We start from the raw sequence: 57,671 nt of genomic DNA on the forward strand, positions 1-57,671 counted from the left end.
TAGGATATAATCTTTGCAAATCTTCCATATCAATCATATTTTTCACATACTTAAGCATTTATAATCTCCCAGTCCCCAATCGTACACCGTTCGCTATCAAAACTGACAGCCACCTTTACAACAGGCAATCCACATAAAGCAAAGCGTTCCGGATAATTCTTCAAATCAATTTGCTCCATCGCTTCACCCGCACTTTTATCCAGTTTCAGTTCCATCACATACAATGTAGTCTTCGTACGAAGCACTATATCTACCCGTCCACGAGGAGTACGAACTTCCACATCCACATAATACCCTAATAAACTAAATATGATATAAAAGACCTGCTGATAGTGTCCTTCATATTTCGTATTATCGCATTGCGGTATAGTGGACAGGAACGTTTGTAAACGGTGTAACGCAGCATCCATATCCCCATTACGGATATCGCGGGAAAGATAAGCCACCATTGTCGTGGTTTCCGGAGCTTTACTACCGACATAATGTGGAAGAAGACTTTTCATCAGGCCTATTCTCACTTCCTTATTAGGAATATTCAATGTATACAAGTCTAATTCCTCATCATAATTCTTAATAGTGATATAGCCACTTTGATATAGCAGCGGGATAATACTTGTCATCCTTTCTGTTGGTGCATCAAAATCCTCGACCGAAACCCTATTATTTCCAATTTCGGAAGGTTCCACGCCAAACTTCTTCAACATATTTATCAGATACGTAGGCGTACCGCTACCAAACCAATAAGATCCAAATTTTCCATCTGCAAAAGCATTTAGCAAACTGAAAGGATTATATATATCGGGCGAAGGAGAAGTGAAATGATAACCATCATAATTTTCTTTCAATTTCATCAAAGCCTCTTCAGGTGTTATCTCCAATTTCTTTGCCAATCCTCCCAAATCATCCTTCATTTGCAAACGTATCTCATCTTCACTAATTCCACAGATAACAGCGTATGGCTCATCCATACTAATATTCTTTATATTATTCAACTCACTAAAAATACTTAGTTGTGAGAATTTAGTAATACCAGTCAGAAATACATAACGCAAATAAGGATCACAAGCTTTTAACGGACTGTAGAAGTTACGCATGATGTTACGCAATACATCCAGATTTTCCCGTTCATGTACTACATCAAGCAAAGGAGCATCATATTCATCAATAAGCACAACCACCTTCTTACCTGTTTGCTCATAAGCACGCTTAATAAGATTGACTAAGCGTAGATTGGCATCCCCCTCTACTGTGTTAATAGCAAACGTACGTTCATATTCAGCAAGCATAAAATCAAGAAGACGTTCCAATCCTCCTTTATCCACATGTTTCGCCATACTCATATCGAAGTGAAGTACCGGATATTCCGTCCACTCCTTCTCCAGTTTCTCCATAGCCAATCCGTGAAACAGGTCCTTGCGTCCGGAAAAATAGCTATGCAGCGTAGAAGTAAGTAATGATTTCCCAAAACGTCGTGGACGGCTCAAGAACATATAGCTGGAAGCCGAATGAGTCATCCGATAAACATATGCTGTTTTATCAATATAGAGGTAATTCCCCTCCCGTATCTTAGAGAATGTCTGAATCCCGATAGGATATAATCTTTGCAAATCTTCCATATCAATCATATTTTTCACAAAGCTACTAAAAATTATCCATCAGTCATTGCATTACAAAAAAAATATCAACTATCTTCACAGACAGTTGATATTATAGAAATCACATCGGATTTACACCGATATGAGGGCGTTGATCAGGAATACACCGCTGTGTATTTCCTGACCACAAAATGTAGGGATCTTCATGTGTGTAGCATGAAGTTAGGGACCTACACATTCTTCATCTCACTTTTTTTAAAAGTACTTTGAAGCACTTTATTTCTCTTTATTATCGCTAGTTTCTCCATATCCGTAACCATAGCCATATCGTTTACCATAACCATAGTATTTGCCATATTTACCATAACCGTAATAATAGCCGTATTTTCTTTTCTTCAAATCCAAACCATTGATCACAGTACATAGGTTAGGTAATTTATTTCCATCAATAAGTTCATTAATCAAAGTATACTCATTCTTACGAGTATAATCCGCGCGACATACATAAACAGATAAATCAGCCACACGTCCTATCAATAAAGTATCGGTAACCATACCAACAGGAGCTGTATCCAGAATTACATATTCAAAATTCTTCTTAAGAGTCTCAATCGCTTTATCCAATCCATCACGGGCCAACAATTCAGTCGGATTAGGAGGAACTGTTCCACCAGGAAGAATATAGAGATTCTTACTGACATCGGAAAGCTGTACCAAATCCATCAAGTTCTTTTCCGGATTGGCCAAATATTGAGTTATACCTTGTTCTCTTTTTGATATATTGAATACCTTATTCAAACCTGGCTTGCGGATATCAAGACCAACGATTACTACTTTCTTGCCCAATAAAGAAAGACTGATAGCAAGATTACCAGAGATAAAGGATTTACCTTCACCACTGACTGTGGAAGTAACCAAAATCACCTTCTTGTCATTTCCAAGCATAAACTGAAGATTCGTTCGGACATTGCGGAAGGTTTCACTCATCAGGTTGTTTTGATTCTCAAATACAGCAATAGCTCCTTGTTTTTCATCAGTCAATGGGATATCACCGACAATAGGTGCACTGGTAAGTTTCTCTACATCTGCACGACCTTCAATCTTAAATTTAGCTAATTCGAGTAAATAAATAACCCCTACCGGAATTCCAAGACCTAATATCAAAGCGATCAAATAAGTAATCTTACTTCTAGGAGACACAGGAGCATCATCCGCTATAGCGTCATCTATTATCTTTGCATTATTGGCAGTAGCAGCCAAAGTTATAGCATTCTCTTCACGCTTCTGAAGTAACATCAGATAAAGCCCGGCTTTTATCTCCTGTTGACGAGCAATACTCACAAACTCACGTTCCTGTCCAGGCGCCTCACTGATGCGACGGGAATAACGATTCGCTTCACGATCCAGATCCGCTTTTGTGATATACAATCCACGCAACACCCTATCTAAAGAGACTTGTACATTCTCTTTCATTGCACTAATGCTTGTATCCAGATTTATAATAGTAGGATTATTCTCCGTTGATGTACGCAGCAAACGTTTTCTCTCAACAAGCACATCATTATATCGATTGATGGCAGCAGCAAGATTCAAATCCTGCAACCCGATATTACTAGGTAAAACCTCATAACCTTCATTTTGCATATATTTCTGCAAATCCTGCAGCAAATTAATCTGGGTTTGATTCTCCACACGTTTCTTTTCATATTCAGCACTACCCGTCAAAGCTATCTGTGCATCACTGGTTAAATCTGTAATACCCGCTCCACGCTTAAAACTTTCCAGATCCTTTTCCGTACTACCGAGTTCTTTCGAAATAATACTAATACGTTCATTGATAAATTCTGCTGTTTTCTGCGCCACCTCGTTCTTATCATTATTCGTATTGATATTATACATCTCCAACAGCTTATTGATAAAATCCTTGCCGCGCTGTACATTTGAGTTTTTCAATGATATAACAGCTACAGAAGTGGTTTTGGAAGTAGGTTCTATAGTCATATTCTTGCAACACCATTTCGCTACAGTCAAAGGCCTATTAATTGTAGCTGTAATATTACGTGTAGTCTTTTCCAAATCTGTAGCTTCTTCCAATGTTCTTTTAGAAGATAATACCGAGTCCGGTGTCAGGAAAAAAGCCAATGTCCCTTTGTCGGTAGGAAAAACCGCTGGCAATTTTTCAAAATGTTTCTGATATTCATCATCGTCAATCTTCACAGTCACATCCATACTTCCCTGTGGTTGCAATGCCATCTTCACTATCATCGGCTCCTCCAACAAATCAGCCTCCTGCGGAGTCAGACTCACTTGCACAGATGAAGTCTTATACATGTTCCTGGAAGGGAATTCATCCTCATCTGTATAAGAAATATAAAGACCCAAATCTTCAACCACCTCTTTGACAATAGTCTTTGAACGGAGAACTTCAATCTCGTTATCAATATTCTGCGAAGAAGAGACCATACCATCCAATCCCAGACTCTCCAACCCGGAAAGCATTCCGGCACTCCCCCCTTTTTTATCATCCTTTATTAAAACCGTAGCGGAAATATTATATACGGGAGTGGACATATAAAGATAGACCCATGCCGCAATCAAACACGCCACAACCGCCCCCACAAACCAGGGCCAGTGGATCAAATACTTAAACAATAGTTCCTTGACGTCTATATTTTCTTCCTTAGATTCTTTTGCTTCGTTGAAATCTGTTTCTTTCATTACAAATCATTATTTTAAAATATTTACTAATAGACTGACGATGGATACCAGGATAGAGGTTGCAGAGAACCAGAGACTGGTACTGTTACCTACATCTGAATTTCGAGCCTTTGCCTTATTAGGAGTTACGTAGATAATATCATTCTGTTGTAACCAATAGTAAGGCGAAAGAATGGTTTCGGCCTTGTTCAAATCCAAGGTTACAATTTGCTGTTTGCCGTTTGCGTCCTCACGAATCAACTTCACATTATCACGAAGACCGTATACTGTCATATCACCCGCCATGGCTAAAGCTTCTAGTAAATTTACTTTCTCATTAGAGATAGTAAAAGTACCGGGACGGGTAACTTCGCCGATAACCGATATTTTATAATTTACCATACGCACTGTTACAATGGGAATCTCCTTCATGTAAGGTTTTAGTTTATCTATAATCAACTGTTCCGCTTCCCTTTTCGTTAAACCTCCTAACTTCAATTCTCCTAACACCGGAAAATTTATGTTTCCTTCATTATCTACCAAATAAGGTTGTAATACAGGTTGGGTAGTCACATAAGACGAAGTACTCACAGCTATTCCGGCATTGCTGGCAACTGTCAGGTTAAAAGGTATCGCAAGTTCTGGATTAGTACACGATACCACAATAGTCAACAAATCCTTGGGCATGATCTTGGCATCATACAATTTTTCCTGTTGTTCTACCTCGTTCACAACTTCCACATTCTGGAAATAGGGAACCTTTTTATAAGACTGGCAGGCAGCCAATAGGAATGGCAACAATAGTAGCCACGAATTTCTTTTGTTAAGTCTTCTCATCATAATTCTTAAATTCATAATTAAACGCCCTTTAATTCCTAAGTTTTATTTTTTAATATGCTTCTTTTTCTCCATGTATGGCATTATACACCGTCTTATACATAATATATAAGTCCAATAAAAAAGTCCAATGCTCTATATACCAGATATCACGTTGCACACGTCCCTCCATCTGCCAGAGTTCTTTCGTCTCACCGCGAAAGCCCGTCACCTGAGCCCAGCCAGTTATTCCAGGTTTAACGAAGTGACGAACCATAAACTTGTTTATCAGATTAGAATATTCCTCCGTATGCTTTAACATGTGAGGACGGGGACCTACAATAGACATATCCCCTTTCAACACATTAATGAATTGAGGCAATTCGTCCACACTCGTCTTTCTCATTATCTCTCCGATACGTGTTTTACGAGGATCATTTTCCGTAGCCTGAAGAGTATCACATTGCGCATTAACCCTCATTGAACGAAACTTGTAACACCAGAATTCACGACCATCCTCACCACTGCGTTTCTGTTTGAAAAAAACAGGACCGGGAGAACTTAATTTAATTGCAATTCCGAAGAATATATAAACGAACGGAAAAACCGTAATAAGAAATAACCCTGAACAAACGATATCAAAAACACGCTTGATAATACGGTTCTCCAATGACTCTAATGGTTCACAACGAATGGAAAGTACAGGAACATTACCCAATAATTCAAAATGCATTCTACGTTTCAAATAGTTACGGACATTAGGAACGCTAAAAAAACGGACCAAATGATTTTCACAGTAATTAATAATAGGAACAATCTCCGCACTCCGCACAGAAGGAAGACTACAATAAAGCTGATTAATCTCTCCCGCATGTTTTTCTAAAAAAACACTTACTTCATTGGGTTGTCCCAAATATGGAACATCCTGTGGATACCGATCCGAAGGAAAATCCTCGAAATAACCCAGTACACGATAACCGGATGTAGGATCATCCGTCATCGCATGATAAAGCTCCTGCATATTCTCATGACTCCCAACCAATACGACCTTACGAACATTTCCTCCCTTTTTTCGATAAAGCTCCAGAAAGTGACGGGAAATCAAGCGGTAGCTAATAATGACAATTATCAGTGCAACATAAAACAGTCCGAAATAGCGGGAATGAGAAAAATGAAAATGAAAAACAAGCAACGCACAAACCGATAAAAAGACAAAAGGAACCATGTTACGTAAAACACGGACCATGATCTGTTCGGGACGTACCACAGGACGATGAAGAATAACACCCGAATGCATGTTACAAAGTAAATAGCACAGAGTGATAAGAGTCATCCCCTGAAAGATAGAACCGCAATGGATACACCAAAAACGAGTACCCAGAAACAAATTAAATCCCCATAAAAGCAGGTTCAGCAAAATAAGGTCCCCCAAAAGGACCAAAGATTTTAGGACTTTGTTAAAACGTTGGACTTCCTGCATACTCTAATCTATTAAAGAGCCTATATTTTTTTATTTCAGATAAAGATTATCATTATCTTTATACCAGTCAGCAATCGCTTCTTCGAAAGTATAATGAAATTTGTAACCCGATGCAGCGAGTTTCTTTCCACAAATATTTGTGGATATCTGTAACTTCTTTACACGCGCTGGACATACCCCCATAGGACTGCCCACCATCTTTGCACAATAAGCAACAGGCATAATCAGAGAATTTGGTATGTACGGAACCACTTGGTTCAGACCTGTCACCTTCTTAATCGTGTCTACTATTTGCTCTATGGTGTAGGCAGGCTCAAAAGTACAGTTATACAATTCCACACCTTCCTCATGATGCTCCAAACGATATAACATGAAACGTACTAATTCTTTCACATAAATACAAGCCTTGATGGTGTCTTTGCGTCCAGGATAAGCAAAAGTGTGCATTTTGATACCCCAATATAAACGGGTAAAATTTCCATTCTCCCCTTTCCCAAATACAACACCCGGACGTACAATTGTCAATTGACGTTCTGCCTGTTTCTTAGCCTGCCAGGCAATATGAACCTTTTCAGCCACTAATTTAGATATGCCATAAGGAGTGTTTGGAGTAGGTAATGTAGTTTCCTCCTTCAACGCTTCAGCTGCTCCGTAAGGGGCAATTGACGATGTAAATACGATTTTTTTTATATTATATTTCTCGGCAAATGCACAAACATTCTCTGCACCGCGAATATTTGTTTCAAAATACTCACGATCAGAGTGCCCAGGCGTGCGATGTACGGCTGCAAAGTTGAAAATCACATCCTCTGAAGTCACCTCAAATGGCACTTCTATTGGTTTTCGCACATCGCAGTAAATAAATTCAGATTGCAAAAACTGTCCATCACACAATGCAGGTTTATAATCCTTTACTGTAGGCAAGGGAGTACCTGGCTTCACAATATCAAGATTATAGACTTTAGCTTGTGGATGAAGTGTTTTAATTAAATTGGTCAAGTGAGTACCGATGAAACCGGTCCCCCCCGTAATGATGTAATTCATAATTTATATATGGAAAAGTTTATTTCTTATACCCCAACTCCCTCAATAACTGTTTGTTCCAAACACTACGCTCTTTATCATATATCCATCCCCATTTATTAAAGTACTTAATCATATTTGTTATATGTATTTTAAGCATTTTCTTGCTTTTATAGGAAGCTGCCCGATGTGCATGCACAATTGTCTCATGAGGTATAAACATGGTACGATAATATTTATGCATTCTTCGAGTAATATCAATATCCTCCGGATACATAAAAAATCTTTCATCAAACAGCCCCACTTTTTCAAAACATTCCAATCTAAAAAACATAAAACTACCTTGATGATAAGGAATGTTCATTTCTTTCTTATGGTCATTAAACTGAAGCGTATAACGATAATTCATTTTCTCTACCATCTTTTTAGGCAGAAATCTACGAAAAATAAGATTAGCCGGCGTAGGTAATAGCCTACACGTATATTGCATTTCCCCGTTGGGATAAACAACATTCGGTTGAACTTGTGCTACATCTGGATTTGTCTCCATATACCCTACCAAATGATCTAATACTGATGCCTCAAAATATACATCTGAATTGAGAACCAAATGGTATTTCTCTTGAGTTAGAAGAACTTGTCGCAAAGCCTTATTATGCCCTGCTCCATAACCTACATTCTCACTGCCGATATACACAACATTAGAATATTGCATACAGAAATCCGCAATATACTTTTGATTGGAATTATCAACAATGTAAATAGTAGAAACAAGTGGAGAGGTTAATGACTGCAAGCATTTACTCATTTCTTCAATACTTGTTTTATAGGCAACGATAGATACTGTAATCATAATCTTTCAATAATAATATCATAGATTATTTACCAAATCAATATAGGCTTTCTGATAAGATTCCGACATTTTTTGCGCTGTGTAATATTTATCAAAAAGAGATTGAATGTAAATCCTAGTACAATTCTCATCAATTTTCAATATATCATGAATAGCATTTTTTAATCCATTCATATCTTTGTTATTGAACGTATATCCAATTGTTTGTTTTGCCTTACTTAAAACCTCTTTGTGAGATGGGATATCAGAAAGTACACAAGGTAATCCAACTGTCATACTTTCCAATAACGTATTAGCCAACCCTTCTACATCCGAAGCTGATATATAATAGTCTGATGCTTTTAAATAATCATATATATTCGATTTAAATCCAGGCATTTTTAAATTTTCAGTTTCATGCTTTTTCAGTTCATCGTATAGTTCTCCATTACCAAGCAAGAGAAGACCGATTCTATCATCTTTTAGTTCTTCAAAAGTGCGTATTATCATATCTGGATTCTTTTCTTGTGAAAAACGCCCGATAAAAATAAAATACTTCACATCATCTTTTAATCCCAACTCTTTTCTTAGTTTCGCTTTTTGCTCTTTGTCGTATTTCCATAATGATAATGAAGAGCCATTTGGGATAGCTTTCATCTTATAGTGTTGTTCATCCCAATAACTTTGTGCTACACTTTCCGAACAAGCAATAGGCAAATCCATCTTCTTTGTAAAGAAATGACTAAGCGCAATCACAATTTTTCCTTTCCATTTGCCATACAATACTTTCTGTTGTATACCCGGGAAGATATGAACTGTCTCTATTTTTTTATATTTAGATGAGAGAAATGGCACTAAGAACATTGAACGAGGACAATGTGTATGAAGAATATCCGGATTTATCCGTTCCACTGATTTTTTTAATGTAAAGAACATTGCAATAGGATTCTGTATTTTATTCGGAGACATTTGAATAATTTTTATCGGCAATGCCCTAAATTCCTCAATACGTGAAATTTCTTGTTCCGGAACCATCGTAATTATCGAAACTTCAAATATAGAAAAATCCATATACTGTATAATATTATAGAGGACATTCGGAGGACCTTGATTACTCAAAGAGGAAATAACATAGCATATTTTAATTTTTTTCATAACAAATTATTTCTTAACAGAATATCTTTCAGAACAATCAGAATTTTATTAGCAGATTCAGTTTGGATATTATTTACTTCTTTTATTTTCTTCAAATCAAATAAATGAGTTATATTTTCGACAGCAGTACAAATAGGGGTTAAATCTGCACTGCCACATAGATTAAAATGTAGATGTTGATGTCCATAATCTTCTAATATCCTAAATGTTTTTGAATCCCCTTCAGCAGCAAATCTGTTTTTATCCCAGTCAATTGCTACCACGGGCTTACAATTACGTAAACCAAAAACAGAATCATGAAATCTTTCTGTTACTATTATATCCATATATGGGAATACTGCAGCCCATTCAAAAGCATTCACTGTATCAAAACACATATCTGCATAAGGATTATAAGCCGTTGAAATGACTTGATAACCTAAGCTTTTCAAGTTATCAGCCAATTTTTTCCGATATGGGAAGTCCGAATTGAAATTGTATAAAGCATATTTCTTTTTCGAATCAATTTTATTCTTTAATCTTTGAGGCAATATAAATTTTGTAATATCTAAATAATAAGAAGGGTCCGGTTGTTTAACTAAACGCTTTGCTTCTATTCCGAGCTTGTTAATAAAGAACTGTACTGTTAGATTATCTCTAAGTCCTATAAACAAAGCCTTTTCCACCACCTCTTTTAAGTCAATACTAGGATTAAAAGTAGCTGGAGAGGCACTAGCTGCAAAATAAAGTTTTGGGACAAATAAAGGCATCCAATTCAATCCAATTTTTGTTTCATCTAAATTATAGCCTTGCTCTAAGATTGTATCACTTCCAATTACAACTAAATCATACTGTTTAATGAAAGCTATAGACGCCTTGTCGTAATTGAACATATCCACCCTTGGAGAATAATTAAAATACGTCTTTCTAAGTTTATTATATTTGATTAAACGAAATGCAGCAAACGCTTTCTGTAAAAATGTATGCCATAGTGAATCATTTTTCCCCCTAACAGATAATTTACCTCTTTTAAAATCCGGAAAATCCAAGAACTCTATATGAGCATTAGGATACAACTGTTTGAAGGCTGTTTGCACCCCTATTGCTTGCATAATAGTACCAGGATTAACTCCACCTGTAAAAGTTACTATTAATATTTTCATTGATTCATCTTTATATCGTTATTACAAGAAAACTTTTAAATATTATTTTTCTCTTTTCATCATCGAAAGTCAGTAATCCGACTCTCATTATTTATTGATTGAATTTCACATATTCATTATACGAATAGCGATGCGAAACTGCTACTTTATAATTGTCCTTAAACGTTCCTACACCTATCAAAAGAACTGGAACCTCATGACTCGGAAGATGCATCTCCTGTTTTATTTTTTTTGTAATTCTCCATTTATGCCCCATAGTCAATGGTATTGTCGCTAAACCATAATAATGAAGAGCGTAAAGAAGATTCATTGCATAAAGACCTCCATCAACAAAAGGAAGATTTTGTTCATAAAAACCATAATTCCTCAAATCACCACATACAAGAATAGCACATTGCATTTGTTCATTAAACCCCTTGCTTCCTCCCTGTAATTTGAACATTTTTGTAACTAACTTATTTTCCGTATACACATGAACTCTCCAACTTTGCCTATTACAAGCAGATGGAGTATGTTCACAAAGTCTTAATGCGGCACACACATGTTCTAAATCCACAGGTAAGGATCCAAAATCGCGAATAGAAAAACGTAATTGAGAAAATTCATCAAATGGAGATTTCAATTTGCTAGAAATATCTTTCAAACTAAGATTATATATTCCACCTACATCCATAATCTGAATATCGTAACAAGAACACAACTTATGGAGAGAAATCTCCACTTCTGTCATATCAGCACCCATATCCTTATTAAATTCTACATATTTCTGCAATACGGAAACCGATTCTATAACAAATTGTTTTTCCCCTCCTCTTTTTAGCAAATCAGCAAGATCTTTTATGATAGCAAAAGCCTTTTCCTTTCCAAAACCGACTTTGACTTTTCCAATAGACATGCCCTTTTCCAAAGCATGTATTCTGATTTGTAATTCAGCCTGTTTTTTAAAAATATCCTTTGTCTGGTTTGTACTTCCACTATACAAAGTCAATGAAAAGGACTCTCCTATTTTGTCAAATAGAATACGTAGCCATACGATAAAAACATTTCCTTTAATAGCCAACTTTAATTTTTCCTTCATACGATTTTAATCTAAGAAACTATCTACATAATACTTCATCAAACATTTCTATATATTGAGAGGCTATTTTTTCTGCCGAATAACACCGTTCTGTATGCTCTGCTATTGAAGCCTTCAACTTACTATAATCACGTGTATACGTATCTATAGCAGAGGCCATTACACGAACTAAATCGTTTACGTTTCCTGGTTCAAAAAGATATCCATTTACATTTTCAAGAATCTCATCCGAAAAACCTGGCAAATTCGAAGCTATAATCGGAAGATTATAATTAAAAGCAATCTTTGTAGGACCGCTTTGAGACACCACTCTATAAGGTTGAACAAAATAGTCAGCGGAAGCAAATAGATTAGCTATTTCAGAATTATCTATTGACCGAATATCTATATCAAAAAGCTCTGGATATTTTATTTTTGTCTGATAAAAACTCCAATCTTTACACATGCCATTAATCGATACCCTAAAGTTTCGATATCCTTTATCATAAAGTACACATGCAGCATCTATTAACAAATCAATATTTTTAGCATAATTAATTGTACCAAATGAAAGGAATCGAATAATACCATCTTTAGGTTTCACAATGGTAGGAACACCAAAGTCTTTTAAAGCTAAAGGGATCTTAAATATCTTCGAATTAGGAAAATGTTTCTGAAAAAGCTCTGCTTGTGACTTAGAAAACATATTGACATATTTTACTCGAGAATAAACCAATCTGCGCAGTACATTTAATAGTTTCTTATGCCCCATGCCTATATGAACTTCTCCCTGATGTGCTGTTTGAATATAATGTCTCTTGGGTAATAAATAAAACATAGGCAATTCCCATGGTGAATAGATACTATAATTCATATAAATAATATCAGGAGCTTGCCTCTTTATAGCTTTGCCAAGACGTATATTTATTAGAACATTCTTTGGATTACGCATTTTATAATTAAACCTAAAAAATTCAATTGTTAGATTTGTATTTTCTTTCTTTATTTGCTCAAAGTCCGACTCTTTAAACCTATTATTTCTACTAAACAGTACAATCCAATGAATATCATAATGCTTTAAGATTTCATGCATATTAAAATAATTCAAATCGCAATCAATAAAGCAATCTGGAGTAATCCAGCATATTTTTTTCTTATTCATATAAAACAGGGGATAGGTAAGCACTTACTATACAAAAAATTATTTTGCAATATTTATCGGTATAAATTACTCATACTTATTTAAATGCTTCAGAAAGAGCATAAACAAATGCTTTAAAAGAGATATTATATTTACGACGCCTAAACATCCATATAAATACTAATAGTTTAGAATTCTTGAGCGCATTTGACAAGTTATGTCCCATTTTTTTTTGGAAATAGACATCAAGCTTTCTTACTAACTCTCTATGATATAAAATATCTTCTTGATTATTGGGAACTTGACACAAGAATTTCTTATACCATTCATATTCCTTTAGAATTGCTTCTAGTTTCAGCTCTACATTCCCCGTAGAACTGATTGTATACGGATTACGCCTATATTGAAATACAATACTTTGTGTATTGACTACTCCATTCTTTGAAGCACCTATAAAAGCGGAAATATCATCAGATCCCCAAGCTAAAGGTAGAAAATAGAACCCTCCCTGTTTGCGAAGCCATGCTGCTTCAAAGCAGAAATCACCTATAAACTGTTGATTATAAGCATACCATCTATGCCAAATGAGCGAAATGACAGATTCATATTCACATCTATGAACTGTTTTTTGATAGGCTGTAGAATTCTCATCAATGATCTCCGTCCAACCATGAAGCAATCCGATACCCGGATATTTTGCTATTAACCTGACATACTCTTCCAAACAATTAGGAAGGAGTTTATCATCATCTCCCATACATATAGCATAATCCCCAGTGGCATAACTAAGACAAATATTCCAATTATCTACCACATTAGTTGCTCCACAGTTCTTTTCATTCCGATAATACTTGATGCGAGGGTCGGAATATAACGATACGATGGAATATAGATCTTCCGGTGACTCATCATCAACGATGATGAGTTCGAAACATTCATAAGTTTGTTGCAGTATGCTGTCTATGCATTCCTGCAAATATGCTTTCTTATATGCGGGGATTAGAATACTAAACTTCATAAGTCATACTCTTTTCTTTTAAAATTCTTAAGCATCCACCTATTAATAGCAATGTAGGAAATACACTATTTAATTCTCCTGTCATATTTGAGAATGTTAAATACACAATCAACAATGAGAAGTATAAAGAATACGTATATTTATCATATCTTCTCAATTTAAAAGCCCAGAACAACAATGTTCCATAAAAAAAACACCAAAACAATACACCGACTATTCCTCTCTCTAGAAGTAAATTCATCAACACACTTTCCAGCCCGAGTAGATCCTTATCAATCAATGTTTTAATACCCTCTTCTCCAAAACCTAAATCAATAGCAAAAAAATCTTTTCCTCTACCAAATAATAGATGATCTTTTATATGATAAAGAACTGCAGTAAACTGAACGATACGCATTCCAATACTACTACCTCCTACTTCATTACCGTATGCAATAGTAGATGTGTCAAAGGCGTTGGCAAAAAGGCTAGTATATTTATCAATATTAGGAATAAATGGAAGCGAAAGGAATATAACGATTACAACTACCAAAGCTTTCCCTAACCATTTTTTTAAAGAAAAAGCATTATAAACAAATAATAGCAATCCTATGATATAGCATAAAACAACGGTTCTACAACCACATAGTACAATACCAAATAAACAACAAAATTGAGCTATATAGAATTGCCTCTTTAATATGATTTTATTCAAATATCCATATAAAAAGAATAAAGACATTAAGATACATATATACCCATAATTAAATGGATTTTGAAACATTGCCTGTACCCTAAAACGATCAGCTTCTACAAATTTTCTACCTAAATCACCCAAAGTCCCTCCCTCTATACCTTGGTAATTTATATCAATCCATATAGCATATTTTGTAATTAGATTAATAATACCAAAAACAGTAAGAATGAGTAACGCAACATAAGCTGCTCTAAAAGACGGTTTGAATTGCCTTGGACTGGAAATAGCAATAAATGCATAACAGATAACAAAATATTTTGCTAGTAATTCAACGATTATTAATCTCAAAATCTGAACAAAACTTTGATAATGAGCACTATTAAAAGCTAGCACAAATGTAGCCAGTATCATCATCAATACCAATGGGAATACTTTCTTCATCTTTAATAGTTTTATTCGTCTTTTGATACGAGGTAATTCTGAACCAATAAAGCACATTGACAAAAAGAACTTGGCACCACCAAAAGGAATAAATCTAATTATTGCAGCATCTAAACAAATTACAGAGAAGAAGAATATAGCAATCTTATATTCAAGTTTCAACTTGAACATTAATATACCTAAGGACAGGACAAATAATTGAATAAATATCAACATTATGATTTAGTAACCTTCGTAAATAATAATGGCACAACTGTACCTATAATAAGATAGAGAATAAACCATCCCGTCCGCGAGTATTCCTCAATTACAGGGAACTCGGCTAATCGTTTAATGGGGAGATGATAATAAAATATAATGAATAAACTTACGAGCTTAAATGACAGAAAATGCCAAGTTAAAATTGTCAATGTATTATTGCCTATGTAAATCATGCATTGACTGAATATATTTTTTCTTGAGTTTATAGTTCCACTTAAATAAAACACAGCTAATAATCCAACAATAGCCGAAATATAATAAGGTATCACTTGCCAACTATCAAATTTCAGAAGTGTTGCTTGCCAAAAGTTTACTCCCAATGTAACCACAACGATTCCTATTAGAAAAATCCAATAACTCTGATGAATACAAAAAACACCTTTTTGGTAATAATATCCGGAAATAAAAAATAGTGCAGCAAAAAGTTCTCTTCCACCAATGCCTAAATAGGGTATATGAAGATGAAATACTGATGTAAGAATAGTAATACATAGCAACGCTACCCCCCCCCCATTTAATATCTTTAACATTATAAATAATAAAAAAAGCAATCAACGATCCCCAAAACAAGGATTTGAGAAACCAATAGCCACCAAGAAGTTGTTCTGTGTCAGACATCCTTGTAACAATAGACACTGCTTTTTTAAGCATCTCTTGCCAAGTGTAAAGATGTTGTACAATTCCTCGAAATCCAAATTCGTCATTGTAAATGTTGAGATAGAAAAATAAATTATGCAAGACGAGAAATATCAAGCCCCATTTCACAAATGGTTTATATAACCCTTTGAACCTCTTTATGACAAAATCAGAAGGTATTTCAAGATATTTATCTTTAAAACAATATCCGGCAAAGAAAAAGAACAGTGGCATGTGAAACATATTTATCCAATAGTTACCGTATTCCGAAAAACGCGTATGGGCTAAAACCATCAAAATAATGGCTATCCCTTTAGCTATTGAAACAGAATTGTCTTTCATTTTTTTAATTTCAGTATTGAGTATAGCATTTTTTTATCTTCTTTATTTAAAAACCTAAAGCAAACAATACTGTATATGATTGTAAAAAGGATGCCTTTTAGAAAAAAAGAAGAAACAATCTTTCCATCTAAGTTAATGAGGAGATCGTCAATCAGTACAGTCGCACCAACACCTATCATGACAAATGGGAAAAATGAATGCAGAAATACTCTACCTGATTGAATATTCATTTTTTTAGGCCAATAATATAGATAGTAAAATGACAGTTGAACAATTATATAAATAGCAAATGCTATCACAACACCTCCTATCTCAAAATATGGAATCAAGCACCAGGCTACTATCAAACCGATAATGGAAGATATGGATGTATTGTAGGTTATCGCTCTGATATCTGAACCTGATAATATTAAACTTGAAATGGCTTGATTATGTACCCCCAATGTGCAAAGTAGCCAAATATTAAACCATGGAATTAAATATAAGAAGCTTTCTCCGACATACATAGTTATCACTTCACTCCCCACTGTCATCATGCCGAATGTGCAAAAACAAAGCACAATCGAAATATACTTTGTTCCATCATAGGCTACTTTATAGTAGGCTTCAGTATTTCCTTGAGCAACTATTTTTGAAGTAGAAGGCAATAACACTCCCATAAAGATTCCCCCAAACATCGAAACTATTCCTATAATTCCATTTAGTACACGATAGTCTGCCACCGAATCCAAACTTCCTTGCATTCCCAAAAAGACAGGACGTAGATTGTAAAATGAGAATTGAAAAATACTAAATGAGAATATATTTAAGCAATAGGGTAATATTTCTTTGAACGTTTCTTTATCAAATTTAGGTATGAAAGAGATAGTCGGTATTTCTTTTAATATCTTATTGACAGACAAAGGCAATATGGCAAACATCGAAAAGGTGGTAAGTGCGAAATACCAGAAGATATTCAATTTTGCATATATTGTTATAAACAAAACAATCACTTGCAAGATCTTAGGTAGCAAAGTCCTTTTCTGTATCCATGCTACATTCTCTGTTGCCTTTATCAATTGATCAAAACAAGAAGAATACCAACTAATTATCGCACTGATAATCAATACATAAAAGAGAGTCTTTAATATCTCATCCTGATCAGCATTGAGACGAAATATTTCTTTCGAAAATAAAGATATACCCAGTAATATAAGTCCATTAAGAATACCAATAATTCCATAAAAGGCTAAACTCGTTTGAAAAAGTTTACTCGCCTTCTGAAGATTTTTCTTAGCCAACCATACTGAAAAGAATCTAATATTGGTTGAATTAAATCCCATATCCATCAGTTGCATATAAACATTGACAGACATAGCTAACCCAATGATCCCATATTCTGTTTTTCCGAAGTAATGAATCAGTATAGGAACGGATATAAATCCATAAACTGAATTTACCAGATTTACAATCAAGCTCCATAATACCCCACTAGTAATCTTACTCGTGCTACCCATGCTTCCTTAGCTTCCTAAATCTTTTTATGGTTCCAACGAGTTCTCGTACAGCCTTTATTTTATTTGCTTTCATTGCCGCATGCAAATAACCTAATCCGGTATAACTTAACAAGCCTTGTGTCATGAATTGAACAGCCATGATTCTCCAGCCTACCAAATGCCGTCTATCAAACTGATATTTTTGAATATTAGTTACTTTTTGGATATCTAAAGGCTCTATACCAATATAGCCCAATCGTTTTGCCTCCGCAAACAATTGCCGTCCTTTATCTGTGCGTACAAAACAAAAGTTTTTTCCATCTCCTTCTGTAAAATCCGGATAACCATCTTTGGTGTTCCATGAATCTCCCGAAGATATATCGGCTAACATGCCTATGCCATCAGGGCAGATTTTACATCTGAACCCCAATTCTCTTCCCAATATTTTTCCCCAACTGTCGTTATATGTCATTCGGTCAGATTCTCCATTTGTATAAGTAGCTTTGAAATATCCCGGCCAGCCATCTCCGCGATAGCGCAATGATAAAGGCTCTTCATCTCTATGGAACATAGAAAGTGCTTTCTTGGTCGCATGATAACTGGGCATACCGGCACAAAAAATGGCTAAATAGTAAGCTATCTTTTGCTTATATTCAGGATGGATTTTAATAAAATTTTGCATAGCGGCTATATCACAAGGTTTTCCAATAAACGCATAAGTTTTTTCGGATTCCAGCAATTCGATAATATTGTTAAATATTGCTGCTGGAGCATATCTGGATGCGTTTCTAGACAATATATCTTCTTTTGTTGTACTCTCATATAGCCTGTTGTACAAGTAAGTTCCCTCCTCTACGCCGACATGAAGCACTGCGTCCACTTTCTTTGTTTCCAACAAATAAATGGCTAGTGCAGATGTTACACCTCCTGAAGATGATGATTTTCTTATTTCAGAATCTGATGCCCAAGCATTTGCTACGATCTTAACATTTCCCCAGATGGATTGATTAGTAATTTGTGAATGAACAACGATACCTGGACATATTTTCGTAATAACTTTATGATCTATTCGATGCTGATCTCTGAATATAGGTTCGTAAAAGCCTTCTTGATTGATTACCATCTTACAGTTTTCCTTATCTAGTGCTTCACATAAACCACATCCAAGACATAAGCTATTCTTTATAATATCATGTACTGTATTCATTCCTTTTTCCCCCTTTCATTTACGTATCTTAAAAAAATTTGTTAAGTCATTCATTAACATATTCTTTTTTTCAGACACGACATGATTCATTCTATCATCTATAAGTTCTTTCAATTGTAATCTCGAATGAAAAGATTCTCTTATAGCACTTACAATTTCTGCATGGTCTGATTCTTTCATATCACAAATGTATGGATAATCTAAGGTGCCAACAAACAGCCCATTAAACTTTCTGCTGTAAGCCATTGGAATCACTGGAACTCCAGATGAGAAAGCTCCGATTGTGGCGTGCATCCGGGCACCGACAAAGAAATCCATTCCGGCAATATAAGACTTAATTTCTACAGGACCAAGAGCTAAAGGAGCAAGTTTCAGCTTAGAATTATTGTATTGCCTCCATAAGTCGTAGCTGATTCCATAATCATTTTCAATAGTTCTTTCAGCTCCGACAACGTGAGGTATTAAATGTACCTGCACATTCTCAATTCCTAAGAAAAAATCGACAATATCAATAATTAGTCTTTTATAATCACATTTTAACTCGAACTGGTTATTACGAGTATATCCGCCATGCCAAAGTAATGCGGAAATATTGATTCCAACATGTATAAAAGATGAATCTTGTTCTATCTTGTGGTAGGGCAGGAAAAATGCTACATCAATATATTCTTTAACAGACTTCAGAGAAGGTATCTTACTAACCACATAATCATAACTTTGCTTGTCACGCGCCATACAGTATGAAGCATTTGAAATGCTTTTTATAGCACGATGCTCCACCTTATAATTTTTAAATGGTCCTATCGTTTGAGGTAATATACAATAAGGTATATTCAAAAAATTGGCAATTCGATGTATTCGGTCAATGCTGTTGAATCGCCTAAATCCATAAATATCACTAAATGAATCGCCTTGACCAATATCCAAAATATAATCGGCTTTAAAAAAAATATTTAAATCACTACCTTTGACTATATTTTTAATAATTGTTCCTATCGTATTCTTTAAAGATATGCCGATGGGATATCTACAATCTTTAAACTCTATTTTTCGATCATCTATTAATATCTCATGTGTGTTTCGGTCATCATATTGACTATCTGACAAATATAATTCGTAAGACAGTCCGGCTTTCTTCATAATTTCATCAATCATACAGGCTATAGTAATAGTTAATGCCACGCATCCTCTATTCCCATTTTTAATTGGAGCATTTCCTAAGATTATTTTCATAGATATAATATCATTTATTATACATCTCTTCATAATACTTTTCGTATTCTCCAGATGTTATATTATCCATCCATTCCTGATTATCCAAGTACCATCTCACTGTCTCTTCAATTCCTTCTTCGAACTGTAAACTAGGTTCCCAACCCAATTCGCTTTTCAGTTTAGTTGAATCTATGGCATAACGCAAATCATGTCCTTTGCGATCGGTCACATAAGTAATTAAATCTAAAGAATATCCTTCCGGATACCCAAGCAACTTGTCCACCGTTTTGATTATTACCTTAATTATATCAATGTTTTTCCACTCATTGAAACCTCCAATATTGTAAGTGCTCGAAATCTTACCATAATGGAAAATAACATCGATAGCTCGTGCATGATCTACTACATACAACCAGTCACGAACGTTCTCTCCTTTGCCATATACAGGCAACGGTTTACGATGACGAATGTTATTGATAAATAGCGGAATCAATTTCTCGGGAAACTGATAAGGGCCGTAATTATTGGAGCAGTTGGTCACCACAGTGGGCATTCCATAAGTGTCGTGAAATGCACGGACAAAATGATCACTACCGGCCTTCGACGCTGAATAAGGGCTATGTGGATTATACTTAGTGGTTTCCTTAAAGAATTCATCACCGTAGACCTCATGCGCCGAGATGTCTGAATCGATTCCTTCGGGATGAGTTAATTCCAATGCACCATAAACCTCATCTGTAGAAATATGATAAAAACGCTTACCTTCATAACATTCAGGAAGCATCTCCCAAGTCAGTTTTGCAGCTTGGAGCAGAGAGAGAGTCCCCATCACATTCGTTTGAGCAAATGTAAACGGATCTTTTATACTACGGTCTACATGACTTTCAGCAGCCAGGTGAATAACTCCATCAATACGATACTGCTTGAAGAGTTCCAACATTTTATCAAAGTCACAAATATCAGCCTTTACAAAGGTATAATTAGGCTGATTTTCGACATCTTTCAGATTAGCCAGATTACCGGCATAAGTCAGTTTATCCAGATTGATAATATGATATTCAGGATATTTATTGACGAACAAACGTACAACGTGCGATCCGATGAAGCCTGCTCCACCTGTAATCAGTATATTTCGTGCAAAATTCATGTCTATTTTAATAAGCTGATTGTTGTTTTAATTCATTTATACATTTCTGTAGAGAGTCTTTCCAATAAGGAACAGTGATTCCAAAAGTAGATTTCACCTTTGTTTTATCCAGTACAGAAAAATGAGGACGCTTTACCTTACTGGGAAATTCATCGCTGTGACAAGGTTGAATATCGCACACATTGCCACTCAAGTCACAGATTTCCTTCGCAAAGTCATACCATGCACACACACCTTCATTACTAAAATGGTAGATGCCTTCTTTATAGAGTTGATTCTCCTCAATCACTTGATAGATAACAGATGCTAAATCTCCGGCATAAGTGGGAGTACCAACCTGGTCAAAGACTACTTTCAGGGTATCTTTATCAGCTGTGAGTTGTCGCATCGTTTTTACGAAGTTCTTCCCATAAGGGGAATAAAGCCAGGCGGTACGAAAGATAAGATAATGACAGCCGGTCTCTTGTATGCTATGCTCACCGGCCAGCTTCGTTTTACCATACACACCCAAAGGATTAGTTTCCCAATCTTCCCGACAAGGGACATTTCTGTCTCCCTGAAAAACATAATCAGTAGAGACATGTATTAAGATAGCATCAGTTTCTTTTGCTACAACAGCCAGATTCTCCACTGCCTTATTATTCAATAAATCAGCAGTCGCGAAATCGTCTTCCGCCTTGTCTACATTGGTATAGGCAGCACAATTAACGATGACATGAATTTGGTTGTCATTGACCATTTTACGGATAGAATCACGACTGGTTATATCCAACTCTGCCACATCGGTAAAAATATATTGGTTGGAGCTGGTTGACGACACACGGCGCATCTCATTGCCAAGCTGACCGTTAGCTCCTGTCACTAGAATATTCATTGAGCTTAATACAGATTTTCGTTATAATCAAATAGCCAGCCGGCTTCTTCCAGACGTTCGTGATGTTGGTCTTTCCCGGAAAGGATTATTTTATCAGCAGGAACCTTCCAGTCGATTTCCAATGCGGGATCATCCCAAGCCAGGGCACCTTCACATTGAGGAGCATAGAAGTTGTCACATTTATACTGAAAGATAACCTCTTCCGTCAGGACAACAAAGCCATGGGCGAATCCACGCGGAATAAAGAACTGACGGTGGTTTTCTTCAGTCAATTCCACTGATACATGCTCTCCAAATGTTGGTGAGCCTTTACGGATATCGACAGCTACATCAAGGACAGAGCCTTTAATGACACGTACCAGTTTACTCTGGGCATAAGGTGGTTTCTGAAAATGAAGACCACGTAAAACACCATAGCTGGATTTGCTTTCATTATCCTGGACAAAATCTACCTTACGAACCTTTTCTGTAAATTCACGTTGAGAGAAGGATTCGAAAAAGTAACCACGGTCATCTTTAAAAAGCCGGGGTTCAATGATGACAACGCCCTCAATAGCAGTTTTGATTATTTCCACTGTGATTAGTGTTTATTAGTTATTTAGATTACCGGAAAGGAAGATGGCATTATTCCAGTCCCAGTTCATTTATTACTTTTAAAAGGTACTGGCCATATTGGTTCTTTAGCATGGGCTTGGCCAGTTCACGCATTTTATCCGCTGTTATCCAGCCATGACGCAGGGCAATACCTTCAAGACACGCGACTTTCAATCCCTGACGTTTTTCAATCACTTCAATAAAAGTGCTGGCTTCGGAAAGAGAATCGTGCGTGCCGGTATCAAGCCAGGCAAAACCACGGCCTAATAGTTGGACCTTTAATTGGTGGTCATTGAGAAATTCCTGATTAACGGTAGTGATTTCTAACTCTCCACGGGGAGAAGGTTGTATATGTTTGGCTACATCCACCACTTTATTGGGGTAGAAATAGAGTCCCACTACAGCGTAGTTAGATTTTGGGTTTTCTGGTTTTTCTTCGATACTCAAAACATTTCCATCCTTGTCAAAGTCAGCAACTCCATAACGTTCGGGATCGGCAACCCAATAACCGAATACGGTTGCTTTCTGCTCCTCCTCGACTGTACGGACAGCCTCCTGCAACATGCGGGTAAAGCTTTGGCCATAGAAGATATTATCACCTAATACCAAGCAGACGGAATTATTGCCGATGAAGTCTTCACCGATAATAAAGGCTTGTGCCAGACCGTCCGGAGAGGGTTGTTCGGCATACTCAAACCGTACTCCATAGTCGGATCCATCACCTAAAAGACGCTTGAATCCCGGAAGATCATAAGGAGTGGAAATAATCAGGATCTCACGGATTCCAGCCAACATAAGGACTGAAATCGGATAATAAATCATGGGTTTGTCAAAGACAGGAAGCAACTGCTTACTCACTCCTTTGGTGATAGGATACAGACGAGTGCCTGAACCACCAGCTAAAACTATTCCTTTCATAAAAGCTTATTTCAATTTTAGAAAATAAGTAAGCTGTTTTGAGATGGACACAAAGTAGCTTTTATTCTGTGTTTATTTAAACAGTTCCACATACCCAACCGGCATATCCGCACAAGCACACCCCAGCATATTTAACCGGACAGCAATCTTGCTTCTGCCATCTACTGTAACAAGTTCTCCTACAAGTCCAGTCAAAGGACCTTTAACAACACGTACCTTTTCACCACGTGCCAAAGGAGCACTATTCATACAGATTGTCTCTTCAGAATAGTCAAGCATAAAACGGAAACGGGCCATTTGTTCATCAGGAATGATAGTCGGACTGCTCTCACCACGCATTACCATATACCGACTAACGGTAGAAAAGGAAAGAACCTCTTTACGTTCTTTAGGATCAGCATGTACAAAAACCATCATGGGAAGCAACACGGACTCAACCACTTTACGGCGGTCGCTCCATTGATGTACTTCTTGCTGGACCGGTACAAAATTTTCAATCCCCATTTTGTCTAAACGTTCGGCTACCTTCTTCTCATGATGCATACGGACCAGAGCAACATACCAGCGTTTAGAGTGTGCTACGCCTTCCCCTGTCCCAATTTTAGGCCCAGCACTTAAAGTTTCTTTCGTTAGAATCATACTTTTTTACCCCTTAAGTTTCCGTTACTTCTTAGGTAACGGATAAGGTACTCATTCACAGAAAAACAGATGAAAGCAGAAAAACATGGACAGGAACTGCCTACAAGGATGTTTTTCTAACCTATGCGAAGGGAAAAGCATCTTTGGAAACAGAGTACAGGAATTTCAGGCATGATCAAACAGAATCATCATGTCCTGATATATTTTTGTTGCATATTTCAACAAATCAGAAAAAAAAAGAAGATTTTACTTGTTTACTATTTGTATTTTTGCATATCTTTGCACCGAATAATTATCCGTTACCTAAGAAGTAACAGAAACATTTCGCCCTTGATTTCTAATACTTTATCGTTAACCATCAACCTAAACGATAGTTTCTAATGTAAGATAAATTCCCTTTATTTACCTCTGTACGTTCTTTGAGTTCAAAACCTTTTAAATAGATTTGTGTCGTTTTTATAGATTTATGCCCCAATGATTCACTGATCATTTCAATTGGCACTCCACGATACTTCGCTGTCGTTGCCCAAGAATGGCGCAGTGTATAAGAAGAAACCGGAGATTTCAACCGTAAAACTCTCGCCAAATCTTTCAAACGATTATTAAAATTCCGAAGAGCAGACTGATATTCACGATATGCTCTTTCATCTTTGCGTTTCTTGTTATTACAAAGTATATCAAATAGATAGTCCGGACAATCGGAAATGGGCTCCAAATTACTCCGGAGTTGATTTATCATTCCCCTAGCGGTATCCAATACTTCTACGCTCATAGGAGTTTTCGTCTTGATTCGATTATAGCGCAACACACTCTGATCTAAAGCTGATTTTTCCAAATGTGCTAAATCAGCAAATGACATTCCACAAAACTGGAACATCAGGGCGGCAATAGTTTGTGTGCGACGTAAACGCTCCGATTTGGGATCCTCATACAGAAGTTTGTGCAATTCACCGGCAGGCAAAGCTTTCTTTTGCCGGACATCCACGCCTGTATAGACATCATGAAATAATCGGGGAACACAAGGAGCACTACCCGCTTCCACTCCCCGATTGTAAATGCTACGAAGCATACGCATATACGTAGAAATCGTATTGGGCTTCAAACCACACTCATAAAGATACTGACCATAGCGTCGTAAACGTTCTTTGGTGACCTGTCTGAACGACATGTTCAACGTACCGCAAAACTTACTGAAAGAATAAAGGGCATTCTTATAGACATGCGCTGTAGAATAGCGCCCCTCCTTTCGTAAACGATTGATGTAGTTCTCACCACATCGACTAAATCCATTTTTATTCATCATTTGCATCACTAGTTATTTTATATATATACTATTTGGCAAGCGACAAAAGAACAAATCTTTTTGCACGTTTAATTCTGCTTTCCAGATATTATTTTCTAATTAACATTCATTAATATTGCAAAAATTAATTAATTATGAGCAGTAAAAAAACTAAAAAAGGTAGTAAAAGCGACAAAGCAAAAAGAAATGTTCAAACAGTGGGAAAAGCCCCCGGAAGACATTCAAAGGAAGAAATCATCAGTGAAGAAGAGCTGGATAACAGAATAGCAATCGATGGAGATATCCGCCTTTATCTCACCATGTATTTAAAAATCTTTATCGATGGACATTTCCGCCATCCCAAGAAAAAAAAGTTGATAAATATGGCCCAATATATCTATGACCAAAAAGTATTATACATTCACAAACACGATGGCTATAAGTTGATGGAATTTAGCAGTATACATGCTGAATTGGCGGCATTGAAAAAACCTGTCGAAAAAGAATACATGAAAGAAAAAGAGGAAAAAAGGAAACAGGCTGAAAAGGTCAAAAGCAAGTACTAAGAAAAAATAATGGGACAGTTGAAATATAAGGCTTACCTTCGCCGCCGTTTTCAACCGGTCGAAAAACAAAAAGTATTTCTCTTGAAAAAATAGTGACGGTATACTATTGTTATAGTGTCACTATAATGAGAGGATAGTAACGCTATGACAATAGCATAGCGTCACTATCTGAAAGGGGAGATTTACGCTCAAACAGAAATTTATTTTTCAAAACTAAAAACAGAAGAAAATGAGACAAAGAATCAGGAAGAGCAAGTTAGAAATTTGCAAATTAGTATGGAAAAAACGTATTACTGCTGAAAAGGGGATTTCGGATAAATGTGCGGAGAGAATTGTACAAGAGTGCATTAAACTAATAGATCGCATGTTGTATGGAAATGTAGTGATAGCTTTTTACAAGCAGGATGGCACGTTTTGTCTGGAAAGAGGAACACTGGTAGGATATGAAAAATTCTTCCATAGAGAATTCAATATCACAGCAAAACAAGAGTCTATTCTCTATTGGAGTGAAGAACAAAAAGGATGGAGAAGATTTATGATCGGGAACCTGATGGAGTGGAGAGCTATTGTATAAGTTAGATTAAAATATATTGAACAATGAATATGATTAATAAAGGGATACCTTATTTTCCGACACCGGCAAACTTCTTTGACGAAGAAGTGATGGAACTATTAGAAGCTAAGTTTGGAGTATTAGCTTCTTACATTGTCATGCGATTGCTTTGTAAAATATATAAAGAGGGATATTATATCTCTTGGGGAAAGGAACAAAACCTGATTTTCGTCCGTAAAGTGGGCGGCGGGATCAAAGAGGACATGATGGAAAAGATTGTCGACCTGTTATTGGAGAAAGGATTTTTCCATAAAGAAACCTACGAAAAATACGGCATACTCACTTCGGAACAGATTCAAAGGGTGTGGTTCGAAGCCACTACACGGAGGAAAATAGATTTCTCCCAACTACCTTATCTATTAGAGACCAAGAAGAAAAAAGGGATGCAAAAAGAAGAGTTGAACGCGGAAAATGCAGACATTTTTGAAACTCAAGAGGAGGTGAGTCAAGAAAATGCAGACATTTTCCGACAAACTAAACTAAAGGAAACTAAACTAAATCATGAAGAAGAAGAAACCAACGTTGTTTCGATTGAGATTCCGGGGTATGCCTACAATCTGGCTACACACAACATCGCAGGATTGATGGAGAGTCTGGACAACCATAAAGTGACTGACCAGAAAGAGAAACAGACGATTCTGCGGTTATCGGACTATGGCAGGAAAGGCACCCAGGTGTGGAAACTGCTCTCCAATACGACCTGGAGCAAAATCGGAGCACCGGGGAAATATATCATTGCAGCGTTAGCCGGCGGACGGAAATAAACCGACTGATTAAAAGCTGATAAAAAAGGTACGAAAAATCTGTGCTTTTCACAAATTCTTCGTACCTTTACGCTCCGGTAAAACAAGTTCTATCCACATAAAAGATAACAAAATGGAAAACAGAAGTTTAGTAACCATTGCCGAACATTCTAAAGAAAAAATCCTCTACATGCTCGAAATGGCGAAGCAGTTTGAAATGAACCCCAATCGCCGGTTATTACAAGGAAAGGTTGTAGCAACCCTGTTCTTTGAACCTTCCACCCGTACCCGCTTGAGTTTTGAAACAGCTGCCAACCGTCTCGGTGCACGAGTAATCGGATTCTCTGACCCCAAAGCTACCAGCTCTGCCAAAGGGGAAACACTTAAAGACACGATCATGATGGTGAGCAACTATGCAGATATTATCGTCATGCGACATCATCTCGAAGGAGCTGCACGGTATGCCAGCGAAGTAGCCCCGGTGCCTATTGTCAACGCAGGTGACGGAGCCAACCAGCACCCGTCGCAAACGATGCTCGACCTCTACTCTATCTACAAGACACAAGGTACGCTGGAAAATCTGAACATTTTCCTGGTGGGTGACTTGAAATACGGTCGCACCGTACATTCATTGCTGATGGCGATGCGACACTTTAATCCGACTTTCCATTTCATCGCTCCCGAAGAGCTGAAAATGCCGGAGGAATACAAACTTTACTGTAAAACTCACCAAATAAAATACGTTGAACATACGGAATTTAACGAAGAGATTATCGCTGATGCTGATATTCTGTATATGACCCGTGTGCAACGCGAACGTTTCACCGATTTGATGGAATATGAACGGGTGAAGAATGTATATATTCTCCGTAACAAAATGCTGGAGAACACACGTCCGAACCTGCGTATCCTGCACCCGCTTCCCCGCGTCAACGAAATTGCTTACGATGTGGATGACAACCCGAAAGCATATTATTTCCAACAGGCACAAAACGGTCTGTATGCCCGCGAAGCAATCCTTTGCGATGTATTAGGTATCACATTAGATGACGTTAAAAACGATATTTTATTATGAGCGAAAATAAACAAGAATTGCAAGTAGCTGCCCTGAAAAACGGGACAGTGATTGACCATATCCCATCCGAAAAGCTCTTTACCGTAGTGCAACTGCTCGGTGTGGAACAGATGACCAGCAATATCACTATCGGATTCAACCTCGACAGCAAGAAGCTGAGTAAAAAGGGGATCATCAAAATTGCAGATAAATTCTTCTGCGACGAAGAGATCAACCGTATTTCAGTAGTTGCCCCACACGTCAAGCTGAATATCATCCGCGATTACGAAGTAGTGGAAAAGAAAGAGGTGAAAATGCCGGATGAACTTCGTGGCATCGTGAAATGTGCCAATCCGAAATGTATCACCAACAACGAACCGATGGCCACTATCTTTCATGTGATAGATAAGGATAATTGCATCGTTAAATGTCATTATTGCGAGAAAGAGCAGAAACGTGAAGAGATTACAATCCTCTAACTCCTATTCACCACAGAGGACACAGAGGACACAGAGTATATTGAGGTACAGAGAGTAAAAAAACTTTTTTTTCAAAGAAATAAAACTCTGTGTCCTCTGTGTCCTCTGTGGTGAAAAAAGATATAAGTAGTATGAAACAGGACTGGAAACCAGGAACGATGATTTATCCGCTGCCGGCTGTACTGGTGAGCTGCGGAAAAGATGAAAGCGAATATAATATTATCACAGTAGCATGGACGGGTACGATTTGTACAAACCCGCCCATGTGTTATATATCCGTACGTCCGGAACGCCATTCTTATGACATTATCAAAAGAAACATGGAGTTTGTCATCAACCTGACAACGAAAGATATGGCTTTTGCCACCGACTGGTGCGGAGTTCGTTCGGGACGTGATTATCATAAATTTGATGAGATGAAGCTGACACCCGGACAGTGTACGGTGGTCAGTGCTCCGTTGATTGAAGAATCTCCTCTTTGCATTGAATGCCGTGTGAAAGAAATCATCTCTCTCGGCTCACACGATATGTTTATCGCTGACGTGGTAAATGTCCGTGCGGACGACCGGAACCTGAATCCGGAAACCGGAAAGCTGGAACTGGCAGAAGCCAATCCGCTGGTATATGTGCACGGAGGATATTATAATCTGGGAGAGAAAATCGGTAAGTTCGGTTGGAGTGTAGAAAAGAAGAAATCATAAAAAGTGCGATATTGCCATGAATATGCTGCGTAAATTCATTCTTCCCGGTTTGTTAGCCATAGCCTGCACGGCTGTCGGTCAGAATTATAATGCAGATAGAGTGGACCGCCCCAATACAAGAAAAATAAATATCGGTATCAAGGCGGGATTCAACTCTTCCATGTTCATGGTGTCTGAACTGAAAATTAAGGATGTGACTATCGATGAGGTGCAGAACAACTATAAGATAGGTTATTTCGGCGCCCTCTTTATGCGCATCAATATGAAGAAGCATTTCATTCAGCCGGAAGTGTCCTATAATGTAAGCAAATGTGAAATCACTTTCGATAAGCTCGGTTCGCAGCATCCTGCCATCGAACCTGATTATGCTTCGGTGCAATCTGTGCTGCACAGTATCGATTTTCCCATATTATATGGTTATAATGTGGTGAAAAAAGGACCTTATGGAATGTCTATCTTCGTAGGTCCCAAACTTCGCTATTTATGGGGAAAGCACAATGAAATCACTTTTAAGAATTTCGACCAGAAGGGGATTCATGAAAGGCTGTATCCGTTCAATGTCAGTGCAGTGATCGGCGTAGGCGTCAACATCTCCCGTATCTTCTTCGATTTCCGCTACGAGCAAGGCCTCGGAAACATCTCCAAGTCCATCATTTACGACAACATCAATTCTGACGGAAGTACGGGGGTGAGCAATATTATTTTCCGTCGCCGCGACAGCGCATTAAGTTTTTCGCTGGGATTCATTCTTTAAGAAATTGAGAGTTGAAAATTGAGAATTGAAAAATAAAGAGTGGCGGTTCAAAGGGTTGAATGTTTAAAGATTGTCAATTGTCAGGAGGCAATTGTCAATTATCCTTTGATTTCATTAACTTTGTGCGCTTAAAATAGGTATCTCGAATTAGAAATTTAATCTTACTTATAAAAGAATGAAAAGAGACGACATCATTTTCGACATTATCGAAAAAGAGCATCAACGTCAGTTGAAAGGAATCGAACTTATTGCATCAGAAAATTTTGTGAGTGACCAGGTTATGCAGGCAATGGGTTCTTGTCTGACTAACAAGTACGCAGAAGGTTATCCCGGCAAACGTTACTACGGAGGTTGCGAAGTAGTAGACCAAAGCGAACAAATCGCTATCGACCGCCTGAAAGAAATTTTTGGCGCTGAATGGGCAAACGTACAGCCACACTCGGGAGCACAAGCTAATGCCGCTGTCTTCCTCGCAGTTCTGAATCCGGGCGACAAATTCATGGGATTAAATCTTGCACACGGCGGACACCTTTCTCATGGTTCACTGGTAAACACCTCCGGTATCATCTATACTCCTTGCGAATATAACCTGAATCAGGAAACCGGACGCGTTGACTACGACCAGATGGAAGAAGTCGCTCTGCGTGAGAAACCGAAAATGATTATCGGTGGTGGTTCTGCATACTCCCGTGAATGGGATTACAAACGTATGCGTGAAATCGCTGACAAAGTAGGCGCTATCCTGATGATCGACATGGCTCACCCTGCCGGTCTGATCGCTGCCGGAGTGCTCGAAAATCCGGTTAAATATGCACATATCGTCACTTCTACTACACATAAAACACTTCGCGGACCTCGTGGTGGTGTCATCATGATGGGTAAGGATTTCCCCAATCCGTGGGGTAAGACCACTCCGAAAGGTGAGATCAAGATGATGTCTCAATTACTGGATTCTGCCGTATTCCCAGGGGTTCAAGGTGGACCGTTGGAACATGTAATTGCTGCTAAAGCAGTTGCTTTCGGTGAAATCCTGCAACCTGAATTTAAGGAATATGCTAAACAAGTACAAAAGAACGCTGCTGTACTTGCACAGGCTTTGATCGACCGTGGCTTTACTATCGTTTCCGGTGGTACAGACAACCACTCTATGTTGGTCGACCTGCGTAGCAAATATCCTGAACTGACAGGTAAAGTGGCAGAAAAAGCATTGGTTTCTGCTGATATTACCGTTAACAAAAACATGGTTCCGTTCGACAGCCGTTCGGCTTTCCAGACTTCCGGTATCCGTTTGGGTACTCCTGCTATCACTACCCGTGGTGCAAAAGAAGACTTGATGCTCGAAATTGCCGAAATGATCGAGACTGTATTGTCTAACGTAGAAAATGAAGAAGTTATTGCAAAAGTACGTGCACGTGTCAATGAGACAATGAAGAAATATCCTCTTTTTGCTTATTAAAAAACAATTTCAAAGCTAATAGCTACAAACTGGCAGCTTTATTTCCCATTTAAGGTCTGCTCCTCGTAAAAGGAGCAGACTTTTTTATTTATTAACAATCCTATCCGAACCATCTGTCCGGAATTTCGTTTTTCTTACTATAAAAGAAATATATGATGTTATATATCACTTACAACAAGGACGAATTCAACCGTACAGTGTGCAAGAAGAGAAAATAGAAGCGCACTGGACTCTATATACAGCCATCCCCGTCTTTCCACATTTTATTTTATAGGGAAAGACGGGGATTTATTTTACCGACACATCATACCGGAATATTTTTTTCTTGAGGATATATTAACTCAATCCTTCTATTTCTCCATCCACAATATCGATGTATAATGCTTGCGGTTCCTTGGGTAATCCCGGCATACGAAGAATTTCTCCGGCAATGGCTACAATCATTTCAGCTCCGTTATTGATAACAATATCTTTAATATGGAACTCGAAGTTGTTTACCGCACCATAAATCTTCGGATCGGCAGAGAATGAATATTGTGTTTTAGCAATACAAACCGGATAATGAGTGATTCCCATTTTCTCAATCAGTTTGATACGACTGCGGGCGATACTGCTATAGGTAATAACGCTGGCTCCGTAAATATTAGTAGCTACCTTTTCGATCTTCTGCTGTATGCTATCTTCTTCTTTATAAGTGTAGCGTAAGGATTCCGACGGATTGTTCTCTATGGTATCTACCACCAGGCGAGCCATATCTACTGCTCCCTCTCCTCCTTCACTGAACGCATTGTTGATGGCAAAGCCCACTCCCAACTGTTCGCAATGTTCGCGCAACAATTCCATTTCTTCGTCCGTATCGGATGCAAACTTATTGAAAGCTACAATGATTGTCTGACCGAATGAGCGAAGGTTACGAACGTGTTTGTCGAGATTACGCAATCCCTCTTTCAGTCCTTCCATATTCGGCTCTTTGATACGGTCGAGACTGACGCCTCCATGCATCTTCAATCCTTGTGCCGTAGCGACAATCACCGTGAGACGAGGTTGAAGCCCGCTCTTACGACATTTGATATTGTAGAACTTCTCCGCACCGAGATCAGCACCGAACCCGGCTTCCGTGATTACATAATCACCGAAAGACATGGCCAATTTGGTGGCAAGGATAGAGTTACAGCCATGGGCAATATTGGCAAACGGACCACCATGTACAAAAGCAGCGGTTCCTTCGGTAGTCTGCACTAAATTAGGATGAATCGCATCTTTCAATAACACGGTAATGGCTCCTGCCACTCCCAAATCTTTCACTGTGAAAGGTTGGTCGTCATACGTGAAGCCCAACAGGATATTTTCAATACGGCGACGCAGATCACTCACATCTTTAGAAAGGCAAAGAATTGCCATGATTTCCGAAGCAGGAGTGATATCGAAACCGGACTCCTGGGTAATCCCGTTGGATTTAGGTCCGAGGCCGACAACGATGCTACGCAATGAACGGTCGTTCACATCGAGCACTCTCCGCCAAAGGATTTCTTTCAGTCCGAAACCTTTTGACTGATTCTGGTAGAGATAATTGTCGAGCAAGGCGGCAATCATGTTATGAGCAGAGGTGATGGCATGAAAGTCACCAGTGAAATGGAGGTTAATCTTGTCCATCGGAAGCACTTGTGCATATCCTCCACCGGCTGCTCCCCCCTTCATCCCGAAACACGGACCGAGAGACGGCTCGCGAAGAGCGACAATCGCATTTTTTCCAATTTTATTCAGTCCCAAAGCGAGACCGATAGATACTGTAGTTTTGCCGATGCCCGCTTTGGTTGCTGTGATAGCAGTTACCAGAATAAGATTGCTTTTCTTCACTTTCTCTTCATCAATCAGTTGTTCGGGGATCTTTGCAATGTAGCGGCCATAATTCTCCACTTCCTCGCGAGGGATTCCGATACCTTCGGCAACTTGCTTAATCTTCTTCAGCTCAATGCTGCGAGCAATTTCTATGTCTGATTTCATACAGAATATGATTAGTTTTATTTTTGAATGAACAAAAGTATAACAAAAAAGCGAAATAGAGAAATTTAAAGTCTATCGGATATTTATATCTCTATTTATCATAAACACTATAAACTCTTTCCACACAACAACTGTTGTAGATAGCATAACCTAAACAACAACTTAATTATGGAATGGATTATTAATCAACTAAGGGTACATCCTGAACTTGCTATTTTCCTTACGCTTTTTGCCGGATTCTGGCTCGGCAGACTCAAAATAGGAAAATTTTCCTTGGGGACAGTCACCAGCGTTCTTCTGGTAGGAGTATTGGTCGGACAACTGAATATCACTGTAGATGGTCCGATGAAAGCCGTGTTCTTTCTGCTTTTCTTATTTGCCGTTGGCTATAAGGTGGGTCCGCAGTTTTTCCGCGGATTGAAGAAAGACGGTCTGCCACAAGTAGGATTTGCCGTATTGATGTGTATTGTCAGTCTGGTAGCCCCGTGGATATTGGCCAAAATCATGGGATATCATGTAGGAGAAGCTGCCGGACTGTTGGCAGGCTCACAAACAATATCCGCCGTTATCGGCGTGGCAAGCGATACGATCAACCAGCTGGGAATCAGCGATGCACAGAAAGCCACGTTCATCAATGCAATTCCGGTAGCTTATGCCGTAACTTATATTTTCGGAACGGCCGGTTCGGCATGGATTCTGGCTTCTCTCGGCCCTAAGATGCTGGGGGGACTGGATAAGGTGAAAGCCGACTGCAAGGAACTGGAGGCTCAAATGGGAACATCGGAAGCTGATGAACCCGGATTTTCCCCAGCTCTTCGTCCGGTCGTATTCCGTGCTTATAAAATCACCAACGAATGGTTTGGCAAAGGAAAGAAAGTCAGTGAACTCGAAGCTTATTTATGCAAGAATGACAAACGTCTGTTTGTAGAACGGATTCGTCAAAAAAGAATGGTGAAGGAAGTAGATCCGAACCTGATTCTTCACAAGAACGACGAAGTGGTACTTAGCGGACGCCGTGAATTTGTGATTGGAGAAGAAGACTGGATAGGTCCGGAAGTGATCGATGCACAATTACTTGACTTCCCGGCAGAAACTCTTCCTGTAATGGTGACCCACCGGACTTTTGCCGGAGAAACAGTTTCCAAAATCAGATCGCAGAAGTTTATGCACGGGGTCAGCATCCGGAATATAAAGCGTGCCGGAATCAACGTTCCGGTATTACCTAAGACAATCGTAGATTCGGGAGACATTCTCGAACTTACCGGTCTTAAACATGAAGTGGAAAGTGCTGCCAAACAAATGGGCTATATTGACTGGCCTACCAATCAGACAGATATGATTTTCGTTGGATTGGGTATTTTGCTCGGTGGTCTTTTCGGTGCACTGGCTATTCATCTGGGAGGTGTTCCTATCAGTCTTTCTACCAGTGGAGGCGCATTGATAGCCGGACTTCTGTTCGGTTGGCTACGCAGCAAGCATCCTACTTTCGGAGGTATTCCCGAACCTTCTTTATGGGTATTGAATAATGTAGGGCTGAATATGTTTATCGCAGTGGTCGGTATCGCTGCAGGTCCCAGTTTCATTGCCGGATTCAAGGAAGTAGGCGTCAGCCTGTTTATCGTCGGTGCATTGGCTACGGCTATCCCTCTCCTCGCTGGATTGCTGATGGCGAGATACCTGTTCAAATTCCACCCTGCCCTGTCATTGGGATGTACGGCAGGAGCACGTACTACAACAGCTGCGTTGGGAGCTATTCAGGATGCAGTGGAAAGCGACACACCGGCATTGGGATATACGGTGACGTATGCAGTCGGCAATACACTCCTGATTATCTGGGGAGTTGTCATCGTACTACTTATGTAAAACTAACTAAATAAATATCATTATGGAAAAGAAAACAAATAACCCTGCCATTACCAAAAGTTATGCCAAGAAAATGGAAACGATCAGCCCGTTCGAGCTGAAAAACAAACTGATCGATATGGCAGATGAAAGTATCAAGAAGATAGCACATACCATGTTGAATGCCGGAAGAGGTAACCCGAACTGGATTGCTACCGAGCCACGTGAAGCCTTTTTTCTGCTGGGGCAATTCGGCCTTTGCGAATGTCGCCATGCGTTTTCACTGGAAGAAGGAATAGCAGGCATTCCGCAAAAGGCGGGAATTGCCGCCCGTTTCGAGGCTTTCCTGAAAGAAAACGAGAAAGCTCCCGGTGCTAACCTGTTGAAAGAGGGCTACAATTATATGCTGATGGAACATGCCGCCGATCCGGATACGCTTATTCATGAATGGGCGGAATCGGTGATTGGCGACCAGTATCCTGTGCCCGACCGTATTTTACATTTTACGGAGTTAATCGTACAGGATTACCTGGCACAAGAGATGTGTGACCGCCGTCCGCCAAAAGGAACTTTTGACCTTTTTGCAACCGAAGGAGGTACGGCAGCCATGTGTTATCTGTTCGATTCATTGCAGGAGAATTTCCTGTTGAACCAGGGGGATGCCATTGCTTTAATGATTCCAGTGTTCACTCCTTATATAGAAATCCCGGAACTGCGACGCTATCAGTTCGACGTGACCGAAATTTCTGCTGACCAGATGACTCCTGACGGTTTACATACCTGGCAGTATAAGGATGAAGATATAGACAAGCTGAAAGATCCGCGGATCAAAGCATTATTTATCACCAATCCGAGTAATCCGCCCAGTTATGCGCTTAGCAAAGAGACTACCGAACGTATCATCAACATTGTGAAGAATGATAATCCGAACCTGATGATTATCACGGATGATGTGTACGGGACATTTATTCCTCATTTCCGTTCATTAATGGCAGAATTGCCGCATAATACGCTTTGCGTTTATTCGTTCTCCAAATATTTTGGAGCTACGGGATGGAGAACCGCAGTGATCGCTCTACACGAGGACAACATCTACGACAAAATGATTGCCCGCCTGTCGGAGGAGCAGAAATCAATATTGAACAAACGTTATTCCAGTCTTAGCCTACAACCGGAAAAGATGAAGTTTATCGACCGTATGGTGGCTGACAGCCGGCAGATTGCATTGAATCATACTGCAGGACTTTCTCTACCTCAACAAATGCAGATGAGTTTGTTTGCCATTTTCTCGCTTCTGGATAAAGAAGACAGTTATAAGAAAAAGATGCAGGAAATTATTCATCGTCGTCTGCATGCGTTGTGGGATAACACAGGTTTCACACTGGTGGAAGATCCGTTACGTGCCGGATATTATTCGGAGATCGATATGCTGGTATGGGCGAAGAAATTCTATGGGGATGACTTCGTTGCTTATCTGCAAAAGACCTACAATCCATTGGACGTGGTTTTCCGCCTGGCAAACGAAACTTCACTCGTTCTGTTGAATGGTGGTGGATTTGCCGGACCGAAATGGAGTGTGCGTGTGTCACTAGCTAACTTGAATGAAGCCGATTATGTGAAAATCGGACAAAGTATCAAGTGCGTCTTGGAAGAATATGCCAAAGCATGGAAGGCATAAAATCACCACTTATTTAAAGCGGGAAGTATCGACCTCTTCCCGCTTCTTCTCTTTGTACCCTCCGAATTTATAGTTAAACGAAATGCCGAATGTACGGGTGGTCCGCATATAGTGGTTTTTCACATTCTGCAATCCGTAACGGACTTGTGTCGAAATGGTGGAGGTATTGAACAGGTCGTCACACTTCAACGTCAATTGTGCTTTTCCTTTTGCAAAGGTGTAACGAAGCGCTGCATCCAGATTTCCCGAACGGGGAAGATCGAAAATTCCCTGTATGGCTTTATTTTGATAAAATCCGGTCAAGGTAAACTTTAAGTCGGGTTTGGTGGAAAGGGTGAATGTGTTGTTCATCGTCAAGACGAATGTATATAGTTTGCGGTCAAACGGGATATCCCAGAAATCACTGTCTTTCTGGCGATAACGAAAACCGATAGCGGTGAAACGGGAGTCCAGCCATTTTTTCACCTTAAAGGGAACTGTCATTACCAATCCGGCCTGTGATGAAAAATCAAAATTGAAGAATTTGTAAATCTCTACCAAGCGTTCCGGTGATTGGTAGAGGGTTTGCATTTGATTGTCTTTTGTATAGCTATAAAAGGCGGTAAAAACATACTTGCCTTTTAATATATAATTAAGGCTGGTTTCATAATTCGTGGCAGGTTTGAGATAAGGATTTCCTTGAATTTCAGAATATGCTCCCATGTAAGAGATTGCATTCTGTACGCTCCAGTATTCGGGATATTCCTTGTCACTACTCAATGAGAGCTGGAGGACATGTCCGGCAGCGGGTATATAAGTTAGATTAGCTACCGGGTACAGGCTCCATTCATTCCAGATATTTGTATGATATTGCTCCGCTGCCAGAGAAACATCGGCCGAGAGTTTTTCACCGAAGCTTTTACTTAGTCCGGCATACACATTCAGGGTTTGCTCGCGACGGCGGGAGGTCATGTTATTATCCGGTAACAGGTTGTCTGTTTCCGGGTCATAATACCTTTGATAACTATGGTCTAAAGCGGTCGTATAGGTTATGCCATAATTCAATCCCCAGCCTTTGCCCAAAGTATGTTCTTGTCCGGCATAGAAACGCCATTGATTGATTTGCTGCTTATCCCGGCTTAGGAAGTTCATCGTCTCTGCTCCCATCGTGCTATGTAATAGTTCGCTACCGGGAGAATGATAGGATGTAAATGCTACGCCTGCTTTCAGTCCGAAAGGGGTTTGATAATCTAATTTTGCATTATGGAGCTGGCTGTCTCCCTGTGAATCGGTAACGGAATTCTGTGCACCGGTAGCTATGGAATAATGCTTGGAATCGGTAAAGGCTGTTGTATAGACCAAGCTTAACAGATGATTTTCAGCGAAAGAGTAGTCCATTCCGAGGCGCATCTGATGAGTGTTGGTACGGGAAGTCATGATTTCATCCATATCCATCTGATGCACCGAACCATCGGCCAACGTGTGAAGTGCTTCTTTCTCCGTAATCCTTCGGTCGCGATCATAAGAGTAAGAGTAAAGAAGATCTACAGAGAATTTACGTCCGGAGTACAGAAGACTTCCACGTTCTGCCAAAGATTCGTAGTGATGTTGATTCAAAGCTGTATAAAGTTCTCCTTGAAGGGAAGATGCCTGTCCTGTGCCGGGTGCTAATATCAGGTTAATCATCGGTCCGCGTACCTGATAGCGTGCCGGAGCGGAATACATCACCTCCGCCTTCTCGATCCGGCTGACAGGGATTGATTTTAATAAAGCGTCTAATTGCTCGGCGGACAGTGTGGTAACTTTTCCGTTGATGACAACGGTAACTTCCTGTCCTCCCAACATCAGACTATTATTCATATTTACTATACCCGGAAGATTTTTCACAACATCATAGGCATTATCCACAGGCAGGTTACCTACCAGCCTCGGTACGTCATACACAAGTTTGCCTTGTTCGGCTTTCACTATCGGGCGTTCACCCGTAATCATTACTTCGGGCAATTCCTGAAACAAGCTATCCATATAACCTATATTCTTGATACTGTCGACAGGTTCCTGTGACTGTTGCCCGATTTGTGCTGTAGCAGATATCCACACGCAAAAAAGAGACATAAATAGTAAATTAATCCGTTTCATTTCGTCTTTATTTTTAGAATACGACAAAATACGGTAGAAAAAATGGATATTTGCGTTATCACTGGCTTATCTAGTGTTATTTAGTCTTATCAAAGAGAAGAATAAGAATAGTTTCCTATTATCTTTGTCAGTATGAAATTACCGCTAAAACATATCGTCATACTGGTTATCTGCTCGCTAATCGGAATTTTTGTTTATCAAGCTTATTGGTTGACAGGGCTTTACCGGTCGATGAAATTGGAAATGGAGAGCAATATCAGAGATGCAATGCGGACGAGTGACTTCAACGAGGTCGTGCTCCGGGTTAATGATTTGCAAAAAGATAATGTGGAACACGGTTCGCTAACGGTATCGGCCGGATATGATGCGGACGGCAATTCATTAGTGACCCAACAAACGATTTCTTATACGGATAGTAGCCGTCAGGATACGATACATTCCCGGACAGAAACTACCACAGACACGGTAAAAACCGTTGGCAATGCTTCTGAAGATTCCAAAGCTGTTGCAAGTAGCGAAAGCGGACTGGATGTATTATTGAAAAAGCAAGATTCGCTAAAGGAGTTGTTAATGAGTATTCAGCAGGGCATTCATTCAGGTGTGGACACTTATATAGATGTCAACCTGCAGCGATATGACAGTTTGCTCACCCATGTGATGAAAGAGCATAATCTTTCTATTCCTCATCACACTCTTTTGATTTATACAGGAACCAGTGCCGATTCTTCCATTGTATATACAGATACATTAGGTATTGCGGGAGATAGCAGTTATATTCCCAGTCCCAAGGCAATTCGCTATGACTATGAATTTAATATGCATCACAGCCAACGCTACCAACTGGTGTTCGAGCCGATCAATTCATTGGTATTAAAGCAGATGACAGGTATTCTGGTCACTTCATTTGTAATTCTTCTGATTCTCGGATTCTCTTTCTGGTTCCTTATCCGGACGCTCCTGAAACAGAAAACGCTGGATGAAATGAAAAGTGATTTTACCAATAATATCACGCACGAATTAAAGACTCCCATTGCTGTAGCCTATGCGGCTAATGACGCATTACTGAACTTTAACCAGGCGGAAGAGAAAAGCAAGCGCGACCAGTATCTACGCATCAGTCAGGAGCAGTTGCAAAGGCTTAGCGGGCTGGTGGAACAGATTTTATCCATGGGAATGGAGCGTCGCAAAACGTTTCGTTTGCATCCGGAGGAAATCAACCTGAAGGAGCTGATTACTCCGCTCATGGAGCAGCACCAGCTAAAAGCGGACAAGCCTGTACATATCGAATTGGATATTAAACCGGAAACGCTTGTCATTGCAGCCGACCGTACGCATTTCAGCAACATCATCAGTAACCTGATAGATAATGCAGTGAAATACTCGAAGGAGGAAGCCGAATTGTCTATTTCCTGCCGACAGACTGGGGGGACAGTAACCATCAGCGTTACCGACCGGGGAATCGGGATTCCACTTGATAAACAAAAGCATATATTTGATAAATTCTACCGGGTTCCGACGGGTAATCTTCATAATATAAAAGGTTACGGACTAGGACTGTTCTATGTAAAGAGCATGGTCGAAAAACATGGAGGGACTATCACCGTAAAAAGTGAACCGGACAAAGGAAGCACTTTTACCATTACTTTATAAACCCATAAAATCATGAGTAAAAACAAAATTACCGTATTACTGGTAGAAGACGAACAAACGCTCGCCATGATTATCAAAGATACACTTGAAGAAAATGATTTTATCATTCATACGGCGAATGACGGCGAGGAAGGACTAAGCCTTTTCTTCGAACTTCATCCGGATGTACTTGTAGCCGATGTGATGATGCCGAAAATGGATGGCTTTGAAATGGTACGTCGCATCCGCCAGACGGATAAACAGACTCCTGTCTTATTCCTGACTGCCCGTTCGGCCATCAATGATGTGGTGGAGGGCTTTGAACTCGGAGCAAATGATTATCTGAAAAAGCCTTTCGGTATACAAGAACTGATTATCCGAATCAAAGCACTGATGGGAAAGGCTTTTCTCTTCACAGAGAATAAGGTTGCCAATCATTTTGAGATAGGGAGTTATCTGTTTGATCCTGTTGCACAAACTTTATTACACGCAGGAACGAGACAGGAACTCTCTCACCGTGAATCGGAAATCTTGAAACGGCTTTGCGAGAACCGGAATCAGGTGGTCAACACGCAGGATGTCTTGCTCGAACTTTGGGGAGATGACAGTTTTTTCAATTCCCGAAGCTTGCATGTGTTCATTACCAAATTGCGGCATAAGCTCTCGCAAGATGAACAGATACGTATTGTCAATGTACGGGGAATCGGTTATAAACTGATTGTCAACTAAACTCTTTAACACCGCAAAGTGCCATGAATAAAAGACAGTTCACAGGATTTATGTTTTTACTTTGTACCTGTACCGCATTTGCGCAACAGTTTTTTTCTAAGAAAACATAACGGAAGCGGATAGTCAGGTGGAAATTATCTATCTTTGTGGTAAATCAACCTTTACGAAGATGAAAAAACTGATTCTATTTCTTTCGCTGATATTATCGGTCGGTTTTGCATCCGCACAGTCGGAAATTCCTTCCGATAGTATTCGTCGTGCTCCATCTACCAATATCAAAGAGTTTGGTGGTTTTCTGCTGGATATGGGGTTAATGAACGTAGCAACTCCCGAACTTCCCAAATTTAATTTAGATATGCCTAATATGACGAAAGATTATAATCAGCTCTTTCGTTTAAACACGGATATTACCTATTCTCAAGGATTCACCGACTCTTTTTCTTCGTCTTCTTACTCCGGGTTTTCTGGTTTTGGATACGGATATGGTTGGGGATTGTCTTCTTCTCCACAGTTTATGCAAATGGGATCTTTCAAGCTGAAAAACGGAATGAGAATCAATACTTACGGAGATTACAACAAGGATGGCTGGCGGGTGCCTAACCGCAGTGCTATGCCTTGGGAAAGGAATAATTTCCGGGGAGCGTTTGAACTGAAATCTGCTAATGGTAATTTCGGAATACGAATTGAGGTGCAGCAAGGAAGAAATGTTCCTTATTAAATAATAATTAGGCACGGATTATACGGATGTCACGGTCTTTAGGGTTATCATTGCTGAAAAATAACCGCGTTAATCCGTGTAATCCGTGCCTAAAAAATAGCAATTAATTAGTGGCAGGTACTTATTAATCAGAAAGCTTTGTCTGCCGCACTGATTGCATTGGCTATACGGTCACACCACGAATCAAATTCCGGGTCGGGTGTTTGAGTTTCCGGATGAGAAAGCATATAATGTACAGCTTGCCGCAATCCGTCCGCCATGGAGATATGGCATATAAAATCCGGGACGAGCCGCTTTATCTTCGAATTATCGAAAACAACCGTAGCTGCTTTATCTCCTAAGAGTTCCCCCCTGAAATCATAATGATCGCTATGTTTGGCAAGGAAATCGGATGCTACGTGCAATGCGTTCAGAGGTTTGCCTAACGCATCGGCGATTGTCTGGTAAATCTGATTCCAAGTCATACTTTCATCGGTAGTGATATGAAAAGCGTTACCAATGGCATGTGGATTCGCCATCAGTCCGACATAGCCTTTGGCAAAATCTTTGGAGTGAGTCAGTGTCCACAAAGAGGAGCCATCACCGGGAATAATGACAGGTTTGCCGTCAAGAATCCGTTTGAGAATCTGCCAGTTTCCCTTATCTCCATGTACGGCTACGGGAGGTTTGGTTCCGTTATAGGTATGGCTGGGACGAACGATGGTCACCGGAAAACCACTTGTCCGGTAGGCTGACATCAATACCTCTTCCGCTTCTATCTTGTTTCTGGAATACTGCCAGTAGGGATTGACCAGAGGAGTGCTTTCAGTAATGCGATAATCGGTCAATGGCTTTTGATAGGCAGAGGCACTGCTGATAAAGATGTATTGCCGCGTTTTATTCTGAAACAGGCGGATATCACGCTTTACGTCTTCTGCCGTATAACTGATGAATTGCGCAACCACATCGTAATGTTCAAGTGCGATGGCTTTTGCCACAGCTTCTTCATCATTAATATCCGCAATGATACTGTGAATTCCTTCCGGCATTTTTTTTGAGCCGCGGTTAAGGAGAGTAATCTCCCACCCTCTCTGTTGCGCCAATGCAACTACATCTGTACTGATAGTACCCGTTCCTCCAATGAATAATGCTTTCATAAAACCTGTTTTTTTATATTCTCCGGAGCAAATATATCAATTCCATGACTTACTTCCAGCAATCATTGCTATTTATTTTTCCGCCCGCAAGTTTATGTAGTATACAGATTACTGATTCTTGTACCCTTATTACTGATTTGAGGTATGAAATAAAAAAGATACCTCCAAATGTTTTATCTTTGTATCAGATTAATAACAAAGCATATGGATGAAATAACAAAAATTGAAACCGTCGATCAGTATGACCAGTTGTTTGGACTGGAGACATTGCACCCTTTAGTTAATGTAATCGACTTCTCAAAAGCTACCAAGTCGGTTGAGTATATCCGTATGAACATCGGATTCTATTGTCTGTTCCTGAAAGATGCCAAATGCGGGGATCTCACATACGGACGTAAGAATTACGATTATCAGGAAGGAACGGTTGTCTGCATGGCACCGGGACAAGTGAGCGGAATAGACAACCGTAACCGAACGGCTCCCCGTACCAAGTCGATTGGGGTTTTATTCCACCCCGATTTAATCCGTGGAACTTCATTAGGACAGAATATCAAAAACTATACTTTTTTCTCTTACGAGGTAAATGAAGCATTGCATCTTTCAGATCAGGAAAGAGAAATCGTAACCGATTGCATACATAAAATCCGGCTCGAACTGGAGCATACTATCGATAAGCATAGTAAGCAACTTATCGTACGGAATATCGAACTGCTACTGGATTACTGTATGCGTTTCTACGAACGGCAGTTCATTACACGCAATCAGGCGAATAAAGATATAGTCGTTAAATTCGAGCAATTACTGGACGAATATTTCCAAAATCAGGTGGCAATGACCGAAGGACTGCCATCCGTGAAATACTTTGCAGACAAGGCATGCCTCTCTCCTAATTATTTCGGAGACCTGATAAAGAAGGAAACCGGAAAAACTGCACAGGAATATATCCAGTGCCGGATTATCGAACTGGCCAAAGAAAGAATACTGGAAGGCGTTCAAACTGTCAGCCAGGTAGCTTATGAACTGGGATTTCAATATCCACAGCACTTCAGCCGGTTATTTAAAAAGCATGTCGGCTGCACCCCGAACGAATATAAACAAAAAAACTAGACGTATTTTAGATACAGGAGTCTCAACATCATGGGAGATAAAGTACTCAAAATAGGAACCGTGCATCAATGCAATTGTTGCCTGGGGAGTAAGACACTACACCCGCTGGTAAGTGTCATTGATCTCTCAAAGGCTGACTTGTCAGCTCATACGGGCATCAAGTTCGACTTTTATACGATTCTATTGAGTGAGTGTAAATGTGAAGCGTATATGTATGGTCACCAGTATTATGATTTTTCGGATGGTACTTTGCTCTGCCTTAGTCCCGGAGAGTCTATCAATATGAAGGAAAACAGTAGGAATTTTCCCTCCAAAGGATGGATATTGGCTTTTCATCCCGATCTGATTTGTGGCACTCCGCTCGGACTTAATATACATAACTATACTTTCTTCTCTTATCTGCCTGAAGAAGCATTACATATATCTTTGCGCGAGAAGCAAATCATTCTGGAGTTTATGGATAAAATAAACCAGGAACTCGAACGTTGCATTGACCGCCATAGCAAGAAGATAGTTTCCAAGTATATAGAACTATTGCTGGATTACTGCGTCCGTTTCTACGAACGCCAATTCATTACACGTAATGAAGCGAATAAAACGATTATCAAACAATTCGATAAAATCATAAATAACCATTTCGAAATGAAACAGGTATCGACTGTCGATATACTTTCACATAAGTATTGTGCAAACCTGCTTCATTTGTCTCCTGAATATTTCAACGACTTACTGAAGTATGAAACGGGGAAATCATTTAAAGAGTATATTGAATTCAAACGCTTTGAGATTGCCAAAGATTGGTTGGTGAATACTGATAAAACAATCAATCAGATAACGCAAGAGCTGGGTTTTCAGAATCCACAGTATTTCAGCCGGTTATTTAAGAAAATCACAGGTTGTTCTCCGAATGATTTCCGGATGCCTAATTGAAAGTATATGTCAAAGGGATTAGAGGAAGATAAAGCAACCAAAAAGTCTTAATAAAATTTGAATTGGAATATCAAATTCTTAATCTATGTTATGAAACATACTTTTTTCCTTGGATTATTTGCTAAGTTGCCAAAAGTATGTACCTTTGTAATGTGTTTTTCATAGTATTAGATTTAAGGTTAACAAAGGTTGGAGCAAGGCGTTGCTCCTTTTTTTATGTCTATACGTAAGCTCTCCTCTTTTTCTTATTCACGATAGTATAGGAATTACGCTATTTTTCAATAACTTTGCAAAAAGAGAGATGTCAATTATGTCTCGATAAGACAGATCAAAAGGTTCTCTTTTTACGTTATATATAAAAAGATAATTTAATCCTTGTAGAATAATGGAAACAATGCAACCATATTATCGTCTGATGAAATCAATCCTCTTTGTATTATTGCTTTCTTTTGGCATGATTTCATGTGAGAAAGAGGATCCTGTTGCTACCTCTCCAACTACAAGGCAAACGGACGACTCAACCACTGATCCGACAGATCCCGATCCAACTGATCCTGTTGTTCGTTCGAACAATGAACAGACGGTGTTCATGTATCTACCCTGGTCGAACAACCTCACTTCTTTTTTCTATCAGAACATTGCCGATTTGAAAAGTATCATCGGAAACAATATATTGAAGAACGAACGGGTGATCGTATTTATATGTACATCGGCCACCAAAGCCACTCTCTCCGAACTTGTCTATGAGAATGGCAAAGGTGTACAGAAGACTTTAAAAAACTACGATTATCCGGATCCTACCTATACAACCGCAGAGGGCATCACTTCTATTTTGAACGATGTACAAACCTATGCTCCCGCCAAACGATATGCAATGATTATCGGATGTCACGGGATGGGATGGATACCTGTATCGAGAGCAGCTTCACGTAACAGCTTGCAGATTAGTAAAAAGCACTGGGAGTACGAACATGCACCGATGACACGTTTTTTTGGAGGAACACAAACGAAATATCAAACTGATATTACTACGCTTGCCGGAGGCATTTCGAACGCGGGCCTAAAGATGGAATATATACTTTTCGATGACTGCTATATATCTACGGTAGAGGTTGCCTATGACCTTAAAAACGTAACAAGCCACTTGATAGCTTCTACAAGTGAAATAATGGCCTATGGGATGCCATACGACAAGATAGGCCAATACTTAATCGGAAATATAGATTACGAAAAGGTCTGTGACGGTTTCTATTCTTTTTATTCAAATTATGTGACTCCCTGCGGAACTATCGGTGTTACTGATTGCTCGGAATTGGATAATCTGGCAGCTATTATGAAAGAAATAAATCAGCGTTATACGTTTAACAAAGAGTTAACAGGTGAATTACAAAGATTAGACGGATATATGCCTACCATATTCTTTGATTACGGGGATTACGTTTCCAAACTGTGTTCCGATCCGGATCTATTAGAGCAATTCAACGAACAGTTGAAACGCACTGTGCCCTTCAAAAGGAATACCAAACAGTATTTTACAGCAATCTCTTCCTCCTACTACGGAGAAAGAATTGATATCAATACTTTCTCCGGAATCACGATTTCCGACCCAAGCACTAATCCGGGTGCTTCAAAAAAGAACGAAACAGCGTGGTATATCGCCACTCATTAAATCTACTCTAAGAAGCATACGGTGGTAGAGAGTTAATTCTCTGCATGTGGTCTGTCAAATCTCTTAATAAAAATTGAATCGAGAAAACAAATTCTTAATCAATGTTATAAAACATGCTTTTTTTCTTGGATTATTTGCAAAGTTACCAGAAGTGCGTATCTTTGCACTGTGTTTTTCATAGTATTAGATTTAAGGTTAACAAAGGTTGGAGCAAGGCGTTGCTCCTTTTTTTATGTCCATACGCCAGATATTCCATATCGTTCCTATTCATATTCACTCGGAGTAATCCCATTATAGCGCTTAAATACACGATTAAAGTACGGTACATCATTAAATCCGACAGCATAACAGATCTCCGAAACAGACATCTTCTTTTTTTGCTCCAGAAGTTGGCATGCCAATTTTATTCGATATTCATTCAAATAGGTAACAAACGTCTTCCCGGTAGCCTTCTTGAAGAAAACACAAAAAGAAGCCCGACTCATTCCTACATGTCGAGCCACATCATCAAGAGTTATATTCCGCTTTGCATTACAAATAACGTATGTTTGAATCTGCTCTATCCGTTTTTTCTCTTTATCAACTTTCTGATACTTGCCAACAATCTGTACGCCCCCACTCTCTCCAATCAGGAGAATTAACCTGATAAGAGATGCGACACGTTCAGCAGCATTCTGCCGACACATTTCTTTTAGAATGGCAATCAGCGCACTGGATTTTTCTTTTGTGAACTTCACAGCATCTGTATTCCTCTTAAAACGATCTGTATAGTCACGCAACTCCTGAAACAGAAAAGCACAATGATCCAGAAAAGTAGTCTCAAGTAGCAGAGTTATATTTTCGATTTTACCTTCGGCATCGGTAACTGTATCGTCAAAAGACCAGCAATGCGGTATTCCCGGTGGTATAAGTATCACTTCACCACTGGTAAAAGGCTCTGTCATATCTCCTATCATCCGCATTCCGGCACCGGTTATTACATAAGATAATTCCCAAGTAGATTGCTGATGCATCCCTATCTGTTCATTAGGAGCAAGATGAACATGATCGAAAGTACACGATTGTTTTTCAGTCTGCGACATTGGACTATATTTTAAAATAAAGAGTAAGTCTCTCCATTTCTTCTCTTTATATGCAAATATAAGACAATTCTAATAAACGATAAAACAAACATCATACAAGATTGCAACGTAATTTTGCCCCGTCTTTAAAATGAACTATTTAACACCACAAAAAACATTTTATCTTTTATGCAACACAATGATTATCTAGCATCCAAACCGCGATATGAAATTCTGGATGGCTTACGTGGAGTAGCTTCAATGATGGTAGTGGCTTATCATCTTTTTGAAACTTATTCTCACGATCCTATGCATCAAATATTAAATCATGGCTATTTGGCTGTCGATTTCTTCTTTGTTCTCTCCGGATTTGTTATCGGTTATGCTTATGACGACCGCTGGAATCGAATGACCTTGAAAGATTTCTTCAAACGCCGACTTGTACGTCTTCATCCGATGGTAATTATGGGTACATTGATCGGAGCTTTGCTTTTCTATTTTGGTGACTGTTCGGCTTTCCCTCTTATTAGTGAAACACCCTGGTGGAAAATGCTCCTACTTTTCCTGTTAGGCTGTACGATGCTTCCGGCACTTACTTCGTGGGATATTCGTGGATGGTCGGAAACAAATTCATTGAATGGACCTACCTGGTCATTGACGCTGGAATATATCGCTAATATCCTTTATGCATTATTTATCCGCCACTTTTCAAAAACACTACTTTGCATTTTTGTAATAGGAACTGCTTTCTAACCATCGACTTAACCATGAATTTGGACGTATTCAATCTATTTTCCGCCAACAGAAGCGCAGCTTATACGGTTATAGGAGGCTGGAGTATCACGCCCGACCAAATATACATAGGAATGACCCGACTACTTTATCCATTTTTCATGGGATTGTTACTATCCCGGATCAATAAACTCATCAAAATAAAAAGAGGATTCTGGTGGTGTTCAGTTCTTATTATTGTAATGCTGGCAATGCCCCGTATCGGAGGTATGGAAAATATGTGGATGAATGGAGCTTATGAAGCTTTTTGCATACTTATTATATGTCCGCTGATTGTAGCTATAGGAGCAGGCAGTGATATAAAAGGAAAAAAATCCGTGGCTGTTTGCACCTTCCTCGGAGAAATCTCATATCCTCTCTATATCACACATTTCCCTCTGGTTTACATGCAGATTGCTTGGGCAAACAATCACCCGGATGCTCCACTCGGTACGGTTATCTGCCTTAGTGTTTCTATTTTCATTCTCTCCGTCGGTTTAGCTTATGGCAGCCTCAAGCTATATGATATACCTGTACGTGAATGGCTAAAGAAACATTGGTTGATGAAATAATGTAGAAGCTAATAAATGGAATCATACAAGATTTAATAATAGAGAATCTAATAATATTAGATCTAATCAAATAAGAGAAAGCCACTATTATCAGTGAAGAACTGATTAAATAGATGGCTTTCTCCTTATTCTTACTATGATTTATTATTCCTCTTTCCATAGTCATAACAATCATTATCCCTTAATCACCGCCATTGGAGCCAGCTCCACCAACGGTTTCACCAAGTCCCGCTCATTCGCTATCACTTGTGCAATATCTTTATAAGCTCCCGGTGCTTCATCCAGTTCGTTCTGCGAACGAAGTCCGTGAATAATACCTTGCTGATCCATTCTCTCCTTCTCTTCATCCAGTGACAAACGGCGACAGGCATCCTTTCTTCCCATTAATCGACCTGCACCATGCGAACAGCTTTTGAAACTCTCCGGATTACCCAATCCCTCAACAATATAGGATTTAGTACCCATAGATCCGGGGATAATACCAATCTCACCCTCATAGGCACGCGTAGCACCTTTTCGGTGTACAATCACATCCTGATCGAAGTGATTCTCCCAAGCGGCATAGTTATGGGCAATATTAATCATAGGTTCAAAGTCCGTTTCAGGTTTCACCGCCTGAATAGATTCACAGATACGGTTCATCATCAACTGACGGTTGGCAAAGGCAAAAGCCACACAATAATTCATTTCACGGAAATAATCCTTTGCCATCTGTGTCTCCATTGGCAGGTAAGCCAGTCCCGGTACCATTGCAGAATACCATTTCTCATTCCAATACTGTGCAATCTTATTATAGTGATTGGCAACCTTCAAACCAATGTTACGGCTTCCGGAGTGAATCATCACCCAAACGTCAGATGTCTCTGTATCTTTCTGAATCTCTATAAAGTGATTTCCTCCTCCCAAGGTTCCTATCTGCTTCAAACAAGCCTCGTACTGATTCTTCAAAACAGGCATCTCTTCAAAGTCGAATCCTTGCGGAAGCAATTCCTGATCCTGCTTTTTATTCTGATGATCGAATCCCAAAGGAACAACTGCACGAATCTTCGACATAATGGAAGTCAAATCCGTATAACTAAAATCTTCCGCTTTTAGATTCGTTTTAATCGCACACATACCACAACCGATATCCACTCCCACAGCATTGGGAACAATCACGCCATTGGTAGCCAACACACCGCCAATAGGCATTCCTTTTCCCGCATGCGCATCAGGCATGATGGCAATATGTTTAAATGCAAAAGGCAGTGAAGTCAAATCCATAATCTGTGACATACAAGAATCCTCTACTTCATCCAACCAAAGTTTAGCGGGTAAACGTGTTCCCATAATTACTTTTTCCATACATTTTTTCTTTTATCAATTCATATAAATCTCGTTATCGGGAGCAAAGTAAGAAGGGAAGTACGAAATCTATTTGCGTAGTTGATATTATTTTTTATTTTTGTAGAAATAATCTATAACATCTATATATAGAACCTAATGAAGAAGATATTAATTATCGGTGCCAACGGATTCACCGGACGCCAGATTTTAAACGATTTGTCTGCTTGTAAACACTATAAGGTGACGGGCTGCTCCCTTCATCCGGATATTCTTCCCAATAACGCGGAGGATTATCGTTTCATCGAAACAGATATCCGGAATGAAGCAGACGTTAAGCATCTCTTCAAAAAGGTTCAACCCGATGTAGTCATTAATTGCTCCGCCCTGTCCGTGCCGGACTATTGCGAAACGCATCACGAAGAAGCCTATCTTACCAATGTTACCGCAGTGGGCCAACTAGCCGATTTATGCGAAGAATACAAAAGCCGTTTCATTCATTTATCCACGGACTTTGTTTTTGATGGAAAGATAAACGAAGCTGCCGGGCTGTTATATACAGAAGAAGATCTCCCGGCTCCGGTCAACTACTACGGATATACCAAATGGAAAGGAGAAGAGAGAGTGGCAGAAACTTGCAGCAGTTATGCCATTGTCCGTGTAGAAATCGTTTATGGCAAGGCACTGCCGGGACAACACGGTAATATTGTGCAGCTGGTAATGAACCGTTTGAAAGCCGGACAAGAAATATGTGTCGTATCCGATCAATGGCGGACACCAACCTATGTTGGAGATGTTTCGGATGGAGTGCTACGTTTAATAGAACATACGACGAATGGCATCTTCCACATCTGTGGCGATGAATGTATGACCATTGCGGAGATTGCCTACCAGGTAGCAGATTGTATGAAACTCGACCGTTCTCTTATCCATCCTGCCACCACAGAAGAAATGAATGAAAGCACTCCCCGTCCCCGCTTCAGTGGGATGAGTATTGATAAAGCCCGGACAATGCTCGGATACAGACCCCAAAAGTTAAAAGAGATTCTTGCGAACTGGAATAATTTATAAGGGAAAGAGCACATAACCAACTTTTTACAACCATCTATCTCGTTCCAGATATTCCTTTCTCTTCATTTATTGCATATTTATTTTGAAAATATGCAATAAATAACTATCTTTGCACCAAATTCAAAAAAGACCAATGATGAATCAAACATTACAATTACATAACGCTACTCTTTTTCTTGCAGGAATACCAATTTTCTGTAAGTCCTGTTGCGTGCATGTGCATTGGTTCAGTGGATTCATCTAAATTTCCCAACTATTTCTTTACAGGAACTACCTGCTGACTTGTTTTGTTAGTCACAGCAGTATTCCTTTCTGATTTTCAAGCAGATGTAACATCTTCTTTGAAAATTCTTTTGTGTGTTGTCAATCATCAGTTTAACCTAACCCAAAATATATACAATTATGTTCTCTATTATATCTACCATGTTTTTAGGAATCGGCATCGGCTATGTATTGCGTAACTGGAGTATTCTACAGAAGACAGAAAAGACAATTTCTCTTACAATATTCCTGTTGCTCTTTATTCTCGGTGTATCTATCGGTTCTAATAGCCTGATTGTGAACAATCTTGGTAAGTTCGGATGGCAAGCCATTGTTCTTGCCGTGTCCGGTGTATTGGGAAGCCTGATTGCTGCCCGTTTGGTACTACAATTATTTTTCAGGAAAGGAGGCGAACAATGAAAGGAAGTCTGATCGTTATAGTATTCTTTTGTGTAGGCTGTATCATGGGAGCTTTCAATAAGTTCGAGTTTGATACGCACACAGTTTCCATGTACATACTTTATGCATTAATGCTACAAGTAGGAATCAGCATCGGTTCCAATAAGAACCTGAAAGCCATTGTTTCACATTTGCACCCTAAAATGTTGCTGATTCCATTGGGAACAATTATCGGTACGCTGTTATTCTCCGCCCTGGCAAGTTTGCTATTGCGTCAATGGAGCGTGTTCGACTGTATGGCAGTGGGAAGTGGATTTGCCTACTATTCACTCTCTTCCATCCTTATCACCCAGTTCAAAGAACCCTCCATCGGACTGCAACTGGCTACGGAACTGGGAACCATTGCCCTACTAACTAATATTTTCCGTGAGATGATGGCACTTCTTGGTACTCCGATCATCAAGAAGTACTTCGGGAAACTCGCTCCTATTTCAGCAGCAGGAGTCAACTCGATGGACGTACTGCTGCCTTCCATTACCAGATATTCAGGAAAAGAAATGATTCCCATCGCCATCCTGCACGGCATTCTGATTGACATCAGCGTTCCCGTTTTCGTTTCTTTCTTCTGTAATCTTTAACCCTGTCCGGGAATAATAACCTTATTTATTAATGCCCGGAAACAGCCAATACAAACTTGATATCAGCATAGGAGACAGCGTCTCCTAATGCTACCTTTATAGCGAATATTCCCATGTATTCATGTTCATCCAAATACTTGCGAATCTTCGCTATATTTTCAGCTTTCACCACCTGCTCTACTTTGATCTTTCCCGAACGGACATAATGCTCCAGATGTCCGGCAATGGTTCCGGATACCAACTCACGAGCCTTGGCTATTTCATCTATATTCATTCCCTGACGGAACATTTCATAGCTAACCAACTTCGTATCTTTCTTCGCCTCCTTCTTTTTCTCCTTCTCCGCCTCTTTCTCCTGTTTCTCTGCCTCTTTCTGCAGCTTCGTCTTTCGTTGCCTTACCGTATCATCGCCATTACCGGAGGAGATTAACATATCCGTTATCTCCGGCCTCTCCAATTGATTCTCCGCCATATACTTGCGGATAATACCCAGAATCTCAAGCCCATATCTCTCTACTCCTTTCGCTCCAAAATAAGGTATCGCCTCCAAAGCTCTTGGACTATCCGGTAGCAGATTCACAATTCCCATCAATGCTTTCTGTTGCATAATCACATAAGCAGGAACATTCATCTCCCTTGTTTTGGCTGTTCTCCATTCAGATAGGGCACGATAAAGCTCCGGATGCAGAATATCCGTAGGAACTTCCACCTTTACCTTTTCAGCACTGCGTGTACGCTCTTTCCGTTCCTTACGTTCTTTCTTCTCCTTCAAAGCCTTCGAAGAACCGGAAGACGTAGAATCATCTTCAAGGCTCAACATTACTTTAGCCTTCAACTTCAAATAATCCGTAATGGCAAACCTCCCTCTTGTAGACACAGCTTCCAACAGAGACTCCTTAATCCACAACGCATCATCCAGCGCCTGCATACGCTCTGCCAACAGCTTTCTCAACTCTTTATTATCAAGAGGCATATTAGTCTTATCATACAAAGCCCGAACCGGTTCCAACTCCTTATGAAAATATCCGGCACCGGAACGAATCCGCTCCTGTAACTCCTCATTCGCCGCATAATCCTCACTCTCATGTATCAACCGGGTATACTGATTGCGGAAACGTTGAGACACCTCCACAATCTTCTCTTTAACATGGGGAGCCAACGCCTTATATTCAGCCAACTGCTTCGGAAAGAGCTTATACAAATCCTCATCCATAAGACGAAGCAACCGTTTATAAGCCTGATCGATCAAATAGAAATTAAACAAATCACTCAATAAATCAAAGAAATACGCCTTTTGCATATCATTCAACTGCTGGCTGCCCGGCTTATTCTGCTCCACCGCTTTGGTGAAATTATCCACCGTAGCATCACTTATTATGGCTTCCCTGCGTAAAGGAGATTCCAATACCATACCTTCCAACGTCTTGCAACGACTCAAAGCCACATAAGTTTGCCCATGTGCAAAGGAATTCCGTGCATCAATAATAGCACGTTCAAACGTCAAACCCTGGCTCTTATGTATCGTAATAGCCCACGCCAAACGAATAGGATACTGGCGGAACGTCCCCTCTATCACTTCAGTGATTTCCTTCGTCTCCTCATTCAACACATACTTATAATTCCCCCACTCTTCCGGCAACAACTGAAATTCGGATCGATCCCCTTTACCACGCACCACAATACCCGTTTCATTAACCGCTACCACCTCACCAATCATACCGTTATAATACCGTTTCTCGGACGATGGATCATTCTTCAGGAACATAATCTGTGCTCCCTCCTTAATTGTCAGAAGTTTATCCGCAGGATACGAATATTCAGGAAAATCCCCCTCTATCTCGGCACTAAAATGATACGCCTTGCCGGGCAACGATGCCAATTCGCGATCATTAACCCTCTGTGCCTGATTATTATGTGTCGTCAGACGAATATATCCCTCTTCTTTTTGCGGCTGAAAGCCGGGCTGATAACGACGGTTCAGTTCATTCAACACTTCATCATCCGCCTTATTCTCCCGAATTTTATTTAATAAGGAAAGGAAGAACGTATCACTCTGACGATATACTTTCTTGAGTTCAATCGTCATATATGCCGTTTCTTTCAATGCATGACTTGCAAAGAAATAAGGAGTCTCATAATGCTTTCTCAACAATTCCCACTCATTGTCTTTCACAACAGGCGCCAACTGTTGCAAATCTCCAATCATCAACAGCTGCACCCCACCAAAAGGTTTCTCCCTATCGCGATACCTCCGCAGAGTTGCATCCACCGCATCCAACAAATCAGCACGCACCATACTGATCTCATCAATAACCAGCAAATCCATACTACGGATGATATTCCGCTTTTCTTTACTATAACGATAATGCGTCTGGGAAGAATTAAAAGTAGTTTCGGGCACAAAAGGAGCAAAAGACAACTGAAAGAAAGAATGAATCGTTACGCCTCCCGCATTGATAGCTGCAATCCCTGTCGGAGCCAATACGACCATGCGTTTGGGCGTATGTTCTTTCAATCGTCTAAGAAATGTCGTTTTCCCGGTTCCAGCTTTTCCGGTAAGAAATAAATGGGTGCCTGTATTTTCAATGAACTGCCAAGCAAGCTGCAGTTCCGGATTATTTTCCATGCTTTTCCAATTTTCGGTAAAGTTACTGAATATTCTTTTTCTTTCATCTTGATACGAAAGAAAAAGCACCAAAAAGAAAGAATCAAGGCTACGGGTGGAAGCCTTACAATGTGGAAAGCTTAATAGAATAAAAGGCCAACAGAATAATAACCGATGTAGCCGATGTAATATAAAGAGACTTATGAAACGTTCAAAAAAAGCTTTGCCATATAAAAGCCGCAGACGTTATACGACTCAATATAGCAAAGCAGAACAATATATAATAAAACTATAAACGATATAACAGCGGCTCACCAAAACAATACCAAGCATATCGCACGGCTTCCCCGCACCCCTATCCAGAACAGCTTCCCCGCAAACCTACCCCACAATACCAGCAGCAACGCCCACCCCGCCAGCTTCCCCGGCCTACTTTTTTCTCCGTCAGGCGAGCGCCCGTAACGGAGCGTTAAGAAGGGCAGACTGTTTGAGCGTAGCGAGTTTCTGCCCTTTAGCGAAGTGAAGGAAGCGAGTAGGAGAAAAAAGTCAGCCTTGAATTTTTCTTTGCTTCTTTCTTTTGTTTCAAGACAAAAGAAAGATGATTAATTACTTCATGGATCCCCCTACAATATCCAGCAATTCATTTGTAATCGCCTGCTGACGAGTCTTGTTGTATTGCTTCGTCAAATCCTGAATCAGCTCATTTGCGTTGTCCGTAGCCACCTGCATAGCCAGCGTACGTGCAGCATGTTCCGAAGCATTAGAGTCGACAGCGGCGGTAAAAATCTTCTGGCTCAATACAGTGGGGATTAAGCTCGCGATTAATTCCTCCGCGTTCGGTTCGATGATATAATCATTGGCAATCTCGTGCTCCTGTGCCTCTTCCTCTTTCTTTCTGTCCTCTTCGCTAACCACGTTCGTCAGATTAATGGGGAGATACGTCTCACGGAGAAGAATCTGTACCCCCATTGATTTGAAGTGATGATAGATTATTTCCACACGATCCACTTCGCCTGCTACATACATATCCATCAGTCGGTGAGCCAGTTCGGCAGCCTCCTGATACGTTGGTTTGTCGGAAAGCGTTGGAGAAACCTCCTGCGGTTTGAAACCCATTCGTTTGGCCGCTTCATCCACCTTCTTACCTACCGGGAATATCAAGATATTATCCTGTCCTAAAGTACGGAATTCCCCGATAGTCTGCATCATCATTTTGATGACGTTGGCGTTGAAAGCACCACAAAGAGAAGTGTTCGAAGAAAAAACAACGATTGCTACACGCTTCACTTCACGCTCCTGCACATAAGGAGATTCGATAGGCAGGTCCGCGCTTAGGAAGTTAGTCAGAATCTTGTTCAACTTCTTCTGATAAGGCAGCATA

Annotated in this window: 48 protein-coding genes and 1 pseudogene (1 of these 49 running past the window's edge); 20 read left to right on the forward strand and 29 right to left on the reverse strand. The window is 39.5% G+C overall.

What is annotated here, in order from left to right:
• Window positions 1-50 precede the first annotated feature (50 nt).
• The 22 genes from DXB58_RS16415 to DXB58_RS16525 all read right to left on the reverse strand — a co-directional run bounded on the left by DXB58_RS16415 (window position 51) and on the right by DXB58_RS16525 (window position 25,690).
• Window positions 51-1,616 (reverse strand): ATP-binding protein, encoded by a 1,566-nt coding sequence (locus DXB58_RS16415; protein WP_199613112.1) that lies wholly within the window; start codon window positions 1,614-1,616, stop codon window positions 51-53.
• Window positions 1,617-1,871: 255 nt separating this feature from the next.
• The gene (locus tag DXB58_RS16420; RefSeq protein WP_122137565.1) at window positions 1,872-4,313 is read right to left on the reverse strand and encodes a polysaccharide biosynthesis tyrosine autokinase; all 2,442 of its coding nucleotides are present in this window, start codon (window positions 4,311-4,313) and stop codon (window positions 1,872-1,874) included.
• A 9-nt stretch (window positions 4,314-4,322) separates the two neighbouring features.
• Complete coding sequence (locus DXB58_RS16425) at window positions 4,323-5,147, reverse strand: polysaccharide biosynthesis/export family protein (RefSeq protein ID WP_004303425.1); 825 nt, start codon at window positions 5,145-5,147, stop codon at window positions 4,323-4,325.
• Window positions 5,148-5,181: 34 nt separating this feature from the next.
• The gene (locus tag DXB58_RS16430) at window positions 5,182-6,588 is read right to left on the reverse strand and encodes an undecaprenyl-phosphate glucose phosphotransferase (protein ID WP_122137566.1); all 1,407 of its coding nucleotides are present in this window, start codon (window positions 6,586-6,588) and stop codon (window positions 5,182-5,184) included.
• Window positions 6,589-6,618: 30 nt separating this feature from the next.
• Window positions 6,619-7,632, reverse strand: a complete 1,014-nt coding sequence (locus DXB58_RS16435; RefSeq protein ID WP_122137567.1) for an NAD(P)-dependent oxidoreductase — start codon at window positions 7,630-7,632, stop codon at window positions 6,619-6,621.
• 19 nt (window positions 7,633-7,651) lie between these two features.
• On the reverse strand, window positions 7,652-8,464 hold the full coding sequence (locus tag DXB58_RS16440) for a glycosyltransferase (protein ID WP_122137568.1): 813 nt from the start codon (window positions 8,462-8,464) through the stop codon (window positions 7,652-7,654).
• Window positions 8,465-8,482: 18 nt separating this feature from the next.
• Window positions 8,483-9,598 (reverse strand): glycosyltransferase, encoded by a 1,116-nt coding sequence (locus tag DXB58_RS16445; RefSeq protein ID WP_122137569.1) that lies wholly within the window; start codon window positions 9,596-9,598, stop codon window positions 8,483-8,485.
• Window positions 9,595-10,740, reverse strand: a complete 1,146-nt coding sequence (locus DXB58_RS16450; protein WP_122137570.1) for a polysaccharide pyruvyl transferase family protein — start codon at window positions 10,738-10,740, stop codon at window positions 9,595-9,597. The genes DXB58_RS16445 and DXB58_RS16450 overlap by 4 nt, the downstream gene beginning before the upstream one ends.
• 91 nt (window positions 10,741-10,831) lie before the next feature.
• Window positions 10,832-11,818, reverse strand: coding sequence for a nitroreductase family protein (locus DXB58_RS16455; RefSeq protein WP_122137571.1), 987 nt, complete (start codon window positions 11,816-11,818; stop codon window positions 10,832-10,834).
• A 19-nt stretch (window positions 11,819-11,837) separates the two neighbouring features.
• A complete protein-coding gene (locus tag DXB58_RS16460) occupies window positions 11,838-12,959 on the reverse strand; it encodes a glycosyltransferase family 4 protein (RefSeq protein ID WP_122137631.1) in 1,122 nt (373 codons plus the stop codon).
• A 76-nt stretch (window positions 12,960-13,035) separates the two neighbouring features.
• The gene (locus tag DXB58_RS16465; RefSeq protein ID WP_122137572.1) at window positions 13,036-13,956 is read right to left on the reverse strand and encodes a glycosyltransferase; all 921 of its coding nucleotides are present in this window, start codon (window positions 13,954-13,956) and stop codon (window positions 13,036-13,038) included.
• Entirely contained in the window at window positions 13,946-15,073 is a 1,128-nt protein-coding gene (locus tag DXB58_RS16470) for an O-antigen ligase (RefSeq protein WP_147338735.1), read from the reverse strand. Before DXB58_RS16470 ends, DXB58_RS16465 begins: the two co-directional genes overlap by 11 nt.
• A 540-nt stretch (window positions 15,074-15,613) precedes the next feature.
• Window positions 15,614-16,312: an acyltransferase family protein gene (locus tag DXB58_RS16480; protein WP_122137575.1), complete on the reverse strand. Its 699-nt coding sequence runs from the start codon at window positions 16,310-16,312 to the stop codon at window positions 15,614-15,616.
• Complete coding sequence (locus tag DXB58_RS16485; RefSeq protein WP_122137576.1) at window positions 16,309-17,808, reverse strand: lipopolysaccharide biosynthesis protein; 1,500 nt, start codon at window positions 17,806-17,808, stop codon at window positions 16,309-16,311. Before DXB58_RS16485 ends, DXB58_RS16480 begins: the two co-directional genes overlap by 4 nt.
• Window positions 17,801-18,994 (reverse strand): Coenzyme F420 hydrogenase/dehydrogenase, beta subunit C-terminal domain, encoded by a 1,194-nt coding sequence (locus DXB58_RS16490; protein WP_122137577.1) that lies wholly within the window; start codon window positions 18,992-18,994, stop codon window positions 17,801-17,803. Before DXB58_RS16490 ends, DXB58_RS16485 begins: the two co-directional genes overlap by 8 nt.
• Before the next feature lie 15 nt (window positions 18,995-19,009).
• Window positions 19,010-20,227 carry a polysaccharide pyruvyl transferase family protein gene (locus DXB58_RS16495; RefSeq protein ID WP_158571571.1) on the reverse strand — a complete coding sequence of 406 codons (1,218 nt, stop codon included), beginning with the start codon at window positions 20,225-20,227 and terminating at the stop codon, window positions 19,010-19,012.
• A 10-nt stretch (window positions 20,228-20,237) separates the two neighbouring features.
• Window positions 20,238-21,356: a dTDP-glucose 4,6-dehydratase gene (locus DXB58_RS16500; RefSeq protein ID WP_122137579.1), complete on the reverse strand. Its 1,119-nt coding sequence runs from the start codon at window positions 21,354-21,356 to the stop codon at window positions 20,238-20,240.
• A 7-nt stretch (window positions 21,357-21,363) separates the two neighbouring features.
• Complete coding sequence (gene rfbD, locus DXB58_RS16505) at window positions 21,364-22,230, reverse strand: dTDP-4-dehydrorhamnose reductase (protein WP_122137580.1); 867 nt, start codon at window positions 22,228-22,230, stop codon at window positions 21,364-21,366.
• 5 nt (window positions 22,231-22,235) lie between these two features.
• Window positions 22,236-22,805 (reverse strand): dTDP-4-dehydrorhamnose 3,5-epimerase, encoded by a 570-nt coding sequence (gene rfbC, locus DXB58_RS16510; protein WP_122137581.1) that lies wholly within the window; start codon window positions 22,803-22,805, stop codon window positions 22,236-22,238.
• A 49-nt stretch (window positions 22,806-22,854) separates the two neighbouring features.
• On the reverse strand, window positions 22,855-23,742 hold the full coding sequence (gene rfbA / locus DXB58_RS16515; protein ID WP_122137582.1) for a glucose-1-phosphate thymidylyltransferase RfbA: 888 nt from the start codon (window positions 23,740-23,742) through the stop codon (window positions 22,855-22,857).
• Window positions 23,743-23,814: 72 nt separating this feature from the next.
• Window positions 23,815-24,381 (reverse strand): UpxY family transcription antiterminator, encoded by a 567-nt coding sequence (locus DXB58_RS16520; protein ID WP_122137583.1) that lies wholly within the window; start codon window positions 24,379-24,381, stop codon window positions 23,815-23,817.
• Between the two features lie 358 nt (window positions 24,382-24,739).
• Window positions 24,740-25,690 carry a tyrosine-type DNA invertase cluster 3b gene (locus DXB58_RS16525; RefSeq protein WP_122137584.1) on the reverse strand — a complete coding sequence of 317 codons (951 nt, stop codon included), beginning with the start codon at window positions 25,688-25,690 and terminating at the stop codon, window positions 24,740-24,742.
• Between the two features lie 128 nt (window positions 25,691-25,818).
• Between DXB58_RS16525 and DXB58_RS16530 the strand changes: the two genes are divergently transcribed.
• The 8 genes from DXB58_RS16530 (at window position 25,819) to glyA (ending at window position 32,029) form a co-directional block, all read left to right on the forward strand.
• Entirely contained in the window at window positions 25,819-26,229 is a 411-nt protein-coding gene (locus tag DXB58_RS16530) for a DUF4119 family protein (protein WP_122137585.1), read from the forward strand.
• A 229-nt stretch (window positions 26,230-26,458) separates the two neighbouring features.
• On the forward strand, window positions 26,459-26,803 hold the full coding sequence (locus tag DXB58_RS16535) for an SH3 beta-barrel fold-containing protein (RefSeq protein ID WP_122137586.1): 345 nt from the start codon (window positions 26,459-26,461) through the stop codon (window positions 26,801-26,803).
• Between the two features lie 23 nt (window positions 26,804-26,826).
• The gene (locus DXB58_RS16540; RefSeq protein ID WP_032843513.1) at window positions 26,827-27,606 is read left to right on the forward strand and encodes a DUF4373 domain-containing protein; all 780 of its coding nucleotides are present in this window, start codon (window positions 26,827-26,829) and stop codon (window positions 27,604-27,606) included.
• Window positions 27,607-27,718: 112 nt separating this feature from the next.
• Window positions 27,719-28,660 (forward strand): aspartate carbamoyltransferase, encoded by a 942-nt coding sequence (pyrB, locus tag DXB58_RS16545; protein ID WP_122137587.1) that lies wholly within the window; start codon window positions 27,719-27,721, stop codon window positions 28,658-28,660.
• Complete coding sequence (gene pyrI, locus DXB58_RS16550) at window positions 28,657-29,118, forward strand: aspartate carbamoyltransferase regulatory subunit (protein ID WP_122137588.1); 462 nt, start codon at window positions 28,657-28,659, stop codon at window positions 29,116-29,118. The genes pyrB and pyrI overlap by 4 nt, the downstream gene beginning before the upstream one ends.
• 131 nt (window positions 29,119-29,249) lie before the next feature.
• Window positions 29,250-29,819, forward strand: a complete 570-nt coding sequence (locus DXB58_RS16555; protein WP_122137589.1) for a flavin reductase family protein — start codon at window positions 29,250-29,252, stop codon at window positions 29,817-29,819.
• A 16-nt stretch (window positions 29,820-29,835) separates the two neighbouring features.
• On the forward strand, window positions 29,836-30,573 hold the full coding sequence (locus DXB58_RS16560) for a porin family protein (RefSeq protein ID WP_122137590.1): 738 nt from the start codon (window positions 29,836-29,838) through the stop codon (window positions 30,571-30,573).
• A 175-nt stretch (window positions 30,574-30,748) separates the two neighbouring features.
• The gene (gene glyA / locus DXB58_RS16565) at window positions 30,749-32,029 is read left to right on the forward strand and encodes a serine hydroxymethyltransferase (RefSeq protein WP_122137591.1); all 1,281 of its coding nucleotides are present in this window, start codon (window positions 30,749-30,751) and stop codon (window positions 32,027-32,029) included.
• A 336-nt stretch (window positions 32,030-32,365) separates the two neighbouring features.
• Here glyA and DXB58_RS16570 read toward each other — a convergent pair whose 3' ends face one another.
• Window positions 32,366-34,033 carry a formate--tetrahydrofolate ligase gene (locus DXB58_RS16570; RefSeq protein ID WP_122137592.1) on the reverse strand — a complete coding sequence of 556 codons (1,668 nt, stop codon included), beginning with the start codon at window positions 34,031-34,033 and terminating at the stop codon, window positions 32,366-32,368.
• Between the two features lie 168 nt (window positions 34,034-34,201).
• Here DXB58_RS16570 and aspT point away from each other — a divergent pair, with 168 nt between their 5' ends.
• Window positions 34,202-35,896 carry an aspartate-alanine antiporter gene (gene aspT / locus DXB58_RS16575; RefSeq protein WP_122137593.1) on the forward strand — a complete coding sequence of 565 codons (1,695 nt, stop codon included), beginning with the start codon at window positions 34,202-34,204 and terminating at the stop codon, window positions 35,894-35,896.
• A gap of 22 nt (window positions 35,897-35,918) precedes the next feature.
• Window positions 35,919-37,553 carry an aspartate 4-decarboxylase gene (aspD, locus tag DXB58_RS16580; protein WP_122137594.1) on the forward strand — a complete coding sequence of 545 codons (1,635 nt, stop codon included), beginning with the start codon at window positions 35,919-35,921 and terminating at the stop codon, window positions 37,551-37,553.
• Window positions 37,554-37,562: 9 nt separating this feature from the next.
• On the opposite strand, the gene DXB58_RS16585 is transcribed toward aspD, so the two are convergent.
• Window positions 37,563-39,671 (reverse strand): outer membrane beta-barrel family protein, encoded by a 2,109-nt coding sequence (locus DXB58_RS16585; protein WP_122137595.1) that lies wholly within the window; start codon window positions 39,669-39,671, stop codon window positions 37,563-37,565.
• A gap of 132 nt (window positions 39,672-39,803) precedes the next feature.
• Between DXB58_RS16585 and DXB58_RS16590 the strand changes: the two genes are divergently transcribed.
• The 3 genes from DXB58_RS16590 to DXB58_RS16600 all read left to right on the forward strand — a co-directional run bounded on the left by DXB58_RS16590 (window position 39,804) and on the right by DXB58_RS16600 (window position 42,747).
• Window positions 39,804-41,321 (forward strand): sensor histidine kinase KdpD, encoded by a 1,518-nt coding sequence (locus DXB58_RS16590; protein ID WP_199487887.1) that lies wholly within the window; start codon window positions 39,804-39,806, stop codon window positions 41,319-41,321.
• Between the two features lie 12 nt (window positions 41,322-41,333).
• Window positions 41,334-42,029, forward strand: a complete 696-nt coding sequence (locus DXB58_RS16595; protein WP_004295780.1) for a response regulator transcription factor — start codon at window positions 41,334-41,336, stop codon at window positions 42,027-42,029.
• 169 nt (window positions 42,030-42,198) lie between these two features.
• Window positions 42,199-42,747: an occludin gene (locus DXB58_RS16600; protein ID WP_117512985.1), complete on the forward strand. Its 549-nt coding sequence runs from the start codon at window positions 42,199-42,201 to the stop codon at window positions 42,745-42,747.
• 128 nt (window positions 42,748-42,875) lie between these two features.
• Here DXB58_RS16600 and DXB58_RS16605 read toward each other — a convergent pair whose 3' ends face one another.
• Window positions 42,876-43,883, reverse strand: coding sequence for an SDR family oxidoreductase (locus DXB58_RS16605; RefSeq protein ID WP_122137596.1), 1,008 nt, complete (start codon window positions 43,881-43,883; stop codon window positions 42,876-42,878).
• A 204-nt stretch (window positions 43,884-44,087) separates the two neighbouring features.
• Here DXB58_RS16605 and DXB58_RS16610 point away from each other — a divergent pair, with 204 nt between their 5' ends.
• From DXB58_RS16610 to DXB58_RS16620, 3 genes are all read left to right on the forward strand, one after another.
• Complete coding sequence (locus tag DXB58_RS16610) at window positions 44,088-44,990, forward strand: AraC family transcriptional regulator (protein WP_004295775.1); 903 nt, start codon at window positions 44,088-44,090, stop codon at window positions 44,988-44,990.
• Between the two features lie 30 nt (window positions 44,991-45,020).
• On the forward strand, window positions 45,021-45,920 hold the full coding sequence (locus DXB58_RS16615; RefSeq protein ID WP_122137597.1) for an AraC family transcriptional regulator: 900 nt from the start codon (window positions 45,021-45,023) through the stop codon (window positions 45,918-45,920).
• A gap of 385 nt (window positions 45,921-46,305) precedes the next feature.
• Window positions 46,306-47,589, forward strand: a complete 1,284-nt coding sequence (locus DXB58_RS16620; protein ID WP_122137598.1) for a clostripain-related cysteine peptidase — start codon at window positions 46,306-46,308, stop codon at window positions 47,587-47,589.
• A 263-nt stretch (window positions 47,590-47,852) separates the two neighbouring features.
• Here DXB58_RS16620 and DXB58_RS16625 read toward each other — a convergent pair whose 3' ends face one another.
• Complete coding sequence (locus tag DXB58_RS16625) at window positions 47,853-48,671, reverse strand: helix-turn-helix domain-containing protein (RefSeq protein ID WP_122137599.1); 819 nt, start codon at window positions 48,669-48,671, stop codon at window positions 47,853-47,855.
• Between the two features lie 168 nt (window positions 48,672-48,839).
• On the opposite strand from DXB58_RS16625, the pseudogene DXB58_RS16630 reads away from it, so the two are divergent.
• Window positions 48,840-49,993: pseudogene (locus DXB58_RS16630) on the forward strand (acyltransferase family protein).
• A gap of 174 nt (window positions 49,994-50,167) precedes the next feature.
• On the opposite strand, the gene DXB58_RS16635 reads toward DXB58_RS16630, so the two are convergent.
• The gene (locus DXB58_RS16635) at window positions 50,168-51,337 is read right to left on the reverse strand and encodes an RtcB family protein (protein WP_008998427.1); all 1,170 of its coding nucleotides are present in this window, start codon (window positions 51,335-51,337) and stop codon (window positions 50,168-50,170) included.
• A gap of 138 nt (window positions 51,338-51,475) precedes the next feature.
• Here DXB58_RS16635 and DXB58_RS16640 point away from each other — a divergent pair, with 138 nt between their 5' ends.
• The 3 genes from DXB58_RS16640 to DXB58_RS16650 all read left to right on the forward strand — a co-directional run bounded on the left by DXB58_RS16640 (window position 51,476) and on the right by DXB58_RS16650 (window position 53,685).
• A complete protein-coding gene (locus DXB58_RS16640; protein WP_122137600.1) occupies window positions 51,476-52,387 on the forward strand; it encodes an SDR family oxidoreductase in 912 nt (303 codons plus the stop codon).
• A gap of 402 nt (window positions 52,388-52,789) precedes the next feature.
• Window positions 52,790-53,068 (forward strand): LysO family transporter, encoded by a 279-nt coding sequence (locus DXB58_RS16645; RefSeq protein ID WP_004303461.1) that lies wholly within the window; start codon window positions 52,790-52,792, stop codon window positions 53,066-53,068.
• A complete protein-coding gene (locus DXB58_RS16650) occupies window positions 53,065-53,685 on the forward strand; it encodes a lysine exporter LysO family protein (RefSeq protein WP_004295766.1) in 621 nt (206 codons plus the stop codon). Before DXB58_RS16645 ends, DXB58_RS16650 begins: the two co-directional genes overlap by 4 nt.
• A 28-nt stretch (window positions 53,686-53,713) precedes the next feature.
• On the opposite strand, the gene DXB58_RS16655 is transcribed toward DXB58_RS16650, so the two are convergent.
• Complete coding sequence (locus tag DXB58_RS16655) at window positions 53,714-56,311, reverse strand: helix-turn-helix domain-containing protein (protein WP_122137601.1); 2,598 nt, start codon at window positions 56,309-56,311, stop codon at window positions 53,714-53,716.
• A gap of 585 nt (window positions 56,312-56,896) precedes the next feature.
• Window positions 56,897-57,671: the 3' portion of a F0F1 ATP synthase subunit gamma gene (locus DXB58_RS16660; protein ID WP_008998430.1), read on the reverse strand. The gene runs 122 nt beyond the window's last position; 775 of the gene's 897 nt are visible here — the last part of the coding sequence; the start codon falls outside the window, past its right edge; its stop codon occupies window positions 56,897-56,899.

The organism is Bacteroides sp. OM05-10AA (assembly GCF_003439055.1).
Classification (GTDB): Bacteria; Bacteroidota; Bacteroidia; order Bacteroidales; family Bacteroidaceae; genus Bacteroides; species Bacteroides intestinigallinarum.

Excerpts from the sequence above, each read along its gene's own strand:
- DXB58_RS16415 (WP_199613112.1), bottom strand. The coding sequence starts at position 1,616 with ATGGAAGATTTGCAAAGATTATATCCTATCGGGATTCAGACATTCTCT.
- DXB58_RS16420 (WP_122137565.1), bottom strand. The coding sequence starts at position 4,313 with ATGAAAGAAACAGATTTCAACGAAGCAAAAGAATCTAAGGAAGAAAAT.
- DXB58_RS16425 (WP_004303425.1), bottom strand. The coding sequence starts at position 5,147 with ATGAATTTAAGAATTATGATGAGAAGACTTAACAAAAGAAATTCGTGG.
- DXB58_RS16430 (WP_122137566.1), bottom strand. The coding sequence starts at position 6,588 with ATGCAGGAAGTCCAACGTTTTAACAAAGTCCTAAAATCTTTGGTCCTT.
- DXB58_RS16435 (WP_122137567.1), bottom strand. The coding sequence starts at position 7,632 with ATGAATTACATCATTACGGGGGGGACCGGTTTCATCGGTACTCACTTG.
- DXB58_RS16440 (WP_122137568.1), bottom strand. The coding sequence starts at position 8,464 with ATGATTACAGTATCTATCGTTGCCTATAAAACAAGTATTGAAGAAATG.
- DXB58_RS16445 (WP_122137569.1), bottom strand. The coding sequence starts at position 9,598 with ATGAAAAAAATTAAAATATGCTATGTTATTTCCTCTTTGAGTAATCAA.
- DXB58_RS16450 (WP_122137570.1), bottom strand. The coding sequence starts at position 10,740 with ATGAAAATATTAATAGTAACTTTTACAGGTGGAGTTAATCCTGGTACT.
- DXB58_RS16455 (WP_122137571.1), bottom strand. The coding sequence starts at position 11,818 with ATGAAGGAAAAATTAAAGTTGGCTATTAAAGGAAATGTTTTTATCGTA.
- DXB58_RS16460 (WP_122137631.1), bottom strand. The coding sequence starts at position 12,959 with ATGAATAAGAAAAAAATATGCTGGATTACTCCAGATTGCTTTATTGAT.
- DXB58_RS16465 (WP_122137572.1), bottom strand. The coding sequence starts at position 13,956 with ATGAAGTTTAGTATTCTAATCCCCGCATATAAGAAAGCATATTTGCAG.
- DXB58_RS16470 (WP_147338735.1), bottom strand. The coding sequence starts at position 15,073 with ATGAAGAAAGTATTCCCATTGGTATTGATGATGATACTGGCTACATTT.
- DXB58_RS16480 (WP_122137575.1), bottom strand. The coding sequence starts at position 16,312 with ATGAAAGACAATTCTGTTTCAATAGCTAAAGGGATAGCCATTATTTTG.
- DXB58_RS16485 (WP_122137576.1), bottom strand. The coding sequence starts at position 17,808 with ATGGGTAGCACGAGTAAGATTACTAGTGGGGTATTATGGAGCTTGATT.
- DXB58_RS16490 (WP_122137577.1), bottom strand. The coding sequence starts at position 18,994 with ATGAATACAGTACATGATATTATAAAGAATAGCTTATGTCTTGGATGT.
- DXB58_RS16495 (WP_158571571.1), bottom strand. The coding sequence starts at position 20,227 with ATGAAAATAATCTTAGGAAATGCTCCAATTAAAAATGGGAATAGAGGA.
- DXB58_RS16500 (WP_122137579.1), bottom strand. The coding sequence starts at position 21,356 with ATGAATTTTGCACGAAATATACTGATTACAGGTGGAGCAGGCTTCATC.
- rfbD (WP_122137580.1), bottom strand. The coding sequence starts at position 22,230 with ATGAATATTCTAGTGACAGGAGCTAACGGTCAGCTTGGCAATGAGATG.
- rfbA (WP_122137582.1), bottom strand. The coding sequence starts at position 23,742 with ATGAAAGGAATAGTTTTAGCTGGTGGTTCAGGCACTCGTCTGTATCCT.
- DXB58_RS16520 (WP_122137583.1), bottom strand. The coding sequence starts at position 24,381 with ATGATTCTAACGAAAGAAACTTTAAGTGCTGGGCCTAAAATTGGGACA.
- DXB58_RS16525 (WP_122137584.1), bottom strand. The coding sequence starts at position 25,690 with ATGCAAATGATGAATAAAAATGGATTTAGTCGATGTGGTGAGAACTAC.
- DXB58_RS16530 (WP_122137585.1), top strand. The coding sequence starts at position 25,819 with ATGAGCAGTAAAAAAACTAAAAAAGGTAGTAAAAGCGACAAAGCAAAA.
- DXB58_RS16535 (WP_122137586.1), top strand. The coding sequence starts at position 26,459 with ATGAGACAAAGAATCAGGAAGAGCAAGTTAGAAATTTGCAAATTAGTA.
- DXB58_RS16540 (WP_032843513.1), top strand. The coding sequence starts at position 26,827 with ATGAATATGATTAATAAAGGGATACCTTATTTTCCGACACCGGCAAAC.
- pyrB (WP_122137587.1), top strand. The coding sequence starts at position 27,719 with ATGGAAAACAGAAGTTTAGTAACCATTGCCGAACATTCTAAAGAAAAA.
- pyrI (WP_122137588.1), top strand. The coding sequence starts at position 28,657 with ATGAGCGAAAATAAACAAGAATTGCAAGTAGCTGCCCTGAAAAACGGG.
- DXB58_RS16555 (WP_122137589.1), top strand. The coding sequence starts at position 29,250 with ATGAAACAGGACTGGAAACCAGGAACGATGATTTATCCGCTGCCGGCT.
- DXB58_RS16560 (WP_122137590.1), top strand. The coding sequence starts at position 29,836 with ATGAATATGCTGCGTAAATTCATTCTTCCCGGTTTGTTAGCCATAGCC.
- glyA (WP_122137591.1), top strand. The coding sequence starts at position 30,749 with ATGAAAAGAGACGACATCATTTTCGACATTATCGAAAAAGAGCATCAA.
- DXB58_RS16570 (WP_122137592.1), bottom strand. The coding sequence starts at position 34,033 with ATGAAATCAGACATAGAAATTGCTCGCAGCATTGAGCTGAAGAAGATT.
- aspT (WP_122137593.1), top strand. The coding sequence starts at position 34,202 with ATGGAATGGATTATTAATCAACTAAGGGTACATCCTGAACTTGCTATT.
- aspD (WP_122137594.1), top strand. The coding sequence starts at position 35,919 with ATGGAAAAGAAAACAAATAACCCTGCCATTACCAAAAGTTATGCCAAG.
- DXB58_RS16585 (WP_122137595.1), bottom strand. The coding sequence starts at position 39,671 with ATGAAACGGATTAATTTACTATTTATGTCTCTTTTTTGCGTGTGGATA.
- DXB58_RS16590 (WP_199487887.1), top strand. The coding sequence starts at position 39,804 with ATGAAATTACCGCTAAAACATATCGTCATACTGGTTATCTGCTCGCTA.
- DXB58_RS16595 (WP_004295780.1), top strand. The coding sequence starts at position 41,334 with ATGAGTAAAAACAAAATTACCGTATTACTGGTAGAAGACGAACAAACG.
- DXB58_RS16600 (WP_117512985.1), top strand. The coding sequence starts at position 42,199 with ATGAAAAAACTGATTCTATTTCTTTCGCTGATATTATCGGTCGGTTTT.
- DXB58_RS16605 (WP_122137596.1), bottom strand. The coding sequence starts at position 43,883 with ATGAAAGCATTATTCATTGGAGGAACGGGTACTATCAGTACAGATGTA.
- DXB58_RS16610 (WP_004295775.1), top strand. The coding sequence starts at position 44,088 with ATGGATGAAATAACAAAAATTGAAACCGTCGATCAGTATGACCAGTTG.
- DXB58_RS16615 (WP_122137597.1), top strand. The coding sequence starts at position 45,021 with ATGGGAGATAAAGTACTCAAAATAGGAACCGTGCATCAATGCAATTGT.
- DXB58_RS16620 (WP_122137598.1), top strand. The coding sequence starts at position 46,306 with ATGGAAACAATGCAACCATATTATCGTCTGATGAAATCAATCCTCTTT.
- DXB58_RS16625 (WP_122137599.1), bottom strand. The coding sequence starts at position 48,671 with ATGTCGCAGACTGAAAAACAATCGTGTACTTTCGATCATGTTCATCTT.
- DXB58_RS16635 (WP_008998427.1), bottom strand. The coding sequence starts at position 51,337 with ATGGAAAAAGTAATTATGGGAACACGTTTACCCGCTAAACTTTGGTTG.
- DXB58_RS16640 (WP_122137600.1), top strand. The coding sequence starts at position 51,476 with ATGAAGAAGATATTAATTATCGGTGCCAACGGATTCACCGGACGCCAG.
- DXB58_RS16645 (WP_004303461.1), top strand. The coding sequence starts at position 52,790 with ATGTTCTCTATTATATCTACCATGTTTTTAGGAATCGGCATCGGCTAT.
- DXB58_RS16650 (WP_004295766.1), top strand. The coding sequence starts at position 53,065 with ATGAAAGGAAGTCTGATCGTTATAGTATTCTTTTGTGTAGGCTGTATC.
- DXB58_RS16655 (WP_122137601.1), bottom strand. The coding sequence starts at position 56,311 with ATGGAAAATAATCCGGAACTGCAGCTTGCTTGGCAGTTCATTGAAAAT.